The 55888-nt window shown below is 66.4% G+C and carries 58 protein-coding genes and 3 tRNA genes (1 of these 61 cut by a window edge); 46 read left to right on the forward strand and 15 right to left on the reverse strand.

The features are described 5' to 3' along the window. The first annotated feature begins 172 nt into the window (after positions 1-172). The 4 genes from E0L93_RS04930 (at position 173) to E0L93_RS04945 (ending at position 3081) form a co-directional block, all read left to right on the forward strand. The gene (locus E0L93_RS04930) at positions 173-1246 is read left to right on the forward strand and encodes an N-acetylmuramoyl-L-alanine amidase (RefSeq protein ID WP_132689318.1); all 1074 of its coding nucleotides are present in this window, start codon (positions 173-175) and stop codon (positions 1244-1246) included. Between the two features lie 4 nt (positions 1247-1250). Continuing rightward, a complete protein-coding gene (locus E0L93_RS04935) occupies positions 1251-2249 on the forward strand; it encodes a histone deacetylase family protein (protein ID WP_132689321.1) in 999 nt (332 codons plus the stop codon). A gap of 51 nt (positions 2250-2300) precedes the next feature. Then, positions 2301-2374 (forward strand) — tRNA-Pro (locus E0L93_RS04940). A 77-nt stretch (positions 2375-2451) separates the two neighbouring features. Further along, positions 2452-3081, forward strand: a complete 630-nt coding sequence (locus E0L93_RS04945) for a redox-sensing transcriptional repressor Rex (RefSeq protein ID WP_132689324.1) — start codon at positions 2452-2454, stop codon at positions 3079-3081. Positions 3082-3094: 13 nt separating this feature from the next. Here the strand turns inward: E0L93_RS04945 and E0L93_RS04950 are convergent, their stop codons facing one another. After that, positions 3095-3943: a hypothetical protein gene (locus E0L93_RS04950; RefSeq protein WP_132689327.1), complete on the reverse strand. Its 849-nt coding sequence runs from the start codon at positions 3941-3943 to the stop codon at positions 3095-3097. Then, positions 3940-5832: an ABC-F family ATP-binding cassette domain-containing protein gene (locus E0L93_RS04955; RefSeq protein ID WP_132689329.1), complete on the reverse strand. Its 1893-nt coding sequence runs from the start codon at positions 5830-5832 to the stop codon at positions 3940-3942. The genes E0L93_RS04950 and E0L93_RS04955 overlap by 4 nt, the downstream gene beginning before the upstream one ends. 33 nt (positions 5833-5865) lie before the next feature. Here E0L93_RS04955 and E0L93_RS04960 point away from each other — a divergent pair, with 33 nt between their 5' ends. Continuing rightward, positions 5866-6642 carry a class I SAM-dependent methyltransferase gene (locus tag E0L93_RS04960; RefSeq protein ID WP_165874169.1) on the forward strand — a complete coding sequence of 259 codons (777 nt, stop codon included), beginning with the start codon at positions 5866-5868 and terminating at the stop codon, positions 6640-6642. Here E0L93_RS04960 and dtd read toward each other — a convergent pair. The 4 genes from dtd to E0L93_RS04980 form a co-directional block, all read right to left on the reverse strand. After that, positions 6605-7042, reverse strand: coding sequence for a D-aminoacyl-tRNA deacylase (dtd, locus tag E0L93_RS04965; protein WP_132689335.1), 438 nt, complete (start codon positions 7040-7042; stop codon positions 6605-6607). The genes E0L93_RS04960 and dtd overlap by 38 nt on opposite strands. Continuing rightward, the gene (locus E0L93_RS04970; protein WP_132689338.1) at positions 7039-7422 is read right to left on the reverse strand and encodes a DUF2203 domain-containing protein; all 384 of its coding nucleotides are present in this window, start codon (positions 7420-7422) and stop codon (positions 7039-7041) included. Before E0L93_RS04970 ends, dtd begins: the two co-directional genes overlap by 4 nt. 5 nt (positions 7423-7427) lie before the next feature. After that, positions 7428-8147, reverse strand: a complete 720-nt coding sequence (locus E0L93_RS04975; protein ID WP_132689341.1) for a metallophosphoesterase family protein — start codon at positions 8145-8147, stop codon at positions 7428-7430. 82 nt (positions 8148-8229) lie between these two features. After that, positions 8230-9423: a PP2C family protein-serine/threonine phosphatase gene (locus E0L93_RS04980; protein ID WP_165874170.1), complete on the reverse strand. Its 1194-nt coding sequence runs from the start codon at positions 9421-9423 to the stop codon at positions 8230-8232. Positions 9424-9547: 124 nt separating this feature from the next. Between E0L93_RS04980 and E0L93_RS04985 the strand changes: the two genes are divergently transcribed. Both E0L93_RS04985 and E0L93_RS04990 read left to right on the forward strand, forming a co-directional pair. Further along, positions 9548-9620 (forward strand) — tRNA-Arg (locus E0L93_RS04985). 23 nt (positions 9621-9643) lie between these two features. Beyond that, entirely contained in the window at positions 9644-10021 is a 378-nt protein-coding gene (locus tag E0L93_RS04990) for an Mth938-like domain-containing protein (protein WP_165874171.1), read from the forward strand. Here the strand turns inward: E0L93_RS04990 and murJ are convergent. Beyond that, positions 10011-11594 (reverse strand): murein biosynthesis integral membrane protein MurJ, encoded by a 1584-nt coding sequence (gene murJ / locus E0L93_RS04995; protein WP_132689349.1) that lies wholly within the window; start codon positions 11592-11594, stop codon positions 10011-10013. The genes E0L93_RS04990 and murJ overlap by 11 nt on opposite strands. Between murJ and E0L93_RS05000 the strand changes: the two genes are divergently transcribed. Further along, on the forward strand, positions 11476-12612 hold the full coding sequence (locus E0L93_RS05000; RefSeq protein WP_243638115.1) for a carbohydrate kinase family protein: 1137 nt from the start codon (positions 11476-11478) through the stop codon (positions 12610-12612). The two genes, murJ and E0L93_RS05000, sit on opposite strands and share 119 nt — an antisense overlap. Here the strand turns inward: E0L93_RS05000 and E0L93_RS05005 are convergent. Then, positions 12593-13648, reverse strand: a complete 1056-nt coding sequence (locus E0L93_RS05005) for a Nif3-like dinuclear metal center hexameric protein (protein ID WP_165874172.1) — start codon at positions 13646-13648, stop codon at positions 12593-12595. The two genes, E0L93_RS05000 and E0L93_RS05005, sit on opposite strands and share 20 nt — an antisense overlap. A gap of 45 nt (positions 13649-13693) precedes the next feature. Here E0L93_RS05005 and E0L93_RS05010 point away from each other — a divergent pair, with 45 nt between their 5' ends. The 5 genes from E0L93_RS05010 (at position 13694) to E0L93_RS05030 (ending at position 18807) form a co-directional block, all read left to right on the forward strand. After that, the gene (locus tag E0L93_RS05010) at positions 13694-14287 is read left to right on the forward strand and encodes a hypothetical protein (RefSeq protein WP_132689358.1); all 594 of its coding nucleotides are present in this window, start codon (positions 13694-13696) and stop codon (positions 14285-14287) included. A gap of 122 nt (positions 14288-14409) precedes the next feature. Then, positions 14410-16614 carry an LLM class flavin-dependent oxidoreductase gene (locus tag E0L93_RS05015; protein WP_424511420.1) on the forward strand — a complete coding sequence of 735 codons (2205 nt, stop codon included), beginning with the start codon at positions 14410-14412 and terminating at the stop codon, positions 16612-16614. Next, a complete protein-coding gene (locus E0L93_RS05020; protein WP_132689362.1) occupies positions 16611-17510 on the forward strand; it encodes an LLM class flavin-dependent oxidoreductase in 900 nt (299 codons plus the stop codon). The genes E0L93_RS05015 and E0L93_RS05020 overlap by 4 nt, the downstream gene beginning before the upstream one ends. A gap of 34 nt (positions 17511-17544) precedes the next feature. Then, positions 17545-18558 (forward strand): LLM class flavin-dependent oxidoreductase, encoded by a 1014-nt coding sequence (locus E0L93_RS05025; protein ID WP_132689365.1) that lies wholly within the window; start codon positions 17545-17547, stop codon positions 18556-18558. A 33-nt stretch (positions 18559-18591) separates the two neighbouring features. Next, positions 18592-18807 (forward strand): hypothetical protein, encoded by a 216-nt coding sequence (locus E0L93_RS05030; protein WP_132689368.1) that lies wholly within the window; start codon positions 18592-18594, stop codon positions 18805-18807. A 32-nt stretch (positions 18808-18839) separates the two neighbouring features. Here E0L93_RS05030 and E0L93_RS05035 read toward each other — a convergent pair. From E0L93_RS05035 to E0L93_RS05045, 3 genes are all read right to left on the reverse strand, one after another. Further along, positions 18840-18912 (reverse strand) — tRNA-Ala (locus E0L93_RS05035). A gap of 160 nt (positions 18913-19072) precedes the next feature. After that, positions 19073-19660, reverse strand: coding sequence for a hypothetical protein (locus tag E0L93_RS05040; RefSeq protein WP_165874173.1), 588 nt, complete (start codon positions 19658-19660; stop codon positions 19073-19075). A gap of 143 nt (positions 19661-19803) precedes the next feature. Next, positions 19804-22080 (reverse strand): O-antigen ligase family protein, encoded by a 2277-nt coding sequence (locus tag E0L93_RS05045; RefSeq protein ID WP_243638116.1) that lies wholly within the window; start codon positions 22078-22080, stop codon positions 19804-19806. Between the two features lie 158 nt (positions 22081-22238). Here E0L93_RS05045 and E0L93_RS05050 point away from each other — a divergent pair, with 158 nt between their 5' ends. The 12 genes from E0L93_RS05050 (at position 22239) to E0L93_RS05105 (ending at position 35031) form a co-directional block, all read left to right on the forward strand. Beyond that, positions 22239-22970, forward strand: a complete 732-nt coding sequence (locus E0L93_RS05050) for a YveK family protein (RefSeq protein ID WP_165874174.1) — start codon at positions 22239-22241, stop codon at positions 22968-22970. Between the two features lies 1 nt (position 22971). Further along, complete coding sequence (locus tag E0L93_RS05055) at positions 22972-23691, forward strand: CpsD/CapB family tyrosine-protein kinase (RefSeq protein WP_132689378.1); 720 nt, start codon at positions 22972-22974, stop codon at positions 23689-23691. Positions 23692-23768: 77 nt separating this feature from the next. Continuing rightward, entirely contained in the window at positions 23769-24809 is a 1041-nt protein-coding gene (locus E0L93_RS05060) for a Gfo/Idh/MocA family protein (RefSeq protein WP_132689381.1), read from the forward strand. Then, a complete protein-coding gene (locus tag E0L93_RS05065) occupies positions 24806-26131 on the forward strand; it encodes a nucleotide sugar dehydrogenase (protein ID WP_132689384.1) in 1326 nt (441 codons plus the stop codon). The genes E0L93_RS05060 and E0L93_RS05065 overlap by 4 nt, the downstream gene beginning before the upstream one ends. A gap of 7 nt (positions 26132-26138) precedes the next feature. Continuing rightward, positions 26139-26729, forward strand: a complete 591-nt coding sequence (locus E0L93_RS05070) for an acyltransferase (RefSeq protein WP_132689386.1) — start codon at positions 26139-26141, stop codon at positions 26727-26729. Next, the gene (locus E0L93_RS05075) at positions 26726-27838 is read left to right on the forward strand and encodes a DegT/DnrJ/EryC1/StrS family aminotransferase (protein ID WP_132689389.1); all 1113 of its coding nucleotides are present in this window, start codon (positions 26726-26728) and stop codon (positions 27836-27838) included. Before E0L93_RS05070 ends, E0L93_RS05075 begins: the two co-directional genes overlap by 4 nt. 5 nt (positions 27839-27843) lie before the next feature. Next, on the forward strand, positions 27844-29313 hold the full coding sequence (locus E0L93_RS05080; protein ID WP_165874175.1) for a lipopolysaccharide biosynthesis protein: 1470 nt from the start codon (positions 27844-27846) through the stop codon (positions 29311-29313). After that, a complete protein-coding gene (locus E0L93_RS05085; RefSeq protein WP_132689395.1) occupies positions 29307-30254 on the forward strand; it encodes a glycosyltransferase family protein in 948 nt (315 codons plus the stop codon). Before E0L93_RS05080 ends, E0L93_RS05085 begins: the two co-directional genes overlap by 7 nt. An 85-nt stretch (positions 30255-30339) precedes the next feature. Beyond that, positions 30340-31437, forward strand: a complete 1098-nt coding sequence (gene wecB, locus E0L93_RS05090; RefSeq protein WP_132689398.1) for a non-hydrolyzing UDP-N-acetylglucosamine 2-epimerase — start codon at positions 30340-30342, stop codon at positions 31435-31437. After that, complete coding sequence (locus tag E0L93_RS05095; protein ID WP_165874176.1) at positions 31434-32540, forward strand: glycosyltransferase family 4 protein; 1107 nt, start codon at positions 31434-31436, stop codon at positions 32538-32540. The genes wecB and E0L93_RS05095 overlap by 4 nt, the downstream gene beginning before the upstream one ends. Continuing rightward, complete coding sequence (locus E0L93_RS05100; RefSeq protein ID WP_132689404.1) at positions 32537-33877, forward strand: O-antigen ligase family protein; 1341 nt, start codon at positions 32537-32539, stop codon at positions 33875-33877. The genes E0L93_RS05095 and E0L93_RS05100 overlap by 4 nt, the downstream gene beginning before the upstream one ends. Then, entirely contained in the window at positions 33874-35031 is a 1158-nt protein-coding gene (locus tag E0L93_RS05105; RefSeq protein WP_132689407.1) for a glycosyltransferase family 4 protein, read from the forward strand. The genes E0L93_RS05100 and E0L93_RS05105 overlap by 4 nt, the downstream gene beginning before the upstream one ends. A gap of 29 nt (positions 35032-35060) precedes the next feature. Here the strand turns inward: E0L93_RS05105 and E0L93_RS05110 are convergent, their stop codons facing one another. Then, a complete protein-coding gene (locus E0L93_RS05110) occupies positions 35061-35369 on the reverse strand; it encodes a type II toxin-antitoxin system prevent-host-death family antitoxin (RefSeq protein WP_132689410.1) in 309 nt (102 codons plus the stop codon). Positions 35370-35478: 109 nt separating this feature from the next. On the opposite strand from E0L93_RS05110, the gene E0L93_RS05115 reads away from it, so the two are divergent. From E0L93_RS05115 to E0L93_RS05135, 5 genes are all read left to right on the forward strand, one after another. After that, positions 35479-35790: a nucleotidyltransferase family protein gene (locus E0L93_RS05115; protein ID WP_132689413.1), complete on the forward strand. Its 312-nt coding sequence runs from the start codon at positions 35479-35481 to the stop codon at positions 35788-35790. Between the two features lie 47 nt (positions 35791-35837). Then, positions 35838-36455, forward strand: a complete 618-nt coding sequence (locus E0L93_RS05120; protein ID WP_132689415.1) for a sugar transferase — start codon at positions 35838-35840, stop codon at positions 36453-36455. After that, positions 36452-37078, forward strand: coding sequence for an acetyltransferase (locus E0L93_RS05125; RefSeq protein WP_132689418.1), 627 nt, complete (start codon positions 36452-36454; stop codon positions 37076-37078). The genes E0L93_RS05120 and E0L93_RS05125 overlap by 4 nt, the downstream gene beginning before the upstream one ends. A gap of 10 nt (positions 37079-37088) precedes the next feature. After that, positions 37089-38174, forward strand: coding sequence for a DegT/DnrJ/EryC1/StrS family aminotransferase (locus tag E0L93_RS05130; RefSeq protein WP_132689495.1), 1086 nt, complete (start codon positions 37089-37091; stop codon positions 38172-38174). Between the two features lie 93 nt (positions 38175-38267). After that, positions 38268-40151, forward strand: a complete 1884-nt coding sequence (locus tag E0L93_RS05135) for a nucleoside-diphosphate sugar epimerase/dehydratase (protein WP_132689421.1) — start codon at positions 38268-38270, stop codon at positions 40149-40151. Positions 40152-40161: 10 nt separating this feature from the next. Here E0L93_RS05135 and E0L93_RS05140 read toward each other — a convergent pair whose 3' ends face one another. Continuing rightward, a complete protein-coding gene (locus tag E0L93_RS05140) occupies positions 40162-40947 on the reverse strand; it encodes a phosphatase (RefSeq protein ID WP_132689424.1) in 786 nt (261 codons plus the stop codon). 169 nt (positions 40948-41116) lie between these two features. Between E0L93_RS05140 and E0L93_RS05145 the strand changes: the two genes are divergently transcribed. Beyond that, positions 41117-41317, forward strand: coding sequence for a hypothetical protein (locus E0L93_RS05145; RefSeq protein WP_132689427.1), 201 nt, complete (start codon positions 41117-41119; stop codon positions 41315-41317). A 4-nt stretch (positions 41318-41321) separates the two neighbouring features. Here the strand turns inward: E0L93_RS05145 and E0L93_RS05150 are convergent, their stop codons facing one another. Beyond that, positions 41322-42089: an HpcH/HpaI aldolase family protein gene (locus E0L93_RS05150; RefSeq protein WP_132689430.1), complete on the reverse strand. Its 768-nt coding sequence runs from the start codon at positions 42087-42089 to the stop codon at positions 41322-41324. A 36-nt stretch (positions 42090-42125) separates the two neighbouring features. Beyond that, the gene (locus E0L93_RS15730; protein ID WP_165874177.1) at positions 42126-42287 is read right to left on the reverse strand and encodes a hypothetical protein; all 162 of its coding nucleotides are present in this window, start codon (positions 42285-42287) and stop codon (positions 42126-42128) included. A 111-nt stretch (positions 42288-42398) separates the two neighbouring features. Here E0L93_RS15730 and E0L93_RS05155 point away from each other — a divergent pair, with 111 nt between their 5' ends. The 15 genes from E0L93_RS05155 to E0L93_RS05225 form a co-directional block, all read left to right on the forward strand. Further along, positions 42399-42686 (forward strand): PTS sugar transporter subunit IIB, encoded by a 288-nt coding sequence (locus tag E0L93_RS05155; RefSeq protein WP_132689433.1) that lies wholly within the window; start codon positions 42399-42401, stop codon positions 42684-42686. Between the two features lie 11 nt (positions 42687-42697). Next, positions 42698-44095: a PTS galactitol transporter subunit IIC gene (locus E0L93_RS05160; RefSeq protein ID WP_132689436.1), complete on the forward strand. Its 1398-nt coding sequence runs from the start codon at positions 42698-42700 to the stop codon at positions 44093-44095. Between the two features lie 9 nt (positions 44096-44104). Then, positions 44105-44575 (forward strand): PTS sugar transporter subunit IIA, encoded by a 471-nt coding sequence (locus E0L93_RS05165; RefSeq protein ID WP_132689439.1) that lies wholly within the window; start codon positions 44105-44107, stop codon positions 44573-44575. A gap of 113 nt (positions 44576-44688) precedes the next feature. Continuing rightward, the gene (locus tag E0L93_RS05170) at positions 44689-45111 is read left to right on the forward strand and encodes a transcriptional regulator GutM (protein WP_132689442.1); all 423 of its coding nucleotides are present in this window, start codon (positions 44689-44691) and stop codon (positions 45109-45111) included. 75 nt (positions 45112-45186) lie between these two features. Continuing rightward, a complete protein-coding gene (gene srlA / locus E0L93_RS05175; RefSeq protein WP_243638118.1) occupies positions 45187-45780 on the forward strand; it encodes a PTS glucitol/sorbitol transporter subunit IIC in 594 nt (197 codons plus the stop codon). Between the two features lie 13 nt (positions 45781-45793). Beyond that, positions 45794-46822: a PTS glucitol/sorbitol transporter subunit IIB gene (srlE, locus tag E0L93_RS05180; RefSeq protein ID WP_132689447.1), complete on the forward strand. Its 1029-nt coding sequence runs from the start codon at positions 45794-45796 to the stop codon at positions 46820-46822. 14 nt (positions 46823-46836) lie between these two features. Continuing rightward, complete coding sequence (locus E0L93_RS16040; RefSeq protein WP_207890334.1) at positions 46837-47220, forward strand: PTS glucitol/sorbitol transporter subunit IIA; 384 nt, start codon at positions 46837-46839, stop codon at positions 47218-47220. A 13-nt stretch (positions 47221-47233) separates the two neighbouring features. Then, positions 47234-48481 (forward strand): NAD(P)H-dependent oxidoreductase, encoded by a 1248-nt coding sequence (locus E0L93_RS05190; RefSeq protein ID WP_207890335.1) that lies wholly within the window; start codon positions 47234-47236, stop codon positions 48479-48481. Next, on the forward strand, positions 48478-49479 hold the full coding sequence (locus tag E0L93_RS05195; RefSeq protein WP_132689455.1) for a sugar-binding transcriptional regulator: 1002 nt from the start codon (positions 48478-48480) through the stop codon (positions 49477-49479). The genes E0L93_RS05190 and E0L93_RS05195 overlap by 4 nt, the downstream gene beginning before the upstream one ends. Continuing rightward, positions 49476-50432 (forward strand): thiamine pyrophosphate-dependent dehydrogenase E1 component subunit alpha, encoded by a 957-nt coding sequence (locus E0L93_RS05200; RefSeq protein WP_207890336.1) that lies wholly within the window; start codon positions 49476-49478, stop codon positions 50430-50432. Before E0L93_RS05195 ends, E0L93_RS05200 begins: the two co-directional genes overlap by 4 nt. After that, the gene (locus E0L93_RS05205) at positions 50425-51432 is read left to right on the forward strand and encodes an alpha-ketoacid dehydrogenase subunit beta (protein WP_132689458.1); all 1008 of its coding nucleotides are present in this window, start codon (positions 50425-50427) and stop codon (positions 51430-51432) included. Before E0L93_RS05200 ends, E0L93_RS05205 begins: the two co-directional genes overlap by 8 nt. Then, entirely contained in the window at positions 51432-52643 is a 1212-nt protein-coding gene (locus E0L93_RS05210; protein ID WP_132689460.1) for a dihydrolipoamide acetyltransferase family protein, read from the forward strand. Before E0L93_RS05205 ends, E0L93_RS05210 begins: the two co-directional genes overlap by 1 nt. Positions 52644-52662: 19 nt before the next feature. Next, positions 52663-52947: an HPr family phosphocarrier protein gene (locus E0L93_RS05215; protein ID WP_341539377.1), complete on the forward strand. Its 285-nt coding sequence runs from the start codon at positions 52663-52665 to the stop codon at positions 52945-52947. Positions 52948-53022: 75 nt separating this feature from the next. Then, complete coding sequence (ppdK, locus tag E0L93_RS05220; protein WP_132689466.1) at positions 53023-55695, forward strand: pyruvate, phosphate dikinase; 2673 nt, start codon at positions 53023-53025, stop codon at positions 55693-55695. Positions 55696-55762: 67 nt separating this feature from the next. Continuing rightward, a protein-coding gene (locus E0L93_RS05225) for a hypothetical protein (RefSeq protein WP_132689469.1) crosses the window boundary here: on the forward strand, positions 55763-55888 show its 5' end (the start). 234 nt of this gene lie beyond the right edge of the window; 126 of the gene's 360 nt are visible here — the first part of the coding sequence; it begins with the start codon at positions 55763-55765; its stop codon lies off the right edge, out of view.

Raw genomic sequence — 55888 nt, forward strand, 5'->3', positions numbered from 1 at the left:
CCTATTCACGGCGCGCCGGGCCCCGGGCGGCCGGGCGCGCGCTTCGTAAGCGGAGAGGAATTTGGGATAATCCAGTACCTGCAGGGACGCGCCCGGCGGTTCGAAGACCGCCCGGCCGGGGATAGAATCGTTTTTGTGAAGAGCCAACTTCCGAGGATCGGGCCATAGGATCATGAGACCTCTGAAGCGGGGGATGCGCGGGCGGGAGGTCGTGGACCTCCAGACCCGGCTGAGCGCTCTGGGCTACGAGCTGGGCAACCGGGGGATAGACGGCGTCTTCGGTCCCGCGACGGAGCTGGCCGTGAGGCAGTTCCAGCGGGATCTCGGCCTCCTGGCGGACGGGATCGTGGGCGAGATCACCTGGCGCGAGCTGGTCGAGAGCGGTTACCGGCCGGGCGACCGGCTGCTCTACCTGCGCCAGCCGCCCTTCCGGGGCGCCGACGTGATGGAGCTGCAGCGGATGCTGAACGATCTGGGCTTCGACCCCGGCGCTGTCAACGGCCTCTTCGACGGCCGGACGGTGCGCGCCGTCCGGGAGTTTCAGCGCAACACGGGGCTGGAGGCGGACGGGGTCGTGGACTACGAGGTCTTCAGAACCCTGAGGACGCTCGCCGCCCAGAGCCTCGGCACCCACCCCTACCCGGACAAGAACGGCGGCTACTTCCCGGACGACCTCTTCTCCGGCATGATCGTGGTGGACGCCGCCCACGGCGGGGAGGATGCCGGGCACGTGGCGGCCTCGGGCCTGCGCGAGTCCGACCTGAACCTGGCCGTGGCGCTGGAGTTGGAGAAGGTGCTGCCGGCGCAGGAGGTGCTTCTGACCCGCCGCTATGACGAGCACATCGCGCTTTCTGACCGGGCGTTTTTGGCCAACACCTCGCGCGCGAAGATGATTATCTCCATCCACCACGGCTGGCACCCCACGCCCGCCGCCTCCGGGACCGCCACTTACTACTTCGAGCGGCTGGGCTACCACTCGCACCGGGGCAGGATGGCCGCCGCCTACATCCAGCGCGGCGTGAGCCGGGCGCTCGGCACGGTGGATATCGGGGAGTTCGGGCGCTCGTACGAGATCCTGCGCGAGACTAATATCCCGGCCGTGCAGGTGGAGCCGCTGCATATCTCCAATCCGGACGAGCTGCGCCTGGCCGAGGAGCCCTCCTACCCGGCGAGGGTCGCCGAGGCCATCGCCGGCGCTCTGGAGCTCTACGCCAGCCGCGACCGCAGCTTCATCGCCGCCCGGTAGAGCCATGCTCCTCTATACCGACGCCTCGCTCGCAAAGCACGTAAACGAGCTCTCCGCCTTCGAACGCCCGGAGCGCCTGCCCGCGGCCCTGGCCGGGGCCGAGGCGGCCCGCCGGGCCGGAGCCCGCGTGGAGCGCCGCGCCTTCGAACCCGCCGACCCCGGCCTCCTGCGCGAAGTGCACGCCCCGGAGTACCTGAACCTCCTGCGCTCCACGGCGGAGTCCGGCGGGGGGACTCTGGACCCGGACACCGCCATGAACGAGCACTCCTGGTCGGCAGCGCGCCTCGCCGCCGGAGCCGCTGCCGCCGCGGCCGAAAGCGCACTCTCCGGAACCCCGGCGTTCGCCGTGGTGCGTCCGCCGGGACACCACGCCGAGAGCGGCCGGGCGATGGGCTTCTGCTACCTGAACAACGCCGCCGCAGCCGCCTCCCGCGCCCTCGCCCGGGGGGCCGGACGCGTGGCGGTGCTGGACTGGGACGTGCACCACGGCAACGGGGTGCAGGAGATCTTCTACTCCGATCCCCGCGTGCTCTACCTCTCCGTCCACCGCAGCCCGTTCTACCCCGGCACGGGCGCTGCGGAGGAGACGGGCGAAGGACCCGGAGAGGGCTTCACCGTTAACGTCCCGCTCCCGGCGCGCAGCGGTGCCCCGGTCTACGCCGCCGCCTTCGCCGGGGTCCTGCTGCCCGTGCTGCGGGAGTTCGAGCCCGGGCTCGTTGTAGTCTCTGCCGGCTACGACGCTCACCGCCGGGACCCTCTGGGCGGCATGGAGCTCGATGAGAGAGACTTCGGAGCCTTCGCCGCCGCGCTGAGGAGGGAGGCGCCGCTCGCGCTGGTGCTGGAGGGTGGCTACGATCTGAAGGCCCTGGCCGCGAGCGTGCGCGAGACGGTGCTGGGAGCGGAGAGCGGCGGACCCCCGGTGTGGAGGTTCTCGGACGACCTGCCGGAGCCGGTGCGCCGCGCCCGGCGCATCCTCTCCCGGTACTGGGAGGGGATGCGGTAGAGCCCGTTGGTCAGACCGGCACCCTTCGGTTATAATGACGCACCGGACAGTCGGGACGTAGCGCAGCCTGGTAGCGCGCCTCGTTCGGGACGAGGAGGTCGGAGGTTCAAATCCTCTCGTCCCGACTCTCTTTTGTCTCTTGCAGCCTTGTATCAAATATCTTATAGTGTCTCGACTTACGATAAGCGGGGGGTGAGGTGTCTTGGCAGTAGGGCGCGGACTGGCGCGGCGGCTGGCGAAGTATCTGCGATGCGTCGCCGCCCTGCGCGAGGAGGGTCTGGATGCGGTCTCTTCGTGGATGCTGGGCGAGTACACGGGCGTAAACCCGGCGCAGGTGCGCCGGGATCTGGCGGGCCTCGGGATCGGGGGTACGCGCGGGGTGGGTTACGAGACGGAGGAGGTCTTCGGCACTCTCCGGAGGGTGCTGGGGCTGGATCGGGTCCACGACGTGGTTCTCGTGGGGGCCGGGCGGCTGGGGACTGCGGTTGCGGGCAGCGAGCTGCTGGTGAAGCGGGGTTTCCGGGTTGCGCAGCTCTTCGACCGGGATCCGGCGAAGATCGGGCGCAGGGTGGGGAACCTCACGGTCCGGGATGTGAGGGAGCTGGACGGCGGCGAGAGGATGCCGGAGATCGGGATCATCGCCGTACCCTCGCAGAACGCGCAGGAGGTGGCGGACCGGCTGGTCGCCTCGGGGGTCGTCGTAATAGTTAACTACACGGACGCTCTGCTGCACGTGCCGGCCGGTGTGCAGGTGCACGACGTGGATCCCTCCAGCCAGCTCATGCACACCCTGTACTATCTTACGCGCTCCGGGGAGGAGATTCCGGCCTGAGGCGGCCGTCCGCTCAGTCCGGCGTCTCGCCGCCGGCGTCGAGCCCGAACTGCTCCACCGGGTTCAGACGCTCCACGGTCGAGCGGTACTCCATGCGCACGGTTCCGTTGGCGAAGTTGGAGCCGCCGCTGCCGAGCCGGATGTAGTGGGTGTAGAACTCGGCCTCTTTCTCCGTTCGGGTGTAGCCGGTTCCGGCTTCGTACTCGCCCTCGAAGAAGATGTAGAGCTCTCCGGTGCCGGAGAGGCGTTCGCCGGCCGTCTCCGAGACGAAGTTGCGGCCGGTGGAGACGGCGTACCCTTCTACCGTTCCGGAGGAGCCGTCCGTGCCGGTCAGGACGTAGCGCAGGCGGGCGGGAGGGCCGCTGAGGTTGGAGAAGGGCACGGGTGTGTCTGCGACCCAGGCGTCGTCGCGCTGCATCGTCTCGCCGGGAACGGCGGGGAAGAGGGAGAGGATGACCTCCCGCATCGAGATGAGCGGTACGCCCGCCTCCAGCAGCTCCTCGTCGCCGCGCACGCCGGTGGCCACGCCCGGCGGCCGGAACTCCACCGTTGCCCGCCGTCCCCGCAAGGAGTCCAGGTCGAGGGCGACCATCTCCCCGTCCGGGCTCTCCACGCTCGCCGCGGCGTAGAGCACCTCCACGCCGGCTTCGGAGTCCGAGACCGGGTCCACCCGGAAGGCCGCCGTGAGCTCCGTCGAGCCCCGGCGGTCCGAGATCGCGCCGGAGAGCTCGCTCGCCGCCTGCGCGCTCACCCGGTAGACGGCGGGGGCTTCGGTGGCGGGCTCCAGGGCGAGCGAGCCGGGAGCGGCGCAGGAGGTCAGGAGGAGGAGGGCGAGCGCCAGCGGGGCGAGGATCCGGGTCACAACCCCGCCTCTTCGGCTTCTTTAAGCAGCTCCTCCCAGTCCTCATACAGCCGCTCCAGGGCGCTCTTGAGCTGCCGGTGCTCCAGCACGACCTTGCGCGAGCGCTCCCCGTCGGCGTAGAGCTCGGCCGTGGCGAGCTCCTTCTCCAGCCGGTTCACGCGGCGTTCGGCCGCCTCTATCTCGCCCTCGACGGCGACCAGGCGGCTCGCGACCACGCTCTGCCGGTCGTCCATCCCCGGGCGCAGGCGCTTGCGAGGCCGCCGGCGTCCGCCCTGCGGTCTTGGGGCGTCCAGTTGCCGGTGCGCGCGGTAGTAGTCGTAGCCGCCGGGGTAGTCGGAGAGCTCCCCGCCCTCCAGCTCCAGCACGCGCGTGGCCAGCTTGCGCAGGAAATAGCGGTCGTGCGAGATGAAGAAGAGCGTCCCTCCGTACTCCAGCAGCGCCCTCTCCAGCGCCTCGCGCGCCGGGATGTCCAGGTTGTTGGTGGGTTCGTCCAGCAGGAGCAGGTTCGCCCCGCTCGCCACGAGCTCGGCCAGCGAGAGCCGGTTCCGCTCCCCGCCGGAGAGGGAGGAGACCCTCTTGAAGACCTCCTCGCCGGAGAAGAGGAAGGCGCCCAGGAGGCTCCGCGCGTCTGCCGGATCGAGGCCGGTGGCCTCCGTGACCTCCTCCAGGACGGTCTTCTCCGGGTCGAGGTTTGCGAGCTGCTGGTCCTGGTAGGCGGCGCTCACGTTGTGCCCGAGGCGCACCAGGCCGCTCCGGGGCTCGAGCTCGCCGGCTGCGAGGCGCATGACGGTGCTCTTGCCGGAGCCGTTCGGGCCGAGCAGGGCGACCCGCTCGCCGCGCTCGAGAACGAGGTTGGCGCCGGAGAGGAGGGGTTTGTCGGCGCCGTAGCCGAAGGTCACGTCCTCGAACTCCAGCACGACCCGGCCCGCGCGCTGCACCCCGCCGCCCAGGTCCACCCGCATGGCGCGGGCCTCCTGCCGTGGGGTGTCGATCTCCTCCATCCGCTGCAGGAGCTTCTGCTTGCTCTTGGCCTGCTTCGCCTTGGTGGCCTTGGCCCCGTACCTCTCGATGAACGTCTGGAGCTGCTCGCGGCGGGCGCGGTTGGCCTTCGCCTTGCGCTCCAGGCTCTCCTGCCGGGCGCGTTTTTCCGCGACGTACCTGGTGTAGTTGCCCGCATACCGGGTGATACGCCCGTCCTCCAGCTCCAGGATCGAGTCCGCCACCTCGTCCAGGAAGTGCCGGTCGTGGGAGACGACGAGCACCGCGGACTTCGCGCCCTTCACGAAGCCCTCCAGCCACTCTATCGCTTTGAGGTCCAGGTGGTTGGTGGGCTCGTCCAGCAGGATCACCTCCGGCTCCGAGAGCAGCAGGCGCGCGAGCGCGATCCTGCTCTGCTCCCCACCGGAGAACGATCCCACCGGGCGCTCCCAGTCCTCTCTATCGAAGCCCAGGCCGCTCAGCGCCGAGGCCGCCCGTGCCCGGTACTCGTAGCCGCCGTCCCGCTCGAACTCGGCCTGCAGCCGCCCGTAGCGCTCCAGCAGGGCGGGGGAGTGTTCGCTCTGCAGCCGCGCTTCCAGCTCGCGGAGCTCCCGCTCTCGCCGTATGAGGTGTGCGAAGGCCCCGAGCAGCTCGTCCTTGACCGGACGGTCCACGCCGGCGTAGAGGCTCTGGTCCGTCAGGCCGACCTTCGATTCGCCGGCCCGCTCGACCGTTCCGCCGTCCGGCTCTGTGTGCCCGGCCAGAATGTTCAGCAGGGTCGTCTTGCCGGCCCCGTTGCGCCCGACGAGGCCGAGCTTCTCCCCGGCCTCTATCTCCAGGGTCGCGCCGGCGAGCACCTTCACGGCGCCGCCGAGGTACTTTACGATGTTCTGGGCGACAAGGACCTTCATGAGAGGTTAGATTATATCGGGAATGCGATGCCGTTGAGCCCCGGAGAGCGGGAGGAGTACGAGAGCGACCTCATAGCCTTCTGCGACCGGGAGCTGGACCTGCTCGGGGAGATCCGGGGGCTGCGCACGCTCTACGCCGGGGGAGCGGCGGCACTCTGGATCGAGGGCCTGAGCCAGAGACTCGGGGAAGAGGGGGAGCTGCACGTGCTGGAGCTGGATGCCGGAAAGGTGGAGGCCGCCCGCGAGCTGCTGCGGGAGGCCGCTCTTGCCGCTCCGGTCCGGCTCATCCGCGGCGACGTGCACGCTCCGCCGTTCGAGGCGGGCTCGTTCGACCTCGTCTACTCCGCCGGGCTCTTCCACGAGCTGGACGTCTCGGAGCGCCCGGCGGAGGCTGCACTGGAGGGTATGGCGGCGCTGCTGCGCCCCGGCGGGCGGCTCGCCACCTCGGACTTCGTGGATCAGGTCCCGGCCCTGCAGCTGGAGGACGAGGCGCTGGAGGCGGAGCTGGCGCGCGCCGGCGGGAGGCGCCTGTACGGCATCGGGCCGCCGGAGCGGCTCGTAAAGCTGCACCGGAAGGTGCTCTCCGGCCTGCGGTGGCACATCAGCCCGCCGTTTCGCATCCGGCACCTCGGGCGGGTGATCGTGGAGGGCGACGACTTCGCGCAGCGGGCACGGGGGAGCGGGCTCCTCCGGCGGCGTGCAAGATTCCTGGAGCGCGTGCGGCGGGAGGGGTACACCCGGCCCGCGACGCTCTATGTGGAGGGTTTTGCGCCTACCGTTCCAGGATCACGGTCACGGGGCCGGAGTTGACGAGCCCGACCTCCATCATCGCTCCGAAGACGCCGGTCCCGACCCGCAGGCCCTTCTCCCGCAGCCGCCCGCAGAAGTAGTCGAAGAGGGGCTCGGCCTCCCCGGGCGGGGCCGCGTTCACGAAGCTCGGGCGCTTGCCCTTGCGGGTGTCGGCGAGCAAGGTGAACTGGGAGACGGCCAGTATCTCGCCGCCCACGTCCCGCACGCTCAGGTTCATCCGCCCCGCTGCGTCCTCGAAGATCCTGAGGCCACTTATCTTCTCCGCCAGCCAGTCGGCCTGAGCCCGGGTGTCTCCCCGCGCCACCCCGACGAGCAGGAGCAGCCCCCGGCCGATGCTCGAGACGGTCTCGCCGTCCACGGTAACGGAGGCGCGGGAGACGCGCTGGACGACCACCTTCATTCCAGCGGCCGCCTCCCGGCGTAGCCCGCGTCCACCTCGTGCCAGTACATCACGCGCTCCTCGGGGGGGTGCCAGCAGAGGAAGACGATCCTGCCCTCCCGCTCGTGCGGGAAGTCTATAAGACCCGCGTCCAGATCCTTGAGCATGACGCCCAGCTCGCGGATGCGGGAGATCGCGCGGTAGAGCCGGTACGCCTCCGCGCCGTACTCGCTCCCGGCCCGGCCGCCGCCGTTGTGCGGGGCTTGCTCCAGGACCGGCTCCAGCTGCGGAGCGCGGCGGCGGAGCTCGTCGCGGTGGCGGAAGGCCTCCTGCAGGAGTTCCGTCAGGCGGGGGAGGAGGGCGTTCGCCTCCTCAACGCTGAAGAGCCGGTAGCGCTCCACCGCCTCTAGCGGCCGACGGCCAGCCGGGCTGCGAGCATGTCGGGCAGTCCGGCGGCCCGGATCCTGGCCTGCGACCTCTCGATGTCGTACTGCACGAAGCGGTAGGTTACGGTCAGGCCCTCGACCGTCACGTAGGAGGCGAAGGTGTCGCCGTCGCGGGGCTGGCCCACGGAGCCTGGGTTGATGAGGTACGGCCCGTTCTCGCTCAGGTCCAGGGCGCCCGAACCGTTCGCCGGGTGCGGCGGCCGGGGGGCGATCGACTTGACGTGCGTGTGCCCGAAGAAGCAGAGGGGAACGCCCGGGTACTCGCTTTTGAGCAGCGCCAGGTTCTCCTCGGCGGTCGTGTGATCCATGATGTACTCGTCCGGGTCGCGGATGGAGCCGTGCACGAAGAGGGCGTCCGCGCTCTGCATCATCCGGGGCAGCCCGAGCAGGAACTTCCGGTTCTCTTCGGTCAGCTGCTCGCGCCCCCACAGCACGGCCGCGGCGGCGACCGGGTTGAACCAGCTGATATCCGAGCTCTCATCCGCGATGGCGAGGTCGTGGTTGCCGGAGATGGTCAGGATCTCCCGCTCCCGGATCAGGTCGCAGCACTCGTTGGGGCTGGCGCCGTAGCCGATCACGTCCCCCAGGCAGTAGATCCGCTCCAGATCCCCGGGCATGTCGCCGAGCACGGCCTCGAGCGCCTCCAGATTGCCGTGGATGTCGGATATTACCGCGTACATGGTCCTCTCTTACGCTGGAGAGAGTAGTTTACCGGCCGGATGCGGGATTTGAAAGGCTCGGAGGGGGAGATTCTCCCGGGCTTCAGCGCAGCTCCACGCCCAGGATGGTGGCGTCGTCCCGCAGGGGGTCGTCCCCGAACTCGACGACCTCCCGGATCAGGGCTTGCACGTACGGGAAGGGCGGCAGGTTGGCGTACCGCTGTGCGCGCCGCAGCAGCCCCTTCAGGCCCAGAGGGCTCCGGTCCCGGCCCCGGCGCTCCAGCACCCCGTCGGAGAGGAAGAGCAGCCGCAGCCCCGGCTCCAGCCGGAAGATATCCGGATTGTAGGTCTGGCCGTCTTCCAGTCCCCCGAGCGGCGGGTAGATCGAGGAAGTCCGGAGCGGGAGGGGCTCCTTTCCGCCCACGGCCACCGGGAGGGGATGGCCGGCGTTGATCACGCGCATCTCGCGCGTGCGGAGGTCTATCTCGGCGACGAGCAGCGTGGCGAACTGCTCCGGGCCGGTGCTCTCGAGCAGGGCCCGGTGGGCGGCGAGCATCGTCTCCTGCAGGCTCAGGCCCCGCCGCCGGGAGTTGCGGACCGCGCCGAGCGAGATCGTGGCCACCGCGGCGGCCCGGAGCGCCTTGCCGGCGGCGTCGCAGATGGCCACGGAGAGGCGGTCGCCGTTGAGCGCGTAGTCGAACCAGTCCCCCCCGATATCGTAGGCGGGTTCTATGAACCCGGCGACGCCGACCCGCTCGGTGTAGAGCTCGTTCGGGGGCAGGGCTTCCTGCTGCAGCTCGGCGGCGATGGAGAGCTCCGCCCGGCGGCGCATCCTCTTCAGCTCGTCCGTGTAGCGGTCGGCGATCGCGAGCGCGGACCCGGCCCGGACCCCCAGGCGCGCCAGCTCTCTCAGCGTCTCCGCGCCGAACGGCTCCGCCCCGCCCAGCACCAGCGCCCCGGCGACCGAGTCGCCCGCCAGCACCGGGGCCGCGGCCAGATACTCCGCGCCGGAGAGGGGGCCGGGCTCCCCGGGGAGCCCGGCCGCCGAGAGCGCCGCGGGCCGCCGGTCGTGGATCACCCGGCTCAGCGGATGCTCCCGCAGGTCCAGCACCTCCCGCTTCCCGGGCTCCGGGTGGGATGCTGCCAGATGCAGCGCGGTGTTGTCCAGATCCAGCACGAAGAGGGCGGCGGGAAGCCCGAAGGTCTCCGAGACCCGCCGCGCTATGTGTCCGGGGATCCGGCCCGGCGGCGGGGCAAGAAAGTCTTCTCCTCCCGGCAGGGTCTCCGGATGCCTCAAAACCCTCCTTGCGTCCGCATGAGAGAACTGCCCCTGGATTATGCGGCCGGCCGGAGTCTCTGGCAAGGCCGGCGCGTTGAAGGACCGGCCGCCGTGCGGTACCATATTGCGGCCGGATTTTCACGGGCCTGTAGCTCAGGGGATAGAGCAGCGGTTTCCGGGGCCGCGTGTCGGAGGTTCGAATCCTTCCAGGCCCGCTTTTGCACAGGGGGTGGTGATCGTGGGAGCCGGAGACGGCGCCCTTTCTCCAGAGGTTACGCACATCTCCTGGGGCCGGCTGGAGGCCGGCGGGCGTGTTTTCAAGGACGCCAGGCTCTACCCCGGCGGCGCCCGCGAGTGGGACTGGAACGAGACCGGGACCCGCCACGAGCCCGGCATCCGGCCGGCCGACGTGGAGGAGCTGCTTGCCCGCGGGGCCCGGGTGGTCGTCCTCTCCCGGGGATTCTACGGGCGGCTGAGGGTCATGCCGGAGACGTTGGAGCTGCTTGCGCGCCGGGGCGTAAGGGCACACGTGCTGCGCACAGAGGAGGCCGTCCGCCTCTACAACGAGCTGCGGCGGAAGGAGCCCGCCGGAGCGCTCGTACACACTACCTGCTAGGGGGCTGCAGCCGGCCGCGCAGGAGGCTCAGACCCGAGCGCAGCTCCTGCACGCGCAGCGCGAGCGCGGCCCCCAGGTAGACGGCGACCGAGGCTCCCCCGACGCCGGCCAGAATTGCGGCGCGCTGCGCGAAGTCCGAGCCCGGCCCCAGGATCTGCATCCCGAGGTGTGCCGTGGCGAACATGGCTGCCCCCGCGAGCAGGATGCGGATGAGCGAGTTCAGCAGCCGGCGGCCGTCTATGCTCTTGGTCTCCCGGCGCATGGCGAGGAGCAGGGCGAGCGCCAGAACGAAATACGCGGCGGAGAACGCCCAGGCTATGCCCTGTGCGCCGAGGATGCGCGAGAGCCCGTAGGCCAGGGCGACGTAGAGCGCCAGCAGGAAGACGTTCATCGCCGCCGGGGTCTTCGTGTTCTGCCGGGCGTAGAAGGCCCGGGCCAGGATGAAGTAGGTGGCGTAGCCGAGGAGGCCCGCGGCGTAGGCCACGAGCAGGGCGGAGACGGTCCGGGTATCTTGCGGGGTAAACTCGCCGCGCTCGTACAGCAGCCCCACGATAGGTTCGGAGAGCGTGATCAGGCCGACCGTGGCGGGAACCACGATAAACGCCATGATCCTGAGCCCGAACGAGAGCGTGCGGCGGTAGCCTTCGGCGTCCGAGGCCGAGAACCGCTCGGAGAGCTCGGGCATCAGGGCCGTGGCTATGGCGACGACGAAGATGCCGTAGGGGAGGGAGTAGATCATGAACGCGTACCACAGGTACTCCACGGCTCCGAACTGGCTCCCGATCAGGTTCGCTGCGAACTGCACGCCGACCGCTGCTGCGACGAAGACGAGCATCGGCCCGGCCAGCCGCGCCGCGGAGCGCAGGGCCGGGTGGCCGAGCCGGGGCCGGGGCCGGTAGCCGAGCCGGATCACGGGCGGCAGCAGCACCAGCGACATGACCGCCACGCCGAGGGTGGTCCCTCCGGCGAGCACGTAGACGGCTCCGGCGGGGTTCTCTTCCCGGAGCAGCCAGTACCCGGCGAAGGAGGCGATCACCACCAGGTTGTTGAAGACCGGTGCGAAGGTGGGCAGGAAGAACCTGCGGTGCGAGTTGAGCACGCCGATGCACACGGCCCCTATGCCGTAGAAGATGATCTGCACGGCGAAGATCCTGAACATCAGGATGGCGAGCTCGGTGGCCTGCCGCGCCTCCTCCGGGGAGAGGTTGCCCTCGGCGGCCTCAAAGTCCGAGGCCAGCCTCACCAGCGGCCCGGCGAAGAGTACTCCCAAAAGCGAGACGGCTGCCAGAACCGGCACGACGAGCGTGAACAGGGCGTCGGTGAACCGCCGGGCGTCCTCCTCGCCGTGCTTCTGGATGCGCTCGACCAGCAGCGGGATGAAGATCGAGTACAGGATCCCGCCCATGAAGAGCTCGTAGATCTGGTTCGGCAGCGTGTTGGAGAGCGTGTAGGCGTTGGCCACGACGCCGCTGCCCAGCGTCGCCGCCATCACCATCGTGCGCAGGTATCCGGTTATTCTGGAGACGGTGGTGGCCGCCGACATCGAGAGGACGGCCCGCACGATCCCTGTCATGATCCCTGGATGTTACTCCCTGATCGCTCCGGATGTCGAGCTGTGGTATAAGGGCGGCGGTATGGGGAAGATAGTCGCTCTGGGAGAGGTCGTGGCGGACATCTACCGGGCCGGAAGCGAGCGTCCGGAGGAGCTGCCCTTCATAGCCCGCCCCGGCGGGGCGCCCGCGAACCTAGCCGCCGCCGCAGCGAGGCTGGGCTCTGTGGCCGCCTTCATCGGCCGGGTGGGGGAGGACCTCTTCGGGAACTTCATCCTGCACGCCCTGCAGGCCTGTGGAGTGGACGTCTCGGGCGTGAGGCGCTGCGATCCTCCCACCCGCACCTCCATAGCCTTCGTGGAAGTCTCCCCGTCCGGCGAGCGCTCCTTCACCTTCTACCGCACCAGCCCGGCGGCCGATGAGCTCCTCTCGGCGGAGGACGTTACGCGCAAATCCCTCTCCGGCGCTTCGTTCGTGACCTTCGGGAGCATCCCGCTGCTGCGCGAGCCCTCCCGCTCTGCCGTCCGCCGGGCCGTGGAGCTGGCGGAGGAGCTGGACGTGCCCGTGGCCTTCGACGTGAACCTGCGCCCGCACCTCTGGGAGGGCCTTGAGGAGGCGCGGCGCGAGATCCTGCCGCTCCTCGGGCGCGCCCGGATCGTCAAGCTGAGCGACGACGAGATAGGGCCGCTGCTGGGGACAGAGGAGCCCCTGGCCGCCGCCGGCCGGCTGCTGGAGGCGGGGGTCTCGCTGGCATTCATCACGCTGGGGGCCGCCGGAGCCTTCTACGCCGCGCCGGGTTTCCGGGGCTCCGTCCCCGCCTTCAGCGTGAGAGCCGTGGACTCAACCGGGGCGGGCGACGCCTTCACCGCCGCGGTCCTGGATCATCTCTCCAGAGGCCCGTGGAGCGAAGCCCGCGTCCGGGAGGCGGCCACGCGGGGAGCTGCGGCCGGGGCGCTGGTCTGTACCGCCTTCGGGGCGCTCGGAGCGCTGCCGGACGCCGGGGAGGTGGAGGCCCTAATCTCTAGCGGCGCACCCGGCTAACCTCTACCGGCACGTCCACCAGCCCACCGAGCCTCTCCGCCAGCGGGCGCAGGGAGGGGAGCTCGGTTGCGGCGTGGCCGGCGTCTATGAGGGGCAGGCCCAGGGACTCGGCCAGCAGGGCCTCGTGGTACCGGATGTCCCCGGTCACGTACGCCTCCGCTTCTGAGGCCGCCACCCGCCGGATGAAGGACCCTCCGGAGCCACCGAGTACGGCCACGCGCCCGACCTGCCGCTCCGGCTCCGGGTCCGAGACCAGCCGGGCCGGGAAGCCCAGCCTCCCGGAGACGTACTCCGCGAGCCGCCGCGGCGTCATGGCCTCGGGCAGCCGGCCCGTCCGCCCGTACCCGCAGCCCTCCGGGTGCCCGTCCACCGGGTAGAGGTCGTAGGCCATCTCCTCATAGGGGTGTGCTTCCGCGGCGGCGGCGGCCGCGCGGCGCGCCAGATGCGCCGGCACGACCGTCTCCAGCCGGATCTCCGCGACCTGCTCCAGCCTCCCGGCCTCGCCGATGTGGGGGCTCGTGTGCTCGCTGCCTCTGAACGTCCCGGTCCCGGGAGTGCGGAACGTGCAGTGGGTGTACTCCCCGATCACACCCGCCCCTGCCGCGGAGAGGGCGTCCGATAGCTCCCCGGCGTTCTCCTCCGGGACGAAGACGACCAGCTTCCTCAGCTCCCCCGCCGGGACCACGACCTCCAGCGGCCCCTCAAGCCCCAGCGCTCTCGCCAGCGCGACCGAGACACCCCCCGGCGCGGCGTCGTAGCTGGTGTGCGCGGCGTAGACGGTGAGCCCGGCCCGCGCCGCCCGCAGGATGAGATCCCCGGGGTAGCGGCCGAAGTCCACGCTCCGCAGCGGGTCGCCGAAGATGAGCGGGTGGTGGAAGAGCAGGAAGTTTGCGCCCAGCTCCTCCGCCTCGTCGAAGACCTCCGGCAGCGGGGTGAGTGCGACCAGCACCCTCTCCACCGGAGCGTCGAGCGAACCGGCCTGCAGCCCGCAGTTGTCCCAGCTCTCGGCCAGCCCGCCGGGAGCGATCTTCTCCACAGCTGCCGCTATGTCTCTGCCTCGCACCATGGTGTGTACGATCGATTGTACAATCTCCGGGTCGTGGACCGCATCCGCACCGCAGAGCTCGTCTCCGAGGCCACGCGCCTGCCGTTTATCGTCGTGCCCCTCTTCCTGCTGCTGGGATACTCGGCGGCGGGTGGGAGCGGGCTCCTCTGGGGCGCGCTGTGCATCTTCCTGACCAGCGGGCTCTCGCTGCTCTACCTGCTGCACCTCACGCGCTCGGGGAAGGTGAGGGACCCGCGCAGGATCGGCCGGGAGGAGCGCGTGAGACCCCTGTGGATCGTGGCCGGGCTGCACGCCTCGGCTTGGCTCGTGCTGACCCTGCTCGGCGCTCCGGCGGTGCTGCGGGCGGTCCTGCTCTCCTACGTCCTCGCCACGCTGGCGTTCGCCCTGCTCACGCCGGTCGTAAAGATCTCGCTCCACGCCGCCGGCGTCTCGGGCGCCACGGTCTGCCTGCTCTTCGTCTTCGGGTGGTGGGGAGCGCTCGCCGCCCCGCTGCTGCCGGTGGTGTGGTGGGCCAGAAGCGCCCTCGGCCGCCACACGCCGCCCGAACTCGCCCTCGGCTCCGCCGTTGGCGGCGGGTCTGCCCTGCTGGCCTTCTTCGTGCTGCTGTAGTAACGCCTGGCCCGGGAGAGGCAGCCGTGACCGGCTCGTACGTCCCGCAGTTATTGGTTGATACACCGGCCAGCGCGGTACAATCGCCCGGTAGATATCTACCGGAGAGGAGCCTCTAAGAGATTTTGGGTTACGGCCATCGTCTGGAGTTCGGGATCACGATCCCTCCGGTGTTGCCAGAGGGGGCGGCCGCGTTCGCGCGGCGGGCCGAGGAGCTGGGGTACGACGTGGTGACGTTCCGGGATGCGCCCGGAAGATCCCTCGACGCCTGGACCCTCGCGTCGTGGGTCGCGGGCCGGACGGACCGGGTGCGCGTCGGGGCGCACGTGCCGTGCGCGACGCCGGCGGTTCTGGCCCGCGCGGCGGCGAGCCTGGACCTGCTCTCCGGCGGGAGGCTCGAGCTGGGGCTCGGGGCCGGGGAGGAGGCCGCGGCGCTGGGGGAGGCCATAGACATAATCCGGGGGCTCCTCGACGCCGGGGAGCGGGGCCCGCTGAGGTTCGAGGGCGAGCACTACCGCGTCCGGGGCGCCCGGCGCGGACCCGCGCCGGAGCGCTACGTGCCGGTACACGTGGAGGCCCACGATCCCCCGATGCTGCGGCTCGCGGGACGCAAGGCCGACGGCTGGGTGGCGACGCTCGGGCGGATCAAGGCCGGCGGGATACGGGCCGCGAACGGGCTCCTCGACGAGACCGCGCGCGAAGCGGGGAGGGACCCGCGCGAGATCCGGCGCCTCCTGAACATCTCGGGGCGGTTCTCCGGGGAGCGCGGCGGGTTCCTCGACGGGCCGCCCGGGGCGTGGGTCGAAGACCTCCTCCCGCTCGTGATCGAGGAGGGCGTCGGGACCCTCGTCCTCGCCACGGACGGTGCGGAGGGTATGGAGCGGTTCGCCCGCGAGGTCGTCCCGGCGCTGCGCGAGGCCGCCGGGCGCGAGCTCGCCGGGGCGCCCTCGGGGCCCGCCGTGCGTCCCGCCTGGGTGCGGGCCAGGCGCCAGCCCGGCATCGACTACGGCCGCATCCCCGCCTCGCTCGGAGAGAACGCGGTGGAGCCCGGAGACCCCGCCTACGCGCGCGTCAGGTCCACCTACCTGCGCGGCGGGGCGCCGGGGCTCGTTTTGCGGGCCGGGAGCCCGGAGCAGGTAGCCGAGGCCCTCGCCTTCGCCCGCTCCCACCCCGAGGTGCCGCTCGGAATCCGCAGCGGCGGGCACGGCATAAGCGGCCGGTCCACCAACAGGGGCGGCATCGTCATAGACCTCTCTAAGATGGACGGCATCGAAGTCCTCGACGAGGCGAGCCGGCGGGTGCGCCTCGGGCCGGGGGCGCGCTGGATGGACGTGGCCGCGGCGCTCGCCCCGTACGGGTGGGGGCTCAGCTCGGGGGACTACGGCGGCGTGGGGGTCGGCGGGCTCGCGACCGCCGGCGGCATCGGCTGGCTCGCGCGCAAGCGCGGCCTCACCATAGACCGCCTGCGCGCCGTGGAGATGGTGCTCGCCGACGGCTCGGTGGTCCGCGCCGGCGGCGAGGAGAACCCGGACCTCTTCTGGGCCGTCCGGGGCGCGGGCGCGAACTTCGGCATCGTCACCTCGTTCGAGTTCGAGGCCTACGAGGTCGGGGAGGTCGGCTGGGGGCAGTTCCTGGTGGACGCGAGCGACACGGCGGGGCTCCTCCGGCGGTGGGGCGCGGCGGTCGAGGTGGCGCCGCGGGACCTCACCAGCTTCATAATCCTGGGGGCGCAGCGGCCCGGACGGCCGGCGGTGGCGCAGGTGTTTGCGGTCGTCGACTCCGACCGGCCGGAGGTCGTCGCCGGGCAGCTCGAGCCCGTGGCCCGGGCGGCGCCCGTGTACGACCAGAGCGCCGTCATCACCCCGTACGCGAGCGTCATGGCCAACGCGCAGGGGAGCTACCACGAGGCCCGGGGCGAGCCGGTAGCGCGCTCCGGCCTCATCCGGCACATCACGCCGCGGTTCGCCGCCGCGGCGGAGATGCTGCTGCGGAGCGGGGCGGCGTACTTCTTCCAGATCCGGTCGGTCGGCGGGGCGGTCTCTGACGTCGCGCCGGAGGCGACCGCCTACGCCGGCCGGTCGGCTAACTTCCACGTCGCCGCGTTCGGGGCGAGCCCGGAGCGCCTGGACGCGGCATGGGACGCGATGCGCACCCACTTCGAGGGCACCTACCTAAGCTTTGAGACCGACCGGCGCCCGGAGCGCCTGCGGGAGGCGTTCCCGCCCGGGGTGCTGGAGCGCCTGCGCGAGCTCAAGGGACGCTACGATCCGGAGAACGTCTTCCGCGACAACTTCAACATCCCCCCGGCAGAGAGGAGACAGGGATGACGGACTACGGACACGACCTGCTCTTCGGAGCCTTCATAACCCCCGCGGCCCGGCCCCCCACGCACGCGGTCGAGCTGGCGGTGGCCGCCGAGCGGGCGGGGCTGGACCTGGTGACCTTCCAGGACCATCCCTACCAGCCGGCCTTCCTCGACACCTGGACGCTGCTCTCCTACGTCGCCGCGCGCACCGAGCGGGTCCGGCTGAGCGGGAACGTGATCAACCTGCCCCTCCGGCACCCGGCGGTTCTGGCCCGCGCGGCGGCGAGCCTGGACCTGCTCTCCGGCGGGAGGTTCGAGCTGGGGCTCGGGGCCGGGGGGTTCTGGGACGCGATCGAGGCCATGGGCGGGCGCCGGCTGACGCCGGGGCAGTCCGTGGAGGCGCTCGGGGAGGCCATCGGGATCATCCGCGAGCTGTGGGACACGGAGAAGCGCGGCGGGGCGCGCTTCGACGGCGAGTACTACAGCCTCAAGGGCGCCAAGCGCGGCCCCGCCCCCGCCCACGGCATCGGGATATGGGTCGGGGCGTACGGGCCCAGGATGCTGCGCCTCACCGGGCGGATGGCCGACGGGTGGGTACCCTCACTCCCCTACCTCTCCGGCGGCCCCGCCAACCTCGCGGAGATGAACCGGCGCATCGACGAGGGAGCGGCCTCCGCCGGGCGCGACCCCTCCGCCGTGCGCCGCCTGCTCAATATCTCGGGGCAGTTCCAGCCCTCCCGGGGCTCCCTCCTCGTCGGGCCGCCGCGGCAGTGGGCCGAGGAGCTCGCGGAGATCTCGCTCGAGCACGGCGTGAGCGGCTTTATCCTGATGGCCGACGACGCCGCCCCGATCGAGCTCTTCGCCTCCGAGGTCGCCCCCGCCACCCGCGAGCTGGTCGCCGCCGGGCGCGCCCGGTGAGCGGAGTGCCGGCACACTCAGGAGGTCGGAAAGGATGACCCCGGCGCTCTCGGTACTGGATCTCTCCCCGGTCAGCGCCGGGTCCGGCTCCTCCCGCGCCCTGCGCAACACCCTGGAGCTCGCCCGGCTCGCCGACCGGCTCGGCTACGCCCGCTACTGGCTCGCCGAGCACCACAACCTCCCGAGCGTTGCGAGCCCCGCGCCGGAGGTCATGATCGGGCACGTGGCCGGCGCGACCTCCCGCATCCGGGTCGGGGCCGGCGGCATCATGCTCCCCAACCACGCCCCGCTGAAGGTCGTCGAGACCTTCCGGCTGCTCGAGGCGTTGCACCCCGGGCGGGTAGATCTCGGGATAGGGCGTGCCCCGGGCACCGACCCCGTTACCGCCGCGGCGCTGCGCAGGGGCCTTGGGGCGGAGGCCGACGACTTCCCGCAGCTCTTCGGCGAGCTGCTGGCCTTCGCCGGCGAGGGCTTCCCGGAGGGCCACCCCTTCGCCTCCGTCAGGGCCGTGCCCGACGACGTGGAGCTGCCCCCCATCTGGCTTCTCGGCTCGAGCGGCTACTCCGCGAAGGCGGCCGGGGAGATGGGCCTCGGCTACGCCTTCGCCTCCCACTTCAGCCCCGTGAACCCCGCCCCGCCCATGCTCGCCTACCGCGAGCACTTCAGCCCCTCGGAGAGCTTCCCCGAGCCCCACGCCATCCTCGCCGCTTCTGTCGTCTGCGCCGAGACGGAGGAGAGGGCCGGGGAGCTCGCCTCCTCCATGGGCCTCGCCTGGGTGAGGATGCGCACCGGCAAGCCCGGCCCGCTGCCGAGCCCCGAGGAGGCGCTCTCCTACCCCTACAGCCCGGCGGAGCGGCGGCTGCTGGAGAGCTACCGCTCCATGCAGGTCGTGGGCGACCCGGAGTCCGTCAGGGAGCGTCTCACCGGGATGGCGGAGAGCACCGGTGCCGACGAGGTCATGGTCACCACCATGGTCTACGACCACGGGGCCAGGCTCCGCTCCTACGAGCTCCTGGCAGAGGCCTTCGGCCTGGGAGACGGGCGGTAGGCAAGGGGCGGCTCTGCTAAACTGACGTTCGCCATGAAGCTCTCGAGGCGACAGTGCAACCTGCTGCTGGGGATGGGGATCGTGATGCTCTTCTTCTGGGTCACCCGCGGCTACACGTGGTACGCCAACGACCTGCAGAGCGACCCCTACCTGGCCTTGCTGCACCTGCCGATCATAGCCGTCTCGCTCGCCATCGGCGCCTACCTCGCCTACCTCGGGATCAAGGGACGCCGGCAGACCGGCGGCTAGTGCATCCCCGGAAGATGCAGGGGTTTTATGAGTGGAGCCGGGGGGACTCGAACCCCCGACCTCTGCCATGCGAAGGCAGCGCTCTCCCGGCTGAGCTACGGCCCCTCCGACCCGCATATCGTAACACATTGTTCTGCGGCCGTCAGCCTTTGGCCGGTGTTACTCTCTGCGAGCGGGTCAGGGGCGCGGTGCTTCGCTGATCCGGCACGGACGAAGAGGCCCGGCCCCACGGGGCCGGGCCTCTTCGCGATCGGCGCAGCTCTCCCTAGCCCGTTCGCCGGTTGAGACGGCGGAGCATGATCAGCCCGGCGCTGACGAAGGCCACCGAGCTCAGCGCCACCAGGATGCCCTGGAGCCCGCCGGTAAACGGGAGGAAGTCCGCCGGCAGCACGGCCGCCTCCGCCTCGGTGGTCGGCACCTGCGCCTCGGTAGGCGCGACGCCCGTTACGGAGACCACGAAGAGCCCCTCGGTGTTGAGCACGCCGTCCCCGCCGTGTACATTGATCGGGTCGGCGGTGACCTCGATGATCAGGCTCCCGGCCGAGATGTTGGCGTTCGTACCGTCGATGAAGGTGCCCTGGGTGCCATCTCCGTCCTGCAGGACCACGGAGGCGCCCGGTGTCACCGCGAAGTCGCCTTCGCACTCGATCACGTCGCCCGCGTTGACGATCCCGTCCGTGTCGTTCGGAACCACGCACTGGCTCTCTTCGGCCGGTCCGGGAGGCGGCGCGGGGGCCGCGTACTGATCCCCGGCGGGCTGCTGGGCTCCGGCAGCGGCTGCCACCCCGAGCATGGCTGCGACGGCGAACACAAGCGCTACCATGACGTAATTGACTCTGATTGCCGGCCCCATGATTTCCCTCCCTGAAGCTTTGCGGAAATTTGTTATCTTTGTTTAAGTAAGACTACGCCAGTCCGGCTGCCCGCGTCAAGGGCAAACGGCGCAAAAAAGTCCGTTGGAAGCGGAAAAAAGAGAAATCTGCTCCGGCCGCCGCCCTACGACCGCGCGAGCACGATCCGGTCCTCCGCCCCTATCCCGGCTCTGTCGAAGAAGCCGCTCTCGGCGGCGAGGACGAGGCGGTAGGGCTGGTCCTCGCTCACGGACCCGGAGACGCCGCGCTCCACGCGCAGGATGGACCCGGCGGAGTCCGCGAGCGCCACGTCCACCGGCGCTCCGGCGCCGCGCAGCCTAAGCTCGCCGACCGTGTTGGCCGGCAGGATCAGGAGGGTCCCCGGCCGGAGCGCTACGGGATGGTCCGCGGCGCTCCTCGCCACCTCCGCGGTGAGCCCGGCCCGCTCCTCGCCCCGGTGCCGGAGCCCTACCTCCACCGACTCGACGCCGGTCTGGTAGGCGAGGTGGACGGCTCTCCGGTTGAGGTCGGAGTCCAGCGGGTTCCGCCGCAGCGCCTCCTGATACATCTCCAGGGCCTTCTCCAGCTCGCCGCGCCGCTCGTAGAAGTCGGCGAGGAACATGTAGGGCGCGTAGTGCTCCGGGTTCAGCTCGATGGCCCGGCGGTAGGAGAGCTCGACCCGCTCCCAGTCGCCCGCGCTCATCGCCAGCTCGGCCTCGCGCTGGGCCAGCCGCGGGTTGAGCGGGTCGAAGCGCTGGGCCCGCTCGACGAGCTCCAGCGCTTCCTGCGGGCTCTCGGCGGCGTAGCTGCGCTGCACGTAGTGGTCGGCCGCATACAGCGGGATCACGGCGGCGAGCGTCAGGATCGAGGCGACCAGCCCCGCCGCCCGCGCGGTCCAGCCGGAGGCGGAGGCGTTGCTGCGGCCCCAGGGGCCCGCGAGCAGCGCCAGGTAGAAGATCGCCGGCAGCGTGATCGCCGGCATCTGCCAGAACCACTCGGCGCCGGAGTGCACGAACCAGTAGGCGACGCAGGCCAGCAGGGCCCCGACCTGAGCCTTGCCCTGCGGGTTCAGCTCCCGGAATCTGGCCCACAGCCCGCCGGCCGCGCAGACCGCGAGGAAGCCCAGAAAGAGCGCCCCGCCCACCGCGCCGCGCTCGGCCAGCACCTCCAGCGGCAGCATGTGCGGCTGGCGCACCCAGAAGCCCCCCCGCTCCCGCAGCTGGTAGAAGGTCGCCTCGTAGTTGTGCGTGCCCACCCCTGTGATCGGGTTCTCCGCGAAGTCCCGCCAGGCCACCTGCCAGAGCGTGTAGCGGCCCGAGCCGGAGATGCTCAGGTAGCGGCTCTGCTCGTGGCCGGCCGGGTCGTTGGACTTGAACGCCTCCCAGCGGCTTTCGGCCCACCCGACGGGGTCCCCGACGCGTTCGAGCGCCGCCGCTCCGGCGACCACCGTGGCGACGATGACCCCGGCTAGCACCAGGCTCCCCAGGACGCGTGTCGCGACGGTCGAGAGACGCCAGTTGCTATCGGCCGCGCCCCAGAGCAGCCCGTAGAGCCCGGCCGCCGCCGCTCCCAGCCAGATCTTCGGGAGCGCAGCGGAGAGGGCCGCTCCGGCGGCTTCCTCCCGCAGGAACGCTTGGTATACCTCGTTCAGATCCGGGAAGGCCGCCGCCAGTGCCAGGGCGGCGGGGAGCAGGGCCACAAACCCCCGCAGGCGCTGGCCGGAGAGCGCGAAGTAGACCAATAAAGAGACCCCCAGGGAGACCATGGCCCCGCGCGACTGGGTCAGGACCGCCAGGTTCAGGCTCAGCGCCGCCCCGGCGAGCAAGAGTCCGCGCAGGAGCGGATGCACGCGCCGGGAGGCAGCGAGATAGATAGCGGCCCAGAACGGCACCAGCAGGAAGGCCGCCTGCCCGTTGGCGTAGCCGGCGGTGCCGAGCAGGCGGCCGTACTCGAAGAGGTCCTCCGTATGGGCGGGCAGCATCAGCAGCGTGAAGGCCGCCACCGCCGCAGGGCCGAGCGCCGTCGCCGCCAGCACCCGGCGCCGGGACGCCCCCGCCCCGAGCATGGCCAGCACAATCCAGAACGCCATGAGGTAGAGCAGGGTCTGCCCGGTGCCCACCCACGCGTCCCCTGCGTTCGGCGACCAGAGCATGGAGAGGGCGGTCCACGCCGCGAAGGCGGTAAAGAGGGCCAGCGCTATCCCGCTCCAGTCACGCCGGAGGGGCGGGCAGAGCCCGGCCAGCGAAGCCAGGAGCACCAGGAGCGCCGTTATCCCGGCGGCCACCGTCCACTGCCCGGGGAAGTATCCGGCTCCGAAGAGCCCCATCCACGGGACGAGCAGCGCCACGGCTACGAGCACCGCCGTGGGGAGGAGCCGGTCGTCGTTGCTATTATTCGTTATCTTGCCGAAAGCATCCTTCACGCGTCTTGACTTCGATGCTGCTCCTGGAAAATCTACGGCGCATCGTAGACTTTCGTGCACATAATGTCTACACTACGGCACTGTGGAACCAGGGCGGATGGGATCGAGGCCCACCTGCTTCCCTACCGCTCCAGATGTTTAGAAGGTGTGCGCCACAGATGATCAGCGATAGACCGGGAAGCGAACCCGCCGCCAGAGACGAGGAGTACGTGATCTCCCTCAGAGACCTGCTCCAGGTTCTCTGGCGGCGGCTGTGGGTGATCCTGCTCGTCTCCATCGTCTTCACCGGCGTCGCTGCGGGCTACAGCCTGCTGCAGACGCCACACTACGAGGGCTCCATAAAGATCCTGGTCGGCCAGGAGCGGGGCATCACCGAAGACCCCACGCAGGCCACGGGCCTGCAGCAGCTCACCCAGACGATAGCCGAGATAGTCAACACGCAGACGGTGGCCGCGGCGGTCATCGAGGAGCTGGATCTGGGCGTGACGCCCGAGGAGTTCCTGGAGAACATGAGGGTCGAGCAGATCCCCAACACCCAGGTCATCCAGGTGTTCTACCAGGACCCGGACCCGCAGCGGGCCCAGCTCGTGGCCAACACCGTCGGGGACGTGTTCTCCGAGCAGGTCGCCGAGGTGAGCCCCAGCGCCAACGCCATAACCGCCACGGTGTGGGAGCGCTCCTCCGTGCCGGAAGACCCCGTGAGCCCCAACCCGGTCCGCAACGGGCTCCTGGCGCTGATGCTGGGCCTGATACTGGGTGTGGCGCTGGCCGTCCTCCTGGAGTACCTCGACGACAGCTGGCGCTCGCCCGAGGAGTTGGAGGAGTTCTCGCGCGTGCCGAACTACGGTATCATCCCGCGGTTCGAGGCCGTGCGCAGGAAGGGGAAATGAGATGATCATCTCGCGCCGCAAGAAGCGCAGCGAGCGGGAAGAGGACCTCTCGGGCCGGCTGGTCACCATCCTGGACCCGGAGGGGCCCGCCGCGGAGGCGTACCGCACGCTGCGGACCAACCTGCTCTACGCCCTGGTAGACGACCCGCTGAAGGTGGTCACGTTCACCTCTCCGGGCCCCGGAGAGGGCAAGAGCACCACCTGCGCCAACCTGGGCGTGGTGCTGGCGCAGGCGAACAAGAATACCCTGATCCTGGACTGCGACTTCCGCCGCCCCGTGATGCACCGGTTCTTCGGGCTGCGCAACGTCTGGGGCGTAGTGGACGTGCTGGTGGGCAAGCGGAGCCTGCCGGACACGATGCAGGAGGTCCTGGTTGGTCTGAACGTGCTGACGTGCGGTCCCATCCCGCCCAACCCGGCCGAGCTGCTCAGCTCCCAGCGGTTCGCAGAGTTCGTCGCCCGGGTGCGGGCGGAGTTCGACTACGTGCTCATAGACGCCCCGCCGGTCGGCCTGGTCTCCGACCCGGTCGTGATCTCCACCCAGGGAGACGGGGTAATGCTCGTCCTGGACGCCCACAGCACCGGCAAAGGAGCCCTGCGCAAGAGCCTGCACAGCCTGGAGGCCGTCGGAGCCAACATCATCGGCACCGTAATGAACAACGTCCGCGGCGGCAAGGGCGGCTACTACCGCTACGGTTATGGCGGGTACACGTACAAATAATACGTGGGGCGTCCGTACTGCAAATATCGAGTGCCGCGCCGGTTGAATGCGCGGACACGGAGAGTTGGAAGGAGAGGATGTCTGCGCTGGAGGTAGGGGTAGTCGGACTCGGTTACTGGGGTCCAAACCTGCTCAGGAGCCTGAGCCGCGTGTCGCAACTCAAGGTGAGATACGCGTGCGATCTTGACGACGAGAAACGGGCGAAGCTGGCCCACTCATATCCGCAGACGCGCTTTACCGGGAACTTCCAGGAACTTCTGGACGACAGAGATCTCGGAGCGGTAGTAGTTGCTTCGCCGGCTCCGACCCACGCCGACCTCGCCCGGCGAGCCCTGCTGGCCAACAAGGACGTCTTCGTAGAGAAGCCTCTGGCGCTCGCCGCCTCGGACGCGGAAGAGCTGGTAGAGCTGGCCTCCGAGCGGGACCGGGTCCTGATGACGGGGCACCTACTGGAGTACCATCCCGCCGTCACCCGGCTAAAGGAGACCATCGAAGCCGGAGAGCTCGGCGAGATCTTCTACGTATACACCCACCGGCTCAACCTCGGCGTGATCCGCCGCAACGAGAACGCCTTGTGGTCACTGGCTCCGCACGACCTCTCCCTTATCACCTACCTTCTGGGACAGGAGCCGGTGGAGGTTCGCGCCGTAGGCCACTCTTACCTGGGCGGGGAGGTAGAAGACGTAGTCTTCGGCACCCTGCGTTTCGCCGACGGCAAGCTTGCTCACCTCCACGTCAGCTGGCTGGACCCTCACAAGGAGCGCAAGATCACCGTCGTGGGCAGCAAGAAGATGGCAGTCTTCGACGACATGGCCCGGGACGGCAAGCTCAAGATCTACGACAAGGGAGCGGAGGCACCCGAGTACCGGTCTTACGGTGAATACCTGAACCTCCGCTTCGGGGACATAGTAATGCCCTACGTTCCCAACGACGAACCACTGAGGCTGGAGTGCGAGCACTTCGCCGAGTGTCTGGCAGAGCGCAAGCAGCCGCGCAGCGACGGTCACAGCGGCCTCCGTGTGGTGCGAGCCCTGGAGGCCCTGCAGCATTCGTTGAGCGCCGGTGGCCAGGCTGTATCCCTGCAGTCTACGCTGTTGGCCAGGGAGTCTGGCGGATGACCACCGGCACGAGTTCTCTTGTCCAGGATACGCTGGGCAAGTTCAGAACCCGCACGGCTACGGTCGGTGTCGTAGGTCTCGGCTACGTGGGCTTGCCCCTGCTCGTAGAGAAGGCGAGGAGCGGCTTCAAGGTCGTCGGTATAGACCGCAAGTCGGAGCGCACGGGGATGGTCGCCCGGGGCGAGAGCTACATCGATGACGTCAGTGGCGATGAGCTGCGCGACGTGGTCGAGCGCGGGTTGGTTTCGACCACCACTTCTCTGGAGGCGGTAGCCGAGCTGGACGTAATAGTCATATGCGTCCCCACCCCCTTGACCAAGAACCTGACGCCGGATCTACAGTACGTACGGGGCGTAACGCGCAAGGTAGCTCGCTACCTGCGTCCCGGGCAACTGGTCAGCCTGGAGTCCACCACCTACCCCGGAACCACCGAAGAGGTCATGAAGCCCATCCTGGAGCAGAGCGGTCTCCGGGCCGGCTCCGACTTCTTCCTGGCCTACTCCCCGGAGCGCGTGGATCCCGGCAACAAACGGTATACGACCAAAAACACGCGGAAGGTGGTCGGGGCAAGCGATCCCGTGAGCCTGGAGGTGGCCCTCGGTTTCTACGGGGAGACTATCGAGCACCTGGTGCCGGTGAGCAGCGCGAAGGCCGCCGAGCTGGTCAAGGTCTACGAGAACACCTTCCGGGCCGTAAACATCGCACTCGCCAACGAGGTCGCCATGCTCTGCGACCGCATGGGCCTGGACGTTTGGGAGGTCCTGGACGCGGCCTTCACCAAGCCGTTCGGCATCATGCCGTTCTACCCCGGTCCCGGGGTCGGCGGACACTGCATACCGCTGGACCCGCACTACCTGGAGTGGAAGGCGCGCGAGTACGACTTCCAGACCCACTTTATCGCTCTGGCCGGCGAGACCAACCGCAAGATGCCCGAGTTCGTGGTGGACAAGGCTGCGCGGGTGCTCAACCGGGAGAGGAAACCCCTCAACGGCTCCAGCATCTTGCTCCTGGGTATGGCCTACAAGCCCGACATCGGCGACCACCGCGAGTCGCCGGCGATTCCCGTGTACCGGCAGCTCCGGGAGTCGGGGGCGCGGGTGAGCTTCCACGACGCGCGAGTTCCGGCTGTTCGGGAAGGAGACCTGGATATCGAGAGCGTGGAGCTGACCGATGAAGCGCTGCGGGGCTCCGACCTGGTGATCATAACCACCGCCCACAGCGACGTGGACTACCGGCGGGTGGTCGAGCTCGCGCCGCTGGTCCTGGACACCCGCAACGTCACGCGCGGAATAGAGTCGAACGGCAAGGTTACGCTCCTGTGAGGCTCCGTTGAACGACTACTACGCGCACGAGTCCGCCTACATAGACGAGGGGGCTAGCATCGGTCGGGGCACCAGGATCTGGCACTTCTGCCACGTGATGGGGGGCGCGGTCATCGGGGAGGAGTGCACGCTCGGACAGAACGTGATGGTCGCCGGCAACGTCCGGATCGGCAGTGGCTGCAAGATCCAGAACAACGTCTCGGTCTACGAAGGCGTAGTCCTCGAAGACCACGTGTTCTGCGGCCCGAGCATGGTGTTCACCAACGTAAAGACTCCTCGAGCGGCCTACCCGCGCAACACGAGCGAGGACTACGCCCCGACGCGGGTGCGGCGCGGGGCGAGCATCGGGGCCAACGCTACGGTGGTCTGCGGCGTTACGATCGGGGAGTGGGCTTTCGTGGCGGCGGGCGCGGTGGTAACACGGGACGTGCCACCCTACGCGCTCGTCGCCGGCGTACCGGGCAGAGTCGTCGGGTGGACTTGCGAGTGCGGGGTTCCACTGCGGTTCAGCGGAGACACGGCCGTCTGCGCCGCGTGCGGCAAGGAATACGAAAAGAGCGGCGAAACCTGCGCCCGGCGGAAGGAGCCCGCGCGGTGAGCAAGACCGGGAAGATACCGATGCTCGACCTCTCGGTCGAGATCGAAGCGCTCTGGGACGAGATCAACGCCGCCGTGCAGCGAGTACTGCGTTCAGGACAGTTCATCATGGGCCCGGAGGTCGAGGGCTTCGAGCGCGAGGCGGCGGAGTATCTGGGTGTGCGGCACGCTGTGGGGGTGAACTCGGGTACTGATGCCCTGGTTATCGCGCTGCGGGCGCTCGGTATCGGCAGCGGCGACGAGGTTATCGTCCCATCTTTCACCTTCTTCGCCACCGCCGAGGCGGTAAGCCTGGTCGGAGCCACGCCCGTCTTTGCGGACATAGACCCTCGAACGTACAACGTCGCTCCGGAGCGGATCGAAGAGAGGATCACGTCCCGCACCCGGGCGATCCTGCCGGTCCACCTCTTCGGCCAGGCCGTTCAGATGGACCGGATCCGGGCCATCGCTAGAGACAACCGGCTCGTGGTGGTCGAAGACGTGGCTCAGGCATTCGGCGGGGAGTACCGGGGGAGGAAGCTCGGCTCCATCGGCGACGCCGGAGCTTTCTCCTTCTTTCCCTCGAAGAACCTCGGGGCCTACGGCGACGGCGGGCTCATCGCGACGGACGACGACGATGTCGCGGAGCAGGCGCGCATGCTGAGGACTCACGGCGCGAAGAAGAAGTACCACAATGAGACCATAGGGTACAACTCCCGGCTCGACGCGTTGCAAGCCGCCATCTTACGGGTGAAGCTAGCGCACATAGACGAGTGGAACGAAGGCCGGCGGGCAGCCGCCCGACGTTACGGAGAGATGCTGGCTGATGTTTCCGGAGTCGAGACGCCTTACGAGGCTTCGCATATCCGACACGTCTACCACCAGTACACCGTCCGGGTCCGGGACGGAGGTCGGGACGCCGTACGCGAGCGGCTCGCGGAGGCCGGTGTCGGCACGATGGTCTACTACCCGGTACCGGTGCATCTGCTGCCCGTGTACGCGGCTTCGGGCTACGAGCTGCCCGCGACCGAGGCTGCTTCCGGCGAGGTGCTCAGCCTGCCGATCTGGCCGCAGATGGCGCGGACGGTACAAGAGCAGGTTGTTGACTCTTTGCGCGAAGCCCTGAAATGAGCCGTATGCGGAACCAACTCAAGGGAATACTCCCCAGAGGGCAGTTCACTCGCGGCGTAGCTGTGCTCGCCGGAAGTACCGTATTGGCCCAGGGACTCATCCTCCTAGCCTCACCGTTGCTTACTCGATTTTATACGCCAGCGGAGTTTGGCATCTTCGCGATCTACGTGGCGATACTCTTACCGCTGGTGACGATGGCCTCCTGGCGTTATGAGTTGGCTATTCCGCTTCCAGAGGATGAGGATATTGCGGCCAACTTACTGGTCGTTTCTCTTGTCCTCGTGGTTGGGATGAGCTTACTGTCCGCTGTCGGCGTGTGGATGCTTGGAGAGCAGATCGCGCGCTGGTTCAACGCCGCAACTCTGAAACCTTATCTATGGTTGGTGCCCGCGGGCCTTTTGGGTGCAGGAGCATACCAAGCGCTGAGCTACTGGGCAGTGCGCAAGAAAGAGTTCGGACCTTTGGCTCGAACAAAGTTAACACAGAGTTTAGGCCAGGTGTTACCCCAGATAGGGCTCGGCTTGCTGAAGCTGGGTCCCCTGGGTCTGTTGGTCGGTGACACAATAGGCCGCGCTTTAGGGGGCGGTTTTCTGGCAATCCTGTTTTGGCGTGATGGAGCCAGGGGAGCAATTCGACTTCGGTCGATGTTCGATTGCCTCCGCAACTACTCCGTGTACCCAAAGATCATGCTTTGGGCCTCTTTATTGAATATAGTAGCCTTGCAGAGCCCGTTCCTTCTGCTACCGCGCTACTTCGATGTAGCAGTCGCCGGATTGTACTTATTAGCTTATCGCGTAATGGTTTTGCCAGCATCCCTCTTTGGGAGCGCAGTCGGCCAAGTGTTCTTTGGAAGAGCTGCCGAAGACCGGCGTAATCCTGAAAGGCTCAGGCTCATCTCAGTACGGGTCGCCATTGCTTTGTTCGCTATCAATTTGCCGATTTATATCGGGGTGACACTTGCTGGAAAGGATGTTTTCTCACTGGTGTTCGGCGAGCAGTGGAGTCTTGCCGGAACCTTTGCACAAGTGCTGGCTCCTATGACCTTGATGTGGTCAGTAGCAAGCCCTCTGAGCGGGCTCCTAATCGTAGCAAATCGCGAGTTGGAGAGCTTCGGTTTTACTGCTCTGGAACTCGCGGTGAGAGTTTCAGCGATACTCATAGGAGTATACCTGAACTCGATAATGGTTGCAGTCATCTTGATTTCACTCAGCGGTTTCATACTGTCGCTTGCGGCGATCGTACGATTTCTGCGCGCTGCCAACGTATCCGCCAAGGAACTGATTATGCCAGTCACCCGGTTGATACTCATCAATTTGCCATCCGTGCTGATTCTGGTTCTAGCCTTGCAAGCCGAGAAGCCTTGGGTAACGCTCATCGCTCTCATGGGCACGGTTCTACTAAGTTATACTGCAACGCTGAAGTATTTCCCTGAGCTTCGGTTTACGCTGCTGGGGAGGGACAGCAAGCCATGGTAAGAATTGCCTTAACTGGACAAACCTTCTGGGCGATGCACTTGACTCGTCTTATGAATCAATATGGGCGGGGGAAAGTGCACGCTACTGTGATCCCGCTTCACTGGAGCCGCCCGTTCAGCCAGATCAGAGACTATCTACGGGCGGACATCCTGGTCAGAGTAGGATTTAGGCCCGGCGCGGCGACTATCCGGGGACTTGCGTTTGACGCGTTCTGGTACCTTGCCCGAATACTGAACCCCCGAGCGAGGGTTGTCTACTACTGGATCGGCACCGACGTACTTAACGCCATAGAAGATTCAAAGAATGGAAATCTTGTGCGGTTGTTCTTCAATCGGGCGTTAAAAGATTACCACATCGCTGGCGCGCCATGGTTCGTTAGGGAACTGACGAGTATCGGAGTAAAAGCAACCTATGTTTGTTTCCCTAGCTCTCTACCTGAACTGAGGTCTCCGCCTCCGTTACCAGAAACGTTTACCATACTGTCGTATGTGCCTGACCAGCGGTACGAGTTCTTTGGCGGTAGGACTATATACGCCGCTGCGCAGAGGCTCCCTAATGTCCAATTCAATATCGTTGGAGGCCAGGGCGAGTGGGTACCAAAGGACCTTCCGAATCTCAAGTTCCACGGGTGGCAGCGTAATATGGATCGGTTTTACGCTGATGCCTCAGTTATCGTGCGGATAGTCCCTCACGATGCTATTGGCGGTACAGTACGCGAAGGACTAGCCTTTGCAAGGCACGTGATATATACGTACCCTTTGCCGTTCGTACGGGTGATCGAGTTTGGCGTTCTGGAGAACTTGACAGAAGCCATTGAAGGATACTTTCGTCTTCACCAGAAGGGCGAACTAAAACCAAATCTGGAAGGACGCGCTTACGTGATAAAAAATTTTGATGCTAGAGACGCGACACAATCGCTAATCGATGCCTTAACAAAATAGGCTGAAGAACCGATGCTACCTACTGCTTTCAAGAACAATTTGCTAAAGGTAAAGCTTATCCGTTCACTATACACATGAGATTAACATGGTAGCAGTTCTTACCGTTGTTGGTGCACGACCCCAGTTCATAAAGGCTGCGACAGTCTCACGCAGGCTCCACAGTATGTCAGGGATGGAGGAGGTGCTGGTCCATACCGGACAACACTACGATGAGAATATGTCCGATGTGTTCTTCGAGGAGTTGGAGATCCCAAAGCCGGACCGTTATCTAGGAATAGGTTCGGGGACTCACGGTAGCCAAACCGGACGAATGCTTGACGCTATTGAGCAGGTACTCCTGGAGGAAAAGCCGGACTGGGTGCTGGTCTACGGGGACACAAACTCCACCCTGGCTGCGGCTCTGGCTGCGGTCAAACTACATATTCCGGTAGCGCATGTGGAGGCTGGGCTGCGCTCGTTCAATCGGAGAATGCCGGAGGAGATCAACCGCGTGCTTACCGATCATGCCTCTGACCTGCTTTTTGCCCCTACCCAGGGGGCCGTCGAAAACCTTCGCAGCGAAGGACTACCTGAGGATAGAATTCACTTAGTGGGCGACGTAATGTACGACGCAGCCCTGTACTATGGGGTCAAGGCAGATAACGAGAGCCGGATTCTGGATACAATAGATCTGAAGCCTAAGGAATACATCCTTGCCACGGTTCATCGGGCCGAGAACACTGACGAGGCTACCCGCCTCCGGATTATATTTGAAGGGCTTAGGCAAGCGTCGAAGGAGGTGCCGGTAGTTCTTCCCCTTCATCCGCGCACCCGGAAAGCTTTGGAGCGAGAAGAAATATTTACAAAGGCTTCCCGGCACCTGCAGCTGATTGAACCCGTGGGGTATCTAGATATGGTAATGCTGGAGAAGAACGCCCGGCTCATCGCTACCGACTCTGGTGGTGTGCAGAAAGAGGCCTTCTTTTACCAAGTGCCGTGTATTACCCTTCGGGAGGAGACCGAGTGGGTAGAGTTGGTGAAGGTCGGGTGGAATCGACTAGTTTCTCCCCTTAAGGTACAGGATGTTATAGAAAGTATACAGGCCGGGCTTGCTTTCTGGGCAGTTGGACAATATCCGGCTGGACTCTACGGCGAAGGAAACGCAGCGCAGAGGATTGCCAGGGTGTTGGAGGGAGTCCGGTGAAAGGGCAGGTTGCCTACCTCTGCTTGCAGGCCACTCGCGAAGGTCAGGCTTCCTATGCTCACGTTCATGAAATCATCGGAGGGCTTCGGCGTAGGGGATGGCAGGTGGATCTCTTCGAACCAGATTATGTCGGAAAGGAGACCGTGCCTGGTTTCTTGGAAAGGATTCGCGCGTTTATCAGCGTGCAGGCGCAACTCTGGCGAAGAGCGCATGGAGCGAAGGCTCTCTATATTCGTGCTCACCCAGCCTCCTTACCTACGGCGCTCTGGGCTAGGGCGCGCAGAATGCCTGTAGTTCAGGAACTAAACGGCCCTTACGAGGATCTCTTTATAGCCTATCCCTGGACGCGATCATTTGCGCCTCTGTTCAGAGCCCTGATCCGAGTGCCTCTGGCGATGGCCGACGCGCTCATCGTGGTCACTCCTCAACTCCGGGACTGGGCGTGGGAGGTAGTGGGACAGAAACCGACATACGTGATCCCCAACGGCGCCAACACCAAACTATTTCACCCGAATTCTACCGTTCAATACCCACTGCCCAAACCGTACGTGGTCTTCTTCGGGGCTTTGGCTCGTTGGCAGGGCGTAGACACCTTGCTGCAGGCCGTAGAAAGACCAGAGTGGCCTACTGAGTTGAATTTAGTAATCGTAGGTGACGGTGTGGAGCGAGCCAAAGTACAAGCGGCAGCTACCCACAACCCCAAAGTCGTGTATATGGACAGGGTTCCCTACTCGGACGTACCAGGCATTATAGCCAACAGCATCGCGGGCTTGAGTCCCAAAAATGGTACAGGAGGACACTCTAAGACGGGCCTCTTCCCCCTCAAGGTGTTTGAAACTCTGGCATGTGGAGTTCCGGTTGTGGTCACCGATTTTCCCGGACAAGCCAATTTAGTACAGGATTGCGCCTGCGGCCTAGTCGTACCGCCTGAAGACCCTGTCGCTCTGGCCCAGGCGGTAGACTACCTCTATCGTAACCCCGATCAGGGAGCGGAGATGGGGTTTCGGGGGCGGAAGGCGATCGAGCAGGAACATTCTTGGGATCGTAGAGCGGAAGAGACTGCAAAAATACTCACGATGATAAGCCATTCGAGTGAAGCATGAAGAAGCGGAACATCGACTTCTGGCCCAACCTGATTCTTATCTGGGTAGTATTGTGCGTCTTGCTTGCGGACAGACTGACGATCGACGTCAGTTCCGGTGGCCGAGGAATCGTTCCTATCCTCATTCTCCTTACTCCGTTGCTGGCTGCGCTCGTTGGCTTTCTCTCGCGCGGGATGGCGCTAGGCTTTCTGAAGCACCTTATGTTCCGGATGTTCTGGGGTCCGTTTCTACTGCTAACGTTTCTACTACCTCTACTCGGGGTCTTGTTTACCACATACCCGACACGGACACTGTTTGCCTCGATGCAAGCGATCGTCGTGCTTTCTTTTGTCTCACTCGGTTATTGGTTGGGCAGAACGGCTTCAAACCCGGAGATCCTTTGGAATCGATATTTGCCTATCGCGATCATTGTACAATTTATTTATGCCCTCGGGCAGCACCTTTCTCGCACGGGCTCGATCTCTTCTAGCTTTTGGAACCCATTTTACGAATGGGATTTGAGTTCACAGTTGGCCTATGGAAGCGAGGTAGTTCTCGGGCGAAGTACCGGATTCTACGTGAGTGCCAACACGCTCGGATTTTGGGGTGTAATCGCTGTATGCGCCTCCTTATACTTGATCACATCGCGACTACGCTACGTGAGCTTGGTGGCCGCACTTCTCACCATTCTCATAAGCCAGTCGCGCGGTGCGCTAGTGGCTGTTTCAGTCGTTCTCATCGCAGCGTTGATATGGCAGTTTGTGTTCGTAAGACGCTTTCGCATGCAGGATCTTATTCTCAGCGCCTTCACAATCGTAATCGTCACCGGAGCAGGATGGTTGCTCATTCAGCAAGGGTTTGCAGAACAATCTGTTGTAGACCGATTTGCGGGTGGACTTAGCGTCGTGACGCAGGGGAGCACAGCCGATCAAAACCTTGTGGGACGCTTCAAATTCTGGTCGGAGGCACTGAGGCTTCATTCAGAGTATCTATTGGGAACCTTTGGCCCTCCCGAATACAAGCTCGGCACCGCCATCGACAACGATTGGGTTCGCCTACTGGTACAGGGTGGCATAATCTACGTGCTAACCTTTATACTCATGCTTGGCGCGGGGATTTCACTCTTGTGGCGAGAAGGGGAGGGGCGCTTCATAGGCGCACTCTCCGGCGCGATCGCCCTGGCAGGGCTTACGCAAACACCTCTAGGATACACGCCCATACTGCTCTACTGGTTCATTCTAGGAGTGGTTTTCAGCTATGGCAGCTATGGCAGGCAGTGTAGAGAGTTAAGAACGTTTAGGTCGCGAAAAGGTTCTCTGCTATTTGTACGGTTACCACGAGTCAGGGTAGTTCGGTGAGGCGACTGATATTCATAACGACGGTTCCTGTAACCCTGAGTGCTTTCCTTCTACCCTTCGCACGCCACTTTCGCACTCAAGGCATACAAATAGACGCTATGGCACAGGGAATATCGACAAGTAGCGAGTGTGTGGAGGCCTTTGACCGAGTTTGGGAAGTGAAATGGTCGCGTAATCCGCTGGCCCCCCGCAACTTTCTGCAAGCTCCGAGAGTAGTTAGAGAGGTAGTAGAACGAGAGGCTTACGGTCTGGTACACGTGCATACGCCGGTGGCAGCACTTGTAACCCGTTATGCATTGCGGGGTTTGCGAAATCGGGGAAGACTGAAGGTCGTCTACACCGCCCACGGCTTTCACTTCTACCAGGGAGGAAATGTGGTAAAGAACGCCATATTCCTCGGTCTTGAAAAACTGGCCGGATACTGGACAGATTACTTGATAGTAATCAACCGGGAGGACGAGAGAGCAGCCAAGCGTTACCGCATAGTACCTCCCAACCGGGTGCGTTATATGCCGGGGATAGGTATAGATCTAAGCAAGTACTCACCACGGAAGGTTCAGGAGGCTGAGGTGGAACGAGTGCGCGCCGAGTTGGGACTCAAGTCTAACCAGCCGCTTTTCCTGATAATTGCTGAATTCACAACAGATAAGCGTCATCGGGATGCAGTATTGGCCTTTGCCTGTACGAGTCATCCGACTGCACACCTGGCCTTTGTCGGGACTGGGGCACAGATAGCCAAAATAAAGACTCTCGTTCAGAAACTCGGGATTACTGACCGGGTACATTTCCTCGGCTTCCGCCATGATATTCCTGCTCTGATCCGAGCTTCAATCACTACTGTAATGCCCTCTATACGAGAAGGACTGCCGCGCAGCGTGATGGAGTCGTTGAGCCTGGAGGTGCCAGTTATCGGCACTGATATTCGCGGAACACGAGATTTGCTGCAGGGAGGATGTGGGCTTCTGGTGCCTGTGGGAGACGTTGCGGCGCTAACGCGGGCCATGACATGGATATTAGACCATCCAGAAGAGGCAAGGAATATGGGTAAGCTTGGGCGTCAGCAGATGGCTGCCTACGACTTACGCCACATCATTGCGCAACATGAGGCGTTGTATGCGGAGGCTATGGAGAAAGATCATCATACATTCAGCTGAGTTCAAGCGACTTCTCTTCACCCTACTCTTTAGCTGGAAGCTCTGCGGGCAGAGGAAGCTTTCCGCTCTGTGGAGGACGCCTCTTCGAGCTCGGCGGCGACCAGCGCTTCGACTTCTTCCCCGGACATGTCCGAGAAAGATCCTCTGGCCTCTTCAGTCGCCTGAAGAAGCTTCCTTCGCTCCTCTTCCAGGAACCTGTAGAGCCTCATGGGTACCAGAGCGAAAGCCTCCTCACCCCGGCGTTCCACCACCACGGCTCTCCCTCCCTCCACCGTCCGGGCCACCCTGCCCAGAGACCGGCGTAGTTCCTCCAGAGATATTCTGCTTTGCCCTTCCATCGAACCTCTCGCTCCGCGCGGACCATGTGGTTCACATCGTAGCAAAGGAACTCTCGCAGCTCAGTGTTAAGTGTGCAGGGTAGGCGTTTCCCTGTGGTAGAGTGGAGCCGTGATCGCTCTGGTCGAGGACAGGAGGGCAGAGGTCGCGGAGATCTGCAGGCGCTACGGCGTCGAACGGCTAGATCTCTTCGGTTCGGCTGCGGAAGGTGGCTTTGATCCCGAGCGCAGCGACCTGGATTTCATCGTCGCCTTCGAGCGGCGTGACCCTCCCGATCTCTTCCGCAGGTACTTCGGATTGGAGGAGGATCTGGAGAACCTGTTCGGGCGGAACGTGGATCTGGTGATGGAGGGCGCGCTTCGCAAAGACCGGCGTTTTGCGGAGGCGTTGGTGAAAGAACGCGTGCCAATATATGCGGTCTGAGCCGATGCCCAGAAGAGCTTCCATCAATGAGCTGACCGGAATGCGCGATGTACCGGGCTTTCGGTAAACGTCTGTTTGATCTGGCTCTCGCTATCCCGTTGGTTATCGGGCTCTCACCGGTGCTGGCGCTGGTGGCGCTTCTTGTGCGCCGGGACCTCGGTTCTCCCGTGCTCTTCCGGCAAACCCGGCCGGGCTTGTACGGCCAGCCTTTCGTGATGTACAAGTTCCGCACCATGCGGGAGGCGCGGGACGAATCGGGCCGGCTGCTTCCGGACGAGCAGCGTATTACGCCCTTCGGGCGCTTCGTGCGGCGCGCGAGCCTGGACGAGCTTCCGGAGCTGTTCAACATTCTGAAGGGAGATATGAGTCTGGTGGGGCCGCGGCCGCTGCTGATGGAGTACCTGGACCTCTATACGCCGGAACAGAACCGGCGGCACGAGGTCAGGCCCGGCGTCACCGGGTGGGCGCAGGTGAACGGACGCAACGCGCTCGGTTGGGACGACAGGTTCGCTCTGGACCTGTGGTACGTGGACAACCATTCTCTCCGGCTGGACCTGAAGATCCTCTGGCTCACTCTCGTCAAGGTACTGCGAGGAGAGGGGGTCAGCGCCAGGGGACACGCGACGATGCCGAAGTTCACCGGCTCGAGACCGGTCGAGCGGTGAGGGGGATCCACGTCGTCGGGGGTGGGGGGCACGCGAAGGTAGTCGTCGGTACGCTCCAGGCTGCCGGCTATAGCGTCAGGGCCGCGTTCGACGACGATCCGCGCAAGCAGGGAAGCCGGCTGCTGGGGGTGCCCGTGGAGGGAGCTACCAGAGAGATCGAGAAGCTGGCTTCCGCCAGGACCGTACTCGCCGTCGGAGACAACGCCTCCCGGAAAAGGCTCGCGGAGCGGTTCCGCACGGTCGATTGGGTCACGGTGGTGCATCCGGAGGCGTTCGTTCACCCGTCGGTGAGGCTCGGTCCGGGTACGGTGGTCTTCGCGGGGGCTGTCGTCCAGCCGGACACGGTGGTCGGCGCGCACTGCATCGTCAACACGGGTGCCACGGTGGACCACGACTGCGTGCTGGGCGACTACGTGCACGTCGCTCCGGGAGCCAACCTGGCGGGGGAGGTCCGGTTGGATGACGGCGTGCTATTGGGCATCGGCGGGACGGCCGCGCCGGGAGCCGCGGTCGGCGCCTGGACGACGGTCGGGGCTGGGAGTACCGTGATCGGGGAGTTGTCCGCCGGGGTGGTGGCCGTTGGGACTCCGGCGCGGCCGGTAAGGAGGGCGTCCGGTGACTGACCGGATACCCATGGCCTCCGCCGACCTGGAGGACTCGGATATCCAGGCCGTTCTGGAAGTTCTTCGTTCCGGGCGGCTGGCTCTGGGACCGAAGACCGGAGAGTTCGAGCGGAGTCTGGCGGAGTATGTGGGGGTGCGCCACGCGGTGGCGGTCAGCTCCGGCACGGCGGCGCTGCACCTCATCGTCAAGGCGCTGGGGATCGGTCCCGGCGACGAGGTGCTGGTGCCCTCCTTCACCTTCGCGGCCAGCGTGAACGTGATCCTCTACGAGGGCGCTACCCCGGTCTTCGTGGACATAGAACCGGAGACCTACAACCTGGACCCCGAAGACCTGGAGCGGAAGGTCACTTCCCGCACGCGGGCGATCATGGCCGTGGACGTTTTCGGCCACCCCGCGGACTGGGATGCCATCCTGGAGATAGCCGGCCGGCACGGGTTGCGGGTGATCGACGACTCCTGCGAGGCGCTCGGCGCGGAGTACCGGGGGCGGAAGCTCGGCGGCTTCGGCGAGGCGGCGGCCTTCGCCTTCTACCCGAACAAGCAGATGACGACCGGCGAGGGCGGGATCGTCGTGACCGACAGCGACGAGGTCGCCCGGCTGGCTCGCAGCCTGCGCAACCAGGGGCGGGGTGAGATGGGGGCCTGGCTGGAGCACGAGCGGCTGGGGTACAACTACCGGCTGGACGAGATGTCCGCCGCTTTGGGAGTCTCCCAACTGCGGCGGATCGAAGAGTTCCTGCGGAAGCGGGAGCGAGTAGCCGGAATGTACTCCGGGCGTCTGGAGGGGTTGGATGGGGTGAGGCCGCCCCGGGTGAAGTCTCACGTGCGGATGAGCTGGTTCGTCTACGTCGTCACCCTGCGAGAGGGCCTGGAGCGCGACCCGGTGATCCGGTCTATGGCGGAGCAGGGAGTGCCGGCGCGGGGATACTTCTCGCCGGTGCACCGGCAACCGTACGTCCGCGAGCGGCTCGGAAACGGGGCGCTGCCGGTGACCGAGTCCGTGGCGCGCCGCACTGTGGCCCTGCCTTTCCACAACAACCTCACCGGGGAGCAGGTCTCCCGGGTGGTCGAGGCGCTGGCGCGGGCGATCGTATAGTAGTGGAGGTAAGAGGGTGAGCGAGCTTCCCAAGCATGGGGTGAGTCCGGTAAACTAGAGCTATAGTCTCTCGCTACGCATGAAAGGTGTTGGGTGAAGACTCTGTTGAGGAGGGGGCAGGCCCTGGTCGGCCAATCGCCACCGAAGATACGCCAACTGGCGGCTGTAGGGATCGACGCGGTCATCGTGGTCGTGTCCCTGGCGCTGGCCCTGCTCTTCCGCTTCGACGGGCGGGTGCCGCCGCACTTTTGGGAGACGTTCTGGCCGTTCGCGGTGTTCTCCGCGGCCGTGTTCGTGGCGCTCCTGTACGCCAGCGGGATCTACCGCCACGTCATGCGCTACACCGGCATCTACCAGAGCGTGCAGCTCGCCGCCGCGACGTCGGTGGCGGTGGGGGTTCTGCTGATGGCGAACCTCGGGGCCGACATGTTGTGGACGCGGCCGGTGCCGATCTCGGTGGTTCTGATAGGCGGTTTGCTGGCCTACGTGCAGCTCGTCGTGGTGCGGTTGTACCCGAGGTTCTTCTACGAGTTCTCGCTGCGCGAGGTCGGCCAGAAGCACCGGGCCCTGATCGTCGGGGCCGGAGACGCCGGGGTGGCGCTGGCCCGCCAGCTCTGGCGGATGCCCGAGATGGAGATCCGGGTGGTCGGGTTCGTGGACGAGGACCCGAAGCTGCTGGGACGCCAGATCGAGGGCGCGACGGTCCTCGGTGGGCCGGAGCGCCTGGAAGAGATCGTGAACCAGCAGGCCGCGGACCGCGTCTTGATCGCCATGCCCGAGGCCCCGCCGGAGAAGATAGACCGCATCTGGCGGGAGTGCATGAAGACCGGTGCGGGGGTCAAGGTGGTCCCCAGGCTGGCGGAGTTCCTCAAGGGGGAGACCGTGCCCTTGCGGGAGCTGCGCATCCAGGACCTGCTGGGCCGCGAGCAGGTAGAGATAGACCTCGATGCGCTGACGGGCTTCGTGAACGGCAAGCGCGTGCTGGTGACCGGGGCGGGCGGGAGCATCGGGCGCGAGCTGTGCCGGCAGCTCGCCCGTCTGGGACCCGCGCAGCTCGCCCTTCTGGACCGGGACGAGAGCGCCCTGTACTACCTGGAGCAGGACCTGCAGCGCGAAGGATTCGCCGCATCCCGCCCGGTCATAGGCGACGTCACGGCGGCCGGGCGCATGCGGGAGCTGTGCGCGAGCTTCAAGCCGCACCTCGTCTTCCACGCCGCCGCCTACAAGCACGTGCCGCTCATGGAGCTGCACCCGGACGACGCAGTCATCAACAACGTGGAGGGGTCCCTGATAGCTGCCCGGGCCGCCGGAGAGTGCGGGGCGGAGAAGTTTATAAACGTCTCGACCGACAAGGCCGTGCGGCCTGCGAACGTGATGGGGCTGACCAAGCGCGTCTCGGAGATGGTGGTGCAGGCCGTCTCCCGGGAGTACCCGAAGACGGTCTATGCCACGGTGCGCTTCGGCAACGTGCTGGGCAGCCGGGGCAGCGTGGTGCCCACCTTCCAGCGCCAGATAGAGGCCGGAGGGCCGGTCACCGTCACCCACCCGGAGATGACCCGCTACTTCATGACCATCCCGGAAGCGGTCTCGCTGATCCTGCAGGCCGGGGCCATGGCCGACTCCTACGCCACCTACGTGCTGGAGATGGGCCGGCCGGTGAAGATCGTGGACCTGGCCCGCAAGATCATGGAGCTGATGCGCGCCCCGAACGTGGAGGTCAGGTTCGTCGGGCTCCGGCCCGGCGAGAAGCTGCACGAGGAGCTCTACGAGGAGAACGAACGCCCGGCGCGCACCGGCCACCCCATAATCTTCCGCCTCACCTCGGAGGACGAGCTGCCCCCCGGAGTGCTCGGCCGCGTGGAGGAGCTGATCCTGCACGCCCGTGCCCGCGGCCCGGAGGGGACGGTGGAGCTGATGCACGCCCTGATCCCCGGCCGCTCCGGGGAGACCCGCGACGGCAGCGGCACTGCTGCCTGAGTGCGAACCTCTACCGCTCCATAAACGGCGCGGAGGCCCCGCCGGCCTCCCGGATCACGTCCAGCGCCACCGCGTAGGAGTTCTGCGGCCGGTTGTCGTCCATGGGGACCACGGTCAGCAGATCCGGAGCCCTGAGAGCCGCGACCGCCAGCGCCGGATCGTTTGTGTCCATGACCGCGATGGCGGGTATGCCCGCCGCCGCTGCAGCCCCGGCGAAGCCGTGGTCGGCCACTACGAGATCCACCGCTCCAACCTCCCCGAGCACGTCCCGCATGGGGTCCGGGCTGTGGGTGTGGTGCAGATGCGCCCCGTCGCCCAGAACACCCACCTTCCCGACCCAGTCGAGGGGCGAACCGTGCTCGTAGAGCCGCTCGGTGCCGGCCGTGAGAACCCTGCCGCCCAGCGTCTCGGCCCACCGGCTCAGCTCCAGGTAGTAGAGGAGCAGCGCACCGGGATGCCCGGTGCCGAACAGGAGCGTCCCGCCACCCCCGGCTACCTTCCGGATGCGCCGCGCAGCCTCCACGAGCCCCTCCACCGTGCGAACCGGATCTATGCGCCCCCGCTCCGGATTCTCCTCCCGGTCTGGGGGATGGCCCGTGAAGCGCCCAACCGCCGAGTACGCCTCCTCAAAGTCCACGCCCTCTAGCAACGGCTCCAGCCCGAAGGTGTAGACGGGGTTGTGCATCACGACCTGCTCTATCTTGTACAGATTGTCCCGCGCACCGTGCGAAGTGCGGTCCCCGGCAACCCCGGCCTCCAGCAGCCGCAGCGCATAGCTTTCTATTCTTCCGTTCATGTAACGGAGTGTAACTCATGACGCCCCCGCTCCGAAAGGAGCCCCCGGCAGCCGGCGTTCCTTTCTTCTCGATTCTTAAAGAATTCACCGTATTTTTACCTGATTGTTACCGTAGTGTAATGAAAAGGGCTTACTCTTGGTAACAAGGGGCACGAGAGAAGGAGCAGTCATGATAAGGGTTTCCGTGGAGGTTCGCCGGGGGGACATCAGCTACCGGGTGGCGGTTCAGGCCCGGAGCATCCGGCGGGCGCTGGAGATTCTGGGCGGCCGGAATCCCGGCTGCGAGCTGCGGGTGGTCTTCCCGATAGACCCTGAGAGCTTCTTCGTGCGGGGCGAGGGGGTCGAGCGGATAGAGCCGGAGGCGGCCTGAGCCTTCAGTCCCGGCGGCGGGCTTGTGCGGCCTCTCTTTGCGCCGCGTCCGCGAGGAGGTAGGCGTCCACGGCGGCGGTGGCGAAGTCGAAGCCCTGTTCTGCGTACTCCCGGGCCTCTCCGCCCGAGGAGCCGTGCATCCCGGCTGCGATGCCGGACCTGTGGCAGGCATCCCTTATCCTCTGCACGGCCTTTCGGTGCTCGGGGTTCTCTCCGGCCGACGCCGGCTCCAGCCCCAGCGAGAGGGCCAGATCCGCCGGTCCGACGTATATGCCGTCCAGGCCCGGGGTGGCGGCGATCTCCTCCACGTTCGCGAGTCCCTCCCGGGTCTCGATCATCGCGAGGCACAGCACCTCGCCGGCGAGGTGCTCCGGGGAGCCGGAGCCCAGAACGCCTGCGGCCCGGATGGGGCCGTAGGAGCGCTCGCCCCGGGGCGGGAAGCGGCAGGCGGCGACCGCGCGGGCGGCCTCTTCCGGCGTGTTCACCAGCGGCACGATAACCCCGAGGGCTCCGGCGTCCAGGGAGCGCATGATCTCGGCCGGGCTGTTCTGCGTCACCCGGGTCAGGGGCGCGAGCCCAGCGTTCTCGGCGGCCCGCAGCATGGAGACCAGCGTCTCGTAGCCGATGAGGCCGTGCTGCCGGTCCACGCAGACGTAGTCGAAGCCGCCCCCGGCCATGAGCTCCACGGCGAACGGGTCGGGGAGCGTGGCCCACAGTCCGAACGCCTTCCGGCCCTCCGAGAACGCGCGCTTCAGCGGGTTGTGGTTCGGCATGCCCGGCAGTATACCGGAGCACGGCCCGGTTCTGCGCTACCGGACCGCCGCTAAGATCCGCCGGTAGACGCCTTCTGCCAGCCCGCGCAGCGTGGCGGACTTCTCCCGCAGCATCCAGGCGGCTTCATCGACTGTGAAGTTCTCCTCTACCAGCGCTCGCGCCTCGTCATTAAACACCGGCTCCAGCTGCCGCCCCACCGCACCAATATAACCTGACCAATGCCGGCCTTCGCTTATATCAATTGATATCTACTCGAACAATTGCTAAAATCGCTACCACGGTTACTTGAGCGGGAGAAAGGAAGAGTTGTGGGAAGGAAGAGACGGGTCTTGATCGTTTGCGGAACTGGGATAGCTACCTCGACGGTGGTGGCGCAGAAGATTCGGGACTACTGCGCGGAGCGGGGGATAGAGGTGGATATTCAGCAGACGAAGGTCATGGAGACCCTGCGGGGGGTTGAGGACTACGACCTCGTAGTTTCCACGACCCAGATGCCCGGAGGGTCTGGTGTTCCGACGGTGAACGGGATGCCGTTTCTCACCGGGGTGGGCGTGGAGCAGACGCTTGAGGAGATAGGGGAGAGGCTTCAGAGTTAGGGGTATTGGGTATGGAGACTGTAACGCAGTTTATTACCGATCTGGGGCCGGCGGTGGTCTTGCCGGTCTTGATCTTCGTCTTTGCGGTTATTCTGGGGCTGCGTCCTGGCCGGGCGTTTCGGGCGGGTGTGCTCATCGGGATCGGCTTCGTAGGCATCGGTCTGGTAATAACGCTCCTTCTGGAGCAGCTCGGTCCTGCTGCGGAGGGTCTGGCCGAGCGCTTCGAGGTTCAGCTCAACGTCATAGACGTGGGCTGGCCGTCGACGGCGGCCATTGCGTTTGGCTCCCAGGTGGGGGCTTTCATTATTCCGCTGGGGCTGGCGGTCAACATAGCGCTGCTGGGGATCGGTCTTACCCGCACCCTGAACATAGACCTGTGGAACTACTGGCACATGGCCTTCATCGGGGCCATCGTCGCCATCGTGACGGAGAGCCTCTTGTGGGGCTTCGTGGCTGCGGCCATACACATGGTCATCCTGCTCGCACTGGCCGACTGGAGCGCGCCCTGGATCCAGAGGTACTACAACTTCCCGAACGTTTCGCTGCCACACGGAACGTCTGCTCCGTACGTGTTCCTCGCGATCCCGCTCAACTATCTCTTCGACCGGATCCCGGTGGTCCGGGACTGGAAGCTCGATCCGGACACGATCCAGCGTCGTTTCGGGGTGTTCGGCGAGTCCATCATTCTGGGGCTGGTGCTGGGGATTGTACTCGGTGTCCTGGGCGGCCTCTCCCTGAATGCGGTTCTGCAGCTCGGGATAAGCCTGGCCGCAGTGATGCTGCTCCTGCCGCGGATGGTAGCGATCCTGATGGAGGGCCTGGCACCGGTCGCCGAGGCGGCGCGGGAGTTCGTCCAGCGCCGTTTCCCGGGCCGCAACCTCTACATTGGGCTGGACTCGGCCATCGCGGTCGGGGCTCCGGCTGTGATCGCGACCGCCCTCCTGATGGTCCCGATTACGCTGGTCATCGCCGTGGTGCTGCCGGGCAACCAGGTGCTGCCCTTCGGGGATCTGGCCACCATGCCGTTTATCGTTTGTATGATGGTCCCGATCTTCCGGGGCAACATCTTCCGCTCGGTGGTGGCCGGGGCTATCGCCATCGCCGGAGGTCTCTACATCGCCACGGCTATCTCCCCCGTCTTCACCCAGGCGGCCAACAACGTGAACTTCCAGGCTCCCGGGGATGCCACCCAGCTCTCTTCGCTCGTCGACGGAGCTAACCCGGTCACCGGCCTCTTCTTCGGTGTGGCCCAGGCACCGGCTGTCGGGCTGCCCCTGCTCGGCGCCGCCGCCCTGCTCTTCGCCTGGTGGGTCTCCCGCCGCCAGCCCGGCGAACCGGCGGTCGCCGGGAGCAAACCTCGCCCCGGGGAGCCGGAGCGCGCCCGGGAGCCGCAGGAGGAGCGGATCTAGATCTCCGGGATGGGAGCCGCGCGTTCCAGCTTCCATCCCGGCCTGATCCGGCTGGGAATGAAAGCCCCCGACCGCGAGGCCGCGATCCGGGAGCTGGCCGGACTCCTGAAACGGGAGGGAAGGGTGAAGGACTCCTTCACCAAAGCCGTACTCGCCCGGGAGGCCGAGTTTCCCACCGGCCTCCCCACTCGCGGCGTGGCGATAGCCATCCCCCACGCCGACACCCGCCACTGCCTGAAGCCCGCCGTGGCCGTCGGAATACTGGCGGAGCCGGTAGAGTTCCAGGAGATGGGTTCCCCAGAGAACACACTGAAGGTGGGCGTGATCTTCCTGCTCTCCATAACCAACCCCGAAGCCCACGTCGAATGGCTCAGCCGCTTCGCCGAAGCCTTCCAGAAACCACAAACCCTCCAGAAACTGCTCGAAGCACCGAACCCCCAGGAGGCCTGCTACCTCCTGCGCAGAGCGGTCGAAGAATAACGGCCGCCCCCTACATACTTCATGATGCCGAAAATTTGACATTTGTTCTTGACAAAAACAAAAGTCAAGTGTAATGTGTTGCGAAAAGCGGGGAGTAAGGAGGCAATACGCATATGGGTGTAGTTGCGTGGCTGTTACTGATTCTGGCGGTTTTGTGGGCGCTGCAGGCGGTGGGCACCTACTTCCAGATGCGGCACTACCGGGAGGTTTTGAGTAGTGTCATGCGTGAAGGGGGCGAGGGTTATGTGGGGGTTGGCAATGCGAAGGCGCGGTTTGGGAAGGGTGTGATCCTGATGCTCGTGACCGACGAGGGTGGTTCGGTTATCAGGAGGGCGTTGAAGATGCGTGGTGCGACGGTATTCGCCCGGTTCAGGGAGGCTCCTGAGCTGGTGGGGGTTGGCCTGGATGAGCTGCGGAGTGGGGAGCGTGAGGAGCCCCGGAGTGAGCGGGGGACGCTTCTGGCTGCGCGGCGGGCTATCGAGCAGATAGACAGGATCCGGGCCGAGCGGGAGGGGAGGGAAGTGATCATGAGTTAGGGTGCTTATCTTCTCTGCGGGGTGTTTGCTTCTTAAATTTCAGGTGGTGAGTATATGCAGGGAGTGCTTGCTCAGTTGACGTGGTTCGTGGCGTTGCTCCAGCAGGAGGGGGAGGAGGCCGTTGCACGGCAGGGAGGTATCCTCGGTGCGCTGGAGGATGCGGGCACGTGGTTCATCGGGCTGTTTCAGGCTGGTGCGGATGTGTTCGTCGGTTTTGTGACCGGGATCATACCGCTCGTGATCGTGCTGTTGACGGCGTTCTACACGATAGTCAATTTGGTCGGTGAGCAGCGGGTGAACCGGGCAGCTCAGTTTGCCGCTGGCAACGTGCTGACGCGGTACTCGTTGCTGCCGCTTCTGGCGGTGTTCTTCCTGACCAATCCGATGGCCTACACGTTTGGCCGGTTTCTGGAGGAGAAGTACAAGCCGGCCTTCTACGACTCGGCGGTGAGCTTCGTTCATCCGCCGCTGGGGCTCTTCCCGCACGTCAATCCCGCGGAGCTCTTCGTGTGGCTTGGGGTTGCGCGGGGGTTGCAGCAGCTGGATCTTCCGCTCGGGCCGCTGGCCGTCAGGTATCTTCTGGCGGGGTTGGTGGTTATCTTCATCCGGGGGCTGGTCACGCAGTTCATGACCGCATTTTTGGCCCGGCGGCAGGGCGTGGAGCTGTAGGGGGCTGAGGAGGATGCAGCAGAAAGAGTATAAGGCCGTCCGGGTCGAGCGTGGTCCTCAGGGCTGGGGTGGGCCGCTCGTGATCCGGCCCACGGCGGAGAAGAACAAGATAGTCGCGATCACCGGCGGGGGCATACCGGAGGTGGCCCGCCGGATAGCCGAGCTGACCGGTGCGGAGGCGGTGGATGGTTTCCGTGCGCCGCCGCCTGAGAGTGAGATCGCCTGCGTGGTGGTGGACTGCGGCGGGACGGCGCGCCTCGGCGTCTATCCCAGGAAGAGGATACCCACGATCAACCTGACTCCTGTAGGACAGGCCGGTCCGCTGGCGCAGTTCGTGCAGGAGGATATCTACGTCTCGGGCGTGCGTCCGGAGGACATAAGCCTGGCCGAGGGGGATCAGGCTGCGGCCGGAGAAGACGGTGAGCGAGAGGGGATGGCCAGCCCGTTCGCGACCGGGGACGGAGCGAGGGCCGGGGCCGAGGCTGCGGCTGCACCCGAGATGGGCGGCGGGATAGCGGGTTTCATCGCCCGGATCGGTCGGGGCATCGGAGGCGTGGTGGGGGTGCTCTTCCAGAGCGGCCGGCAGGCTGTAGATCAGGTGGTCCGGAACATACTGCCCTTCATGGCCTTCGTGACCCTGCTCATCGGCGTCATCCAGGCGTCGGGGATCGGGGATGTCATTGCCAACACGCTCTCGCCGCTCGCGGGGAGTCTGGGCGGTCTCCTGGTGCTCTCGCTGATCGTGGGTCTGCCGTTCCTCTCGCCGGTGCTCGGTCCGGGGGCGGTGATTGCGCAGGTCATCGGAGTCCTGATCGGGGACCAGATCGGGCGCGGGGCGATAGATCCGCAGTTCGCCCTGCCGGCGCTGTTTGCGTACAACGTGCAGGTCGGCTGCGACTTCGTCCCGGTGGGGCTCGCGCTCGGTGAGGCCCAGCCCAAGACGGTGGAGATCGGGGTTCCCGCGGTGCTCTTCTCCCGCCAGATCACGGGCCCCATCGCGGTCATCGTCGGGTGGCTGTTCAGCTTCGGTCTCTATTCTTAGGGTCGGAGAGAGTTTTGGAGACCATATACAGGACGGAGATCACCGAGGTAGGGGCGGAGGTCCCGGAGTTTCTGGAGTCGGGACTCCTGATCCTGTTCAAGACGGGAGCTCCGCCCGAGCTGGCCGAGATCTCGGTGCTGCACGATCCCGGGGTCTGCCGGGAGAGTCCGCCCGGGCCCGGTGATGTCGTCTCGATCGGCGACCGGGAGTTCCGGATAACGGCGATCGGGGAGAAGGCCTGGGAGAACGTCCGGAAGCTGGGCCATGCGGTATTCAAGTTCAACGGTCTGGAAGAAGCCGAACTGCCCGGTGAGATCTGTCTTGAGAGGTCGGATCCGGACGCGCTGGGCGACAACGTCCGGCCCGGTGTCCGGGTGGAGATACGTTCCGCTGAGTAGAAAGGACCTTGCCTTGGGTCTGAGAGAGAAGCTGGAGGCTCTAGCCCGCTCCGGAACGCCCATAAGGGTGGGTGTCGTCGGGGTCGGTCAGATGGGACGGGGGTTCATAGCGCAGACCGCTACGATCCCCGGACTGGAGGTCGTCGCGGCCGCCGATGTGAGGCCGGAGCGCGCCCGCACCGCCCTCCAGGAGGCCGGATACGAGCCGGGGGAGGGTGTCCCGGGCTTCACCGGCGACGCGCTGGAAGTGGCCCGTTCGGAGGTGGTGGACGTGCTGGTGGAGGCGACCGGCGTTCCGGATGTCGGAGCCCGGGTCGCATATGAGGCCATACACAGCGGCCGGCACGTGGTGATGCTCAACGCTGAGGCGGACGTGACGGTTGGAGCCGTTCTGAGCCAGATGGCCCGCAGCGCCGGGATAGTCTACACCGGCTCCGCCGGGGATGAGCCCGGCGCGATCATGGAGCTATACGACTTCGCCCGGTCTCTGGGGTTCGAGGTCGTGACGCTGGGCAAGGGGAAGAACAATCCTCTGGACGTCGCCGCCACGCCGGATTCGCTCGCGCGGGAGGCCAAAGAGCGCGGTATGAACCCGAAGATGCTGGCCTCCTTCGTGGATGGTACCAAGACGATGGTCGAGATGGCCGCCGTGGCCAACGCCACGGGGTTCGCTCCCGACACACCGGGGATGCACGGCATCAAGGAGGCCGAACCGGCGCGGCTGGCCGCCATCCTGTGTCCGAGAGAAGAGGGCGGCATACTTGCCGCTCCCGGAGCCGTGGAGTATGTGCGGGGCGTCGCGCCCGGCGTGTTCGCCGTCGTGCGGTCGGACGTGGGTCCGGTGCGGGAGACGCTCAGGTATCTGGGGCTGGGGGAGGGGCCGAACCACGTTCTGTACCGTCCCTACCACCTGACAAGCCTAGAGACCGCCATCTCGGTGGCACGGGCGGCTATCTATGGCGAGCCCACCATAGCTCCCCGGCCGACGCCCGCCGCCGAGGTGGTCGCGGTAGCCAAACGGGATCTCGCCGCCGGAGAGCTTCTGGACGGCATCGGGGGGGCGGACTACTACGGCTTCCTCTACGCGGTCTCCGAGGCCCGGGACATGCTGCCTATCGGGCTGGCTCAGGGAGCGCGGATCGTGCATCCGGTAAAACGGGGCGCCGTGATACCCCGCTCGGCAGTGGAGCTGTCCGGGGACTCTTTCGTCGTGAGGCTGCGCAGGCTGCAGGAGGCGCTGGTCGGAGGGGGGACGGCATGAGGGGCGCTGCAGGCTACCGGCTGGTGGATTCCCGGCAGCTCTCCGAGCAGGATCATCTGATACTCAAGGTGCTCCGGCTCTACTACGAGCACGATCTCACACAGGCCGAGGTGGCACGCCGCATGGGTTTCTCGCGGCCCAAGGTCTCCAAGCTCATCTCCGAGGGCCGAGCCCGCGGGCTGGTCAAGATAGAGATAGCCGAGCCCGCCGGGGACTTTGCCGCGCTGGAGATAGCCCTGGAGGATCGGTACGGGCTCACCGAGGCCATGGTGGTCGACGTCCGGGAGGACCGCCGGAGCACGGAGCTTTCGGCCGGCGGCGCGGGCGGAGCGCTGCTGGCCCGGCTGTGCACCGCCGAGTCGGTGCTCGGGGTCTCTTGGGGAACCTCCCTGCGGGCGCTGGCCGATGCGCTGCCACACCGGGCCTTCGCCTGCAAGCGCATCGTGCCGCTCGTGGGTGGCATGGGGAAGGCCAAGACGGAGCTGCACTCGAACCAGATCTGCGTCGCTCTAGCGGAGAAGGTGGGTGGCGAGTACCTGCAGCTTGCGGCTCCGGCCATCGCCAGCTCGGCCGAGAGCAGGGCCGAGCTCATGGAACTGCCGGGCATCGGGGATACGCTGGCCGAGGCGGCCGCCTGCGATGTGGCCGTGGTGGGCATCGGAGGCATCCTGCCCACCTCCACCATGGTCGGAGCCGGATACTTCACGCCGGAGGAATTTCTGAGGCTCCGGAATCGGGGAGCGGTGGGCGATGTCTGCTGCCACTTCCTGAACGCATGCGGTGAGCCGTGTCTGCCGGACCTCTCCGCGCGCATAATCGGCGTAACCCCGGAGCAGCTGCGCGAGATCCCGCGCACGATCGGCATAGCGACCGGGCCGGAGAAGGCTCCGGGCGTGGCGGCGGTGCTCCGGAGCGGCTGCGTGGACACCCTGGTCTGCGACCGGAGACTGGCCGAGGAACTGCTGGATATACCCCCTCGGGAAGGAGGATCGGCTTGAAGAGCACGGAGGAACGCCGGGAGATGCTGTGGAAGATGCTGCTCATAAGGGCTTTCGACGAGAAGGTCAACGACCTCTATGCCGAAGGCAGGGTTCACGGCACGGCTCACTTCTACGTCGGGCAGGAGGCCGTGGCCGTGGGCGCGGTGGCGGCGCTGAAGGAGGGAGATGTGATCACCTCGACCCATCGCGGCCACGGTCACGCCATCGCCTTCGGATTGGATGTAGACAGGATGGCTGCGGAGCTTCTGGGAAAGGCGACCGGATACTGCCGGGGCAAGGGCGGCTCGATGCACATAGCGGATGTCTCTGCGGGCATGCTCGGCGCCAACGGCATCGTGGGCGGGAGCATGGGTATCGCCTGTGGCGCCGGGTGGGCCTTTAAACGGCGCGGTCAGGACCGCGCCGCCCTCTGTTTCTTCGGGGACGGGGCGGTACAGGAGGGCATCTCCAGCGAGACGTTCAATCTGGCCGCCATTTGGAAGCTGCCGGTGGTCTTTCTGTGCGAGAACAACCAGTACGCGATGTCCCTGAGCGTGAGGAAGGCGTTCGCCGTCGAGCCCATCTCCGGCAGGGCGGCGGCCTACGGCATGCCCGGCGAGACGGTCGATGGCATGGATCTTGAGGAGGTCTACAGAGCCGCCGCCGCCGCTCTAAAGCGGGCCCGCGACGGTGAGGGGCCTACCCTGATCGAGACCGTTACCTACCGCTATCTGGGGCACTCTAAGAGCGATGCCAATCTCTACCGCACGCGCGAGGAGATCCGGCAGTGGCGCGAGATGGATCCCATCGAGCGTTTCGCCGGAAAGCTGCAGGAGGAGGGCGCCCTGGCGGAGAACGAGCTGCAGGAGATGGAGAGCCGGGCCTACCGGCGGATCGATGAGGCCTTCGAGAAGGCTGCAAAAGAGCCCGAACCGGAACTTAAGAGCGCTCTGGAGGACGTGTATGCCTGAGGCCAGGGTGATCACCTATCGTGAAGCCGTCCGGGAGGCGATGGTGCAGGCTATGCGCCACAACGAAGAGGTCTTCCTGATGGGCGAGGACGTGGGGGTCTACGGCGGTGCCTTCGGCGTGAGCCGGGGCATGGTCGAGGAGTTCGGCGAAGATAGGGTTGTGGACACCCCGCTCTCCGAGGCTGGCTTCGTGGGCTTGTGCACCGGGGCGGCCCTTCTGGGCATGCGTCCCATCGCCGAGATCCAATTCTCGGACTTCATAACCCACTGTATGGACCAGCTCGTGAACCAGGCGGCCAAGGTGCGCTACATGTTCGGCGGCGAGGCCTCGGTCCCGCTGGTGGTGCGCACGCCCGGAGGAGCCGGGACCGGGGCCGCAGCCCAGCACTCCCAGAGCCTCGAGGCCTGGTTCGTCCACGTTCCGGGCCTGAAGGTCGTAATGCCCTCAACCCCCTACGACGCCAAGGGGCTGCTGCTCGCCGCCCTTGACGATCCCAACCCCGTGATCTTCTACGAGCACAAACTCCTCTACAACCGCAAGGGTGAGGTGCCGGAAGATCTCTACCGCGTTCCTCTGGGTGAGGCTGCCCTCAGCCGCGAGGGGGAGGACGTTACCCTCGTCGCGGCCGGGCTGATGCACCACTACGCGCTGGAGGCCGCCGACGCTCTCTCCGGCGAAGGGGTGGAGGCCGAGGTTATAGACCTGCGCACCCTCTCGCCGATGGACCACAGGACCGTGGCACGCTCGGTGGAGAAGACCGGCAAGCTCGTCGTGGTCGAGGAGGATGTGAAGACCTGTGGCTGGGGGGCCGAGGTCGTCTCCCGGATCGTGGAGAGCGAGAGCTTCTACGCCCTGGACCGTTCCCCGGCCCGGGTTGCGGCGGCCGACGTTCCCATCCCCTACAACAGGCGGCTGGAAGCTTACGTGCGGCCCACTCCGGAGAAGGTGGTTGAGGCGGTAAAGGCCCTTTTGGACGCTCGGGTGGGGGTGTATGCCTGATGGCTGCCGAACTGAAGGTTCCCCGGCTGAACATGGACATGGAGGAGGCCACCATCATCCGGTGGCTGGTCGAGGAGGGCGATGAGGTGAAGGAGGGAGACCCCGTTCTGGAGATAGATACGGACAAGGTCTCCTTCGAGCTTGAGGCTCCGGCCGACGGTATCGTGCGCAACCTCCGCGGTGCGGCAGGAGATGTCGTGCCCGTGGGGACGACATTACTCTACATCGCCGCTCCGGGCGAAGAGGTGCCGGAGACCGGGAGAGAGGCTGCCGGAACCCCCGCCGAGCCGCAGAGGGAGCTTGCGACATCCGCTCCACCGAGGGAGCCTGGAACCGATGGGAAGGGCCGGAGCCCGGTCCGGGCCTCTCCGGCGGCCCGCCGGGCCGCCGCCCAGCGGGGTTTGGCCATAGAGGCCATCGCCGGGTCCGGACCCGGCGGGCGGGTCTATCTTTCGGACGTTCTCGAGGCCGATGTTCGCCGGCAGCCGCGCGAAGTTCCGGCCCCTCCAGAGGGAGAGCCCTCGGCAGCTGGGGCGCTCCGGAGGGAGAAGCTCTCCCGCATCCGGCGCATTGGCGCCGAACGGACGGCCCGCAGCTTCGCGGAGGTGCCGCACTTCTACCTGAGGCGGGAGCTCGGGGCCGACCGGCTGCTTGAGCTGCGGGAGCGCCTGAAGGAGAGGCTTGATCCCGCGCCCACCCTCACGGATCTTCTGGCGCTGGCCGTCGCCCGGACGCTCAGGAGCCATCCGCGGCTCAACGCCCGTTACATAGAGGGCGGCGAGATGGAGCTGAACCCGCGGGTCAATCTGGGAATAGCGGTGGCCACGGAGGAAGGGCTTCTGGTGCCGGTGGTGAAGGGGGCCGATGCGCTCCCTCTGAGGGAGCTGGTCCCGGCGGTCAGGGATCTCATCCTGCGGGCGCGGGAGGGCCGGCTCGGGAGCGAGGACCTCTCGGGAGGAACCTTTACCCTCTCCAACCTGGGGATGATGGAGGTGGATGGGTTCGACGCCATCATAAACCCGCCGCAGGCGGCCATCCTGGCGGTAGGGAGGGTGCGGACCGTTCCGGAGTGGCGCGAGGACGAGTGGGTGCCGCGGCGCGTGATCTCGGCTACGCTCTCGGTGGATCACCGGGTGGCCGACGGCGCCGACGGGGCTCGGTTCCTCATGGACCTGCAGTCCGTGCTGCTGGACTGGGAGCTCCTGCTGTGAGACGGACTGTCTGGAGGTGATGACCGTGGTGGAGAGGGAGACGCGAGTGGGACCTGAAGAGGGGCTGCACGCCCGCCCGGCGGCGCGGTTTGTCAAGACCGCAAGAAGGTTCTCCTCGGAGATCGTGGTCGTAAAGGACGGGAGGGAGGCCAACGCCAAGAGCTCGCTCAAGGTCATGACCTTGGGAGCGAAGAAGGGGGACAGGGTCATCATCCGGGCCGAGGGAGAGGACGCCCGGCAGGCCGTCGACGCCCTGGTGGAGCTCATCTCGGCCGACGAGCACGAGCCGCAAGAAGACGCCTGACCCGGAGATCCTGCACTCCGGCGAGCCCGGAGCCCCGGGCTTTTGGAGTAGACTGTGTAAATAAAGGAGCGAGCCATATCAGATACCGGCAAATCGGTCTACAGGCTCCCGGAGGGGTCGAAGGAGATGAAGGACCTCCTCGGCGGGAAGGGGGCCGGTCTTGCGGAGATGAGCCGCCTGGGGCTGCCGGTGCCGCCGGGTTTCATCATCACCACCGAAGCCTGCCGCACATACATGCGCACCGGCGAGCTCCCCGAGGGGCTCATGCAGGAGGTCGCAGTCCATCTCCGGTGGCTCGAAGGCGAGACCGGCAAGTGCCTCGGCGACCCCGAGAACCCGCTGCTGGTCTCGGTCAGGAGCGGGGCTGCAGTCTCGATGCCGGGAATGATGGACACCGTGCTGAACCTCGGTCTGAACGACGCCACGGTAGAGGGGCTGGCCGAGAGGACGGGGGATGCGCGCTTCGCCTACGATTGCTACCGGCGCTTCGTCCAGATGTTCGGCGAGATCGTGCTGAAGGTGAGGGCGCACAGCTTCGAGGAGGCGCTCGATGACCTCAAGAGGGAGCGCGGGGTCGAGCAGGACCAGGAGCTTTCGGCAGAGGACCTGAAGGGCCTGGTGCGCGCCTTCAAGGGCATCGTGGAGGAAGCGACGGGCCGCCCGTTCCCGCAAGACCCCGAGGAGCAGTTGGAGCGGGCCGTGAAAGCCGTCTTCGACTCCTGGGACAACGAGCGAGCCAGAGCATACCGCAGGGAGTTCGGCATCCCCGACGACCTGGGAACGGCGGTCACCGTACAGGCCATGGTCTTCGGGAACATGGGGGAAACTTCGGCCACCGGCGTGGCCTTCACCCGCAACCCGGCCACCGGCGAGCAGGGGATCTTCGGGGAGTTCCTCCTGAACGCCCAGGGGGAGGACGTGGTGGCCGGCATCCGCACCCCGAAGCCGCTTGCGGAGATGGAGGAGGTCCTGCCCCGGGCCTACGGGGAGCTGCTGAGGGTGATGCAGGCTCTGGAGCGTGAGTACAAGGACATGCAGGACATAGAGTTTACCGTGGAGCGTGACCGGCTCTACATGCTCCAGACGCGCAGCGGCAAGCGCACGGCGCGGGCAGCGCTGAAGATAGCGCGCGAGATGGCCGAGGAGGGTTTGATCTCCCGGGATGAAGCCCTCCTGCGCATCGACCCCAAGGGGCTCAACCAGCTCCTGCACCCGCACATAGACCCTGAAGCCCGGCTGGAGGTCCTGGCCCGGGGACTCCCGGCCTCTCCCGGGGCGGCTGTGGGCAGGATCGTGCTCGACGCCGACGAGGCCGAACGCCTGGGGGAGGTGGGGGAGGCCGTGATCCTGATCAGGAGGGAGACCAACCCCGACGACGTACACGGCATGATACGCGCGAGGGGCGTGCTCACCGCCCTCGGAGGCATGACCAGCCACGCGGCGGTGGTGGCCCGGGGCCTGGGCAAGCCCGCGGTGACCGGCTGCAAGGAGCTTGAGGTGGACCCCGGAGCGGGGGAGATCCGGCTCGCAGGCCGGACGTTCCGGGCCGGGGAGACCATCACCATCGAGGGGAGCACGGGGCGGGTGATCGCGGGCGAGGTACCGCTCGTAGAAGCGGAAACGAACGAGGATTTCGAGCAGATCCTGCGCTGGGCTGACGAGGTGAGGACTCTGGGCGTGAGGGCCAACGCCGACACCCCCGAAGACGCCAGGAAAGCCCGGGAGTTCGGGGCCGAAGGCATCGGGCTGTGCCGCACCGAGCACATGTTCATGGACGAGGGGCGTCTGGAGGTGATGCGGGAGGTGATCCTGGCCGAAGACGAGGCGGCCCTCGACGCGGCGCTCGCCCGGCTCGAACCCCTCCAGAGAGGCGACTTCGAGGAGATCTTCGCGGCCATGGATGGCCTGCCCGTCACGGTCCGGCTCCTGGACCCCCCGCTGCACGAGTTCCTCCCCGGCTCCGAAAAGCTCAAGCAGAGTATCGCCGGGCTCGAAGCCGGTGGCGGCTCGCCGGAGGATATCTCCGGGCTGCGCCGGCAACTGAAGGCCGTGGAGAGCCTCGAAGAGAGGAACCCCATGCTCGGCCTGAGGGGGGTGAGGCTCGGGATCGTGCGCCCGGAGATCTACCGGATGCAGGTGCGGGCTATCGCCGCGGCGGTGAAGTCCCTGGGGGAGCGTGGCCGCAACCCCGTCGTCGAGATCATGATACCGCTCGTCGGCTTCCCCGCAGAGCTCAAGGAGACCCGCCGGCAGGCCGGGGCCGTGCTCGAGGAGGTACTCGGCGAGGAGAACTCCGTCAAGATCGGCACCATGATCGAGCTGCCGAGGGCGTGCGCGGTGGCCGACGAGATAGCCCAAGAGGCCGACTTCTTCTCCTTCGGGACCAACGATCTCACCCAGACCGTCTGCGGGCTCAGCCGGGACGACGCCGAGGGCAAGTTCCTGCCCGAGTACCTCCATCGGGGCATCTTCGAGAATAACCCCTTCGAGACCCTCGACCGCAGGGGCGTGGGGCGGCTAGTAGCTATGGCCTGCGAGCTGGGGCGGGGGGCGAAACCCTCCCTCAAGCTCGGCATCTGCGGCGAGCACGGAGGCGACCCCGAGAGCATCCGCTTCTTCCAGGGAGTGGGCCTCGACTACGTCTCCTGCTCGCCCTACCGGGTGCCGGTGGCGCGCCTGGCCGCAGCCCGGGCAGCCCTGACGGAGCGGCGCGATGGAGGTGAGAGAATGTACGACGGGGGTGCATGATCTCCGGTAGAATATGCATAGCCGGACCTGGAGCGTCGGCTTACGGTCACCCGGAAGAGGAGCGCGCGTGAGGGTCGAGGAAGACGCCATACTCACCTGCTCAACCTGCGGGGTCGAGGGAGAGCACGAACTTCTGTACCTCTCCGACCATCTGCGCGCCAGCCGGTGCCGCAGCTGCGGAGCTACCGGAGTC

The sequence above is a fragment of the Rubrobacter taiwanensis genome (assembly GCF_004337705.1).
Taxonomy (GTDB): domain Bacteria; phylum Actinomycetota; class Rubrobacteria; order Rubrobacterales; family Rubrobacteraceae; genus Rubrobacter_C; species Rubrobacter_C taiwanensis.

Bases quoted from the DNA above. Each gene is read 5' to 3' on its own strand.
- E0L93_RS04930 (WP_132689318.1), top strand. From the start codon at position 173: ATGAGACCTCTGAAGCGGGGGATGCGCGGGCGGGAGGTCGTGGACCTC.
- E0L93_RS04935 (WP_132689321.1), top strand. From the start codon at position 1,251: ATGCTCCTCTATACCGACGCCTCGCTCGCAAAGCACGTAAACGAGCTC.
- E0L93_RS04955 (WP_132689329.1), bottom strand. From the start codon at position 5,832: ATGAAGGTCCTTGTCGCCCAGAACATCGTAAAGTACCTCGGCGGCGCC.
- dtd (WP_132689335.1), bottom strand. From the start codon at position 7,042: ATGAAGGTGGTCGTCCAGCGCGTCTCCCGCGCCTCCGTTACCGTGGAC.
- E0L93_RS04975 (WP_132689341.1), bottom strand. From the start codon at position 8,147: ATGTACGCGGTAATATCCGACATCCACGGCAATCTGGAGGCGCTCGAG.
- murJ (WP_132689349.1), bottom strand. From the start codon at position 11,594: ATGACAGGGATCGTGCGGGCCGTCCTCTCGATGTCGGCGGCCACCACC.
- E0L93_RS05020 (WP_132689362.1), top strand. From the start codon at position 16,611: ATGACGGACTACGGACACGACCTGCTCTTCGGAGCCTTCATAACCCCC.
- E0L93_RS05025 (WP_132689365.1), top strand. From the start codon at position 17,545: ATGACCCCGGCGCTCTCGGTACTGGATCTCTCCCCGGTCAGCGCCGGG.
- E0L93_RS05030 (WP_132689368.1), top strand. From the start codon at position 18,592: ATGAAGCTCTCGAGGCGACAGTGCAACCTGCTGCTGGGGATGGGGATC.
- E0L93_RS05040 (WP_165874173.1), bottom strand. From the start codon at position 19,660: ATGGGGCCGGCAATCAGAGTCAATTACGTCATGGTAGCGCTTGTGTTC.
- E0L93_RS05050 (WP_165874174.1), top strand. From the start codon at position 22,239: ATGATCAGCGATAGACCGGGAAGCGAACCCGCCGCCAGAGACGAGGAG.
- E0L93_RS05055 (WP_132689378.1), top strand. From the start codon at position 22,972: ATGATCATCTCGCGCCGCAAGAAGCGCAGCGAGCGGGAAGAGGACCTC.
- E0L93_RS05060 (WP_132689381.1), top strand. From the start codon at position 23,769: ATGTCTGCGCTGGAGGTAGGGGTAGTCGGACTCGGTTACTGGGGTCCA.
- E0L93_RS05065 (WP_132689384.1), top strand. From the start codon at position 24,806: ATGACCACCGGCACGAGTTCTCTTGTCCAGGATACGCTGGGCAAGTTC.
- E0L93_RS05080 (WP_165874175.1), top strand. From the start codon at position 27,844: ATGCGGAACCAACTCAAGGGAATACTCCCCAGAGGGCAGTTCACTCGC.
- E0L93_RS05085 (WP_132689395.1), top strand. From the start codon at position 29,307: ATGGTAAGAATTGCCTTAACTGGACAAACCTTCTGGGCGATGCACTTG.
- wecB (WP_132689398.1), top strand. From the start codon at position 30,340: ATGGTAGCAGTTCTTACCGTTGTTGGTGCACGACCCCAGTTCATAAAG.
- E0L93_RS05100 (WP_132689404.1), top strand. From the start codon at position 32,537: ATGAAGAAGCGGAACATCGACTTCTGGCCCAACCTGATTCTTATCTGG.
- E0L93_RS05110 (WP_132689410.1), bottom strand. From the start codon at position 35,369: ATGGAAGGGCAAAGCAGAATATCTCTGGAGGAACTACGCCGGTCTCTG.
- E0L93_RS05120 (WP_132689415.1), top strand. From the start codon at position 35,838: ATGTACCGGGCTTTCGGTAAACGTCTGTTTGATCTGGCTCTCGCTATC.
- E0L93_RS05130 (WP_132689495.1), top strand. From the start codon at position 37,089: ATGGCCTCCGCCGACCTGGAGGACTCGGATATCCAGGCCGTTCTGGAA.
- E0L93_RS05140 (WP_132689424.1), bottom strand. From the start codon at position 40,947: ATGAACGGAAGAATAGAAAGCTATGCGCTGCGGCTGCTGGAGGCCGGG.
- E0L93_RS05145 (WP_132689427.1), top strand. From the start codon at position 41,117: ATGATAAGGGTTTCCGTGGAGGTTCGCCGGGGGGACATCAGCTACCGG.
- E0L93_RS05150 (WP_132689430.1), bottom strand. From the start codon at position 42,089: ATGCCGAACCACAACCCGCTGAAGCGCGCGTTCTCGGAGGGCCGGAAG.
- E0L93_RS05160 (WP_132689436.1), top strand. From the start codon at position 42,698: ATGGAGACTGTAACGCAGTTTATTACCGATCTGGGGCCGGCGGTGGTC.
- E0L93_RS05165 (WP_132689439.1), top strand. From the start codon at position 44,105: ATGGGAGCCGCGCGTTCCAGCTTCCATCCCGGCCTGATCCGGCTGGGA.
- E0L93_RS05170 (WP_132689442.1), top strand. From the start codon at position 44,689: ATGGGTGTAGTTGCGTGGCTGTTACTGATTCTGGCGGTTTTGTGGGCG.
- srlE (WP_132689447.1), top strand. From the start codon at position 45,794: ATGCAGCAGAAAGAGTATAAGGCCGTCCGGGTCGAGCGTGGTCCTCAG.
- E0L93_RS05195 (WP_132689455.1), top strand. From the start codon at position 48,478: ATGAGGGGCGCTGCAGGCTACCGGCTGGTGGATTCCCGGCAGCTCTCC.
- E0L93_RS05205 (WP_132689458.1), top strand. From the start codon at position 50,425: ATGCCTGAGGCCAGGGTGATCACCTATCGTGAAGCCGTCCGGGAGGCG.
- E0L93_RS05210 (WP_132689460.1), top strand. From the start codon at position 51,432: ATGGCTGCCGAACTGAAGGTTCCCCGGCTGAACATGGACATGGAGGAG.
- E0L93_RS05215 (WP_341539377.1), top strand. From the start codon at position 52,663: ATGACCGTGGTGGAGAGGGAGACGCGAGTGGGACCTGAAGAGGGGCTG.